53 protein-coding genes (2 of these 53 running past the window's edge) are annotated in these 55,767 nt (G+C 70.7%); 28 read left to right on the top strand and 25 right to left on the bottom strand.

What is annotated here, in order from left to right:
• Both pdxS and pdxT read left to right on the top strand, forming a co-directional pair.
• A protein-coding gene (gene pdxS / locus ABZU43_RS16020) for a pyridoxal 5'-phosphate synthase lyase subunit PdxS (RefSeq protein ID WP_355007264.1) crosses the window boundary here: on the top strand, positions 1–700 show its 3' portion. It extends 218 nt beyond the left edge of the window; only the last 700 of its 918 coding nucleotides appear in the window; the start codon falls outside the window, past its left edge; it ends in the stop codon at positions 698–700.
• 2 nt (positions 701–702) lie between these two features.
• Positions 703–1,308 carry a pyridoxal 5'-phosphate synthase glutaminase subunit PdxT gene (gene pdxT, locus ABZU43_RS16025; protein WP_355007265.1) on the top strand — a complete coding sequence of 202 codons (606 nt, stop codon included), beginning with the start codon at positions 703–705 and terminating at the stop codon, positions 1,306–1,308.
• 15 nt (positions 1,309–1,323) lie between these two features.
• Here pdxT and ABZU43_RS16030 read toward each other — a convergent pair whose 3' ends face one another.
• Positions 1,324–2,175, bottom strand: a complete 852-nt coding sequence (locus ABZU43_RS16030; protein WP_355007331.1) for a helix-turn-helix transcriptional regulator — start codon at positions 2,173–2,175, stop codon at positions 1,324–1,326.
• A gap of 104 nt (positions 2,176–2,279) precedes the next feature.
• Here ABZU43_RS16030 and ABZU43_RS16035 point away from each other — a divergent pair, with 104 nt between their 5' ends.
• The 5 genes from ABZU43_RS16035 (at position 2,280) to ABZU43_RS16055 (ending at position 6,232) form a co-directional block, all read left to right on the top strand.
• The gene (locus ABZU43_RS16035; RefSeq protein WP_355007266.1) at positions 2,280–2,939 is read left to right on the top strand and encodes an NAD(P)H-dependent oxidoreductase; all 660 of its coding nucleotides are present in this window, start codon (positions 2,280–2,282) and stop codon (positions 2,937–2,939) included.
• Between the two features lie 250 nt (positions 2,940–3,189).
• Positions 3,190–3,942: a YebC/PmpR family DNA-binding transcriptional regulator gene (locus tag ABZU43_RS16040; RefSeq protein ID WP_091401738.1), complete on the top strand. Its 753-nt coding sequence runs from the start codon at positions 3,190–3,192 to the stop codon at positions 3,940–3,942.
• Positions 3,943–4,753: 811 nt separating this feature from the next.
• Positions 4,754–5,095 (top strand): hypothetical protein, encoded by a 342-nt coding sequence (locus ABZU43_RS16045; RefSeq protein WP_355007267.1) that lies wholly within the window; start codon positions 4,754–4,756, stop codon positions 5,093–5,095.
• 80 nt (positions 5,096–5,175) lie between these two features.
• Positions 5,176–6,042, top strand: a complete 867-nt coding sequence (locus ABZU43_RS16050) for a helix-turn-helix transcriptional regulator (RefSeq protein ID WP_355007268.1) — start codon at positions 5,176–5,178, stop codon at positions 6,040–6,042.
• The gene (locus ABZU43_RS16055; protein WP_355007269.1) at positions 6,035–6,232 is read left to right on the top strand and encodes a DUF397 domain-containing protein; all 198 of its coding nucleotides are present in this window, start codon (positions 6,035–6,037) and stop codon (positions 6,230–6,232) included. The genes ABZU43_RS16050 and ABZU43_RS16055 overlap by 8 nt, the downstream gene beginning before the upstream one ends.
• 226 nt (positions 6,233–6,458) lie before the next feature.
• Here the strand turns inward: ABZU43_RS16055 and ABZU43_RS16060 are convergent, their stop codons facing one another.
• Positions 6,459–6,920: a hypothetical protein gene (locus ABZU43_RS16060; protein WP_355007270.1), complete on the bottom strand. Its 462-nt coding sequence runs from the start codon at positions 6,918–6,920 to the stop codon at positions 6,459–6,461.
• A 470-nt stretch (positions 6,921–7,390) separates the two neighbouring features.
• Here ABZU43_RS16060 and ABZU43_RS16065 point away from each other — a divergent pair, with 470 nt between their 5' ends.
• Positions 7,391–8,854, top strand: a complete 1,464-nt coding sequence (locus ABZU43_RS16065) for a hypothetical protein (RefSeq protein WP_355007271.1) — start codon at positions 7,391–7,393, stop codon at positions 8,852–8,854.
• 210 nt (positions 8,855–9,064) lie between these two features.
• On the top strand, positions 9,065–9,691 hold the full coding sequence (locus ABZU43_RS16070) for a DUF402 domain-containing protein (protein WP_355007272.1): 627 nt from the start codon (positions 9,065–9,067) through the stop codon (positions 9,689–9,691).
• A gap of 12 nt (positions 9,692–9,703) precedes the next feature.
• Here the strand turns inward: ABZU43_RS16070 and ABZU43_RS16075 are convergent, their stop codons facing one another.
• Positions 9,704–10,696 (bottom strand): helix-turn-helix domain-containing protein, encoded by a 993-nt coding sequence (locus ABZU43_RS16075; protein WP_355007273.1) that lies wholly within the window; start codon positions 10,694–10,696, stop codon positions 9,704–9,706.
• Between the two features lie 252 nt (positions 10,697–10,948).
• Between ABZU43_RS16075 and ABZU43_RS16080 the strand changes: the two genes are divergently transcribed.
• Positions 10,949–11,977: a peptidoglycan-binding protein gene (locus ABZU43_RS16080; protein WP_355007274.1), complete on the top strand. Its 1,029-nt coding sequence runs from the start codon at positions 10,949–10,951 to the stop codon at positions 11,975–11,977.
• Positions 11,978–12,032: 55 nt separating this feature from the next.
• Here ABZU43_RS16080 and ABZU43_RS16085 read toward each other — a convergent pair whose 3' ends face one another.
• The 8 genes from ABZU43_RS16085 to ABZU43_RS16120 form a co-directional block, all read right to left on the bottom strand.
• Positions 12,033–13,826, bottom strand: coding sequence for a carbohydrate binding domain-containing protein (locus ABZU43_RS16085; protein WP_355007275.1), 1,794 nt, complete (start codon positions 13,824–13,826; stop codon positions 12,033–12,035).
• A gap of 178 nt (positions 13,827–14,004) precedes the next feature.
• The gene (locus tag ABZU43_RS16090) at positions 14,005–15,066 is read right to left on the bottom strand and encodes an ABC transporter permease (RefSeq protein ID WP_355007276.1); all 1,062 of its coding nucleotides are present in this window, start codon (positions 15,064–15,066) and stop codon (positions 14,005–14,007) included.
• A complete protein-coding gene (locus ABZU43_RS16095; RefSeq protein WP_355007277.1) occupies positions 15,063–15,956 on the bottom strand; it encodes an ATP-binding cassette domain-containing protein in 894 nt (297 codons plus the stop codon). The genes ABZU43_RS16090 and ABZU43_RS16095 overlap by 4 nt, the downstream gene beginning before the upstream one ends.
• Positions 15,957–16,036: 80 nt before the next feature.
• Complete coding sequence (locus ABZU43_RS16100; protein ID WP_355007278.1) at positions 16,037–16,753, bottom strand: response regulator transcription factor; 717 nt, start codon at positions 16,751–16,753, stop codon at positions 16,037–16,039.
• Positions 16,750–18,087 carry a sensor histidine kinase gene (locus ABZU43_RS16105; protein WP_355007279.1) on the bottom strand — a complete coding sequence of 446 codons (1,338 nt, stop codon included), beginning with the start codon at positions 18,085–18,087 and terminating at the stop codon, positions 16,750–16,752. The genes ABZU43_RS16100 and ABZU43_RS16105 overlap by 4 nt, the downstream gene beginning before the upstream one ends.
• A gap of 122 nt (positions 18,088–18,209) precedes the next feature.
• Positions 18,210–19,160, bottom strand: a complete 951-nt coding sequence (locus tag ABZU43_RS16110; protein ID WP_355007280.1) for a permease prefix domain 1-containing protein — start codon at positions 19,158–19,160, stop codon at positions 18,210–18,212.
• A complete protein-coding gene (locus tag ABZU43_RS16115) occupies positions 19,157–19,498 on the bottom strand; it encodes a PadR family transcriptional regulator (RefSeq protein ID WP_124862757.1) in 342 nt (113 codons plus the stop codon). The genes ABZU43_RS16110 and ABZU43_RS16115 overlap by 4 nt, the downstream gene beginning before the upstream one ends.
• 131 nt (positions 19,499–19,629) lie before the next feature.
• Positions 19,630–20,232 carry a hypothetical protein gene (locus ABZU43_RS16120; protein ID WP_355007281.1) on the bottom strand — a complete coding sequence of 201 codons (603 nt, stop codon included), beginning with the start codon at positions 20,230–20,232 and terminating at the stop codon, positions 19,630–19,632.
• 120 nt (positions 20,233–20,352) lie between these two features.
• Between ABZU43_RS16120 and ABZU43_RS16125 the strand changes: the two genes are divergently transcribed.
• Entirely contained in the window at positions 20,353–21,807 is a 1,455-nt protein-coding gene (locus tag ABZU43_RS16125; RefSeq protein WP_355007282.1) for a serine/threonine-protein kinase, read from the top strand.
• A 56-nt stretch (positions 21,808–21,863) separates the two neighbouring features.
• Positions 21,864–23,039 (top strand): low temperature requirement protein A, encoded by a 1,176-nt coding sequence (locus ABZU43_RS16130; protein ID WP_355007283.1) that lies wholly within the window; start codon positions 21,864–21,866, stop codon positions 23,037–23,039.
• 25 nt (positions 23,040–23,064) lie between these two features.
• Here ABZU43_RS16130 and ABZU43_RS16135 read toward each other — a convergent pair whose 3' ends face one another.
• The 3 genes from ABZU43_RS16135 to ABZU43_RS16145 all read right to left on the bottom strand — a co-directional run bounded on the left by ABZU43_RS16135 (position 23,065) and on the right by ABZU43_RS16145 (position 24,930).
• Positions 23,065–23,628 carry a hypothetical protein gene (locus tag ABZU43_RS16135; protein WP_355007284.1) on the bottom strand — a complete coding sequence of 188 codons (564 nt, stop codon included), beginning with the start codon at positions 23,626–23,628 and terminating at the stop codon, positions 23,065–23,067.
• 37 nt (positions 23,629–23,665) lie between these two features.
• Positions 23,666–24,211 (bottom strand): RNA polymerase sigma factor, encoded by a 546-nt coding sequence (locus ABZU43_RS16140; RefSeq protein ID WP_355007285.1) that lies wholly within the window; start codon positions 24,209–24,211, stop codon positions 23,666–23,668.
• Between the two features lie 98 nt (positions 24,212–24,309).
• Entirely contained in the window at positions 24,310–24,930 is a 621-nt protein-coding gene (locus ABZU43_RS16145; protein ID WP_355007286.1) for an L-threonylcarbamoyladenylate synthase, read from the bottom strand.
• A 144-nt stretch (positions 24,931–25,074) separates the two neighbouring features.
• On the opposite strand from ABZU43_RS16145, the gene dnaE reads away from it, so the two are divergent.
• Entirely contained in the window at positions 25,075–28,605 is a 3,531-nt protein-coding gene (dnaE, locus tag ABZU43_RS16150; RefSeq protein WP_355007287.1) for a DNA polymerase III subunit alpha, read from the top strand.
• A 44-nt stretch (positions 28,606–28,649) separates the two neighbouring features.
• On the opposite strand, the gene abc-f is transcribed toward dnaE, so the two are convergent.
• The 5 genes from abc-f to ABZU43_RS16175 all read right to left on the bottom strand — a co-directional run bounded on the left by abc-f (position 28,650) and on the right by ABZU43_RS16175 (position 33,557).
• Positions 28,650–30,287 carry a ribosomal protection-like ABC-F family protein gene (abc-f, locus tag ABZU43_RS16155; protein WP_355007288.1) on the bottom strand — a complete coding sequence of 546 codons (1,638 nt, stop codon included), beginning with the start codon at positions 30,285–30,287 and terminating at the stop codon, positions 28,650–28,652.
• 288 nt (positions 30,288–30,575) lie between these two features.
• On the bottom strand, positions 30,576–30,980 hold the full coding sequence (locus ABZU43_RS16160) for a type II toxin-antitoxin system VapC family toxin (protein ID WP_355007289.1): 405 nt from the start codon (positions 30,978–30,980) through the stop codon (positions 30,576–30,578).
• On the bottom strand, positions 30,977–31,177 hold the full coding sequence (locus ABZU43_RS16165; RefSeq protein ID WP_355007290.1) for a hypothetical protein: 201 nt from the start codon (positions 31,175–31,177) through the stop codon (positions 30,977–30,979). Before ABZU43_RS16165 ends, ABZU43_RS16160 begins: the two co-directional genes overlap by 4 nt.
• A gap of 95 nt (positions 31,178–31,272) precedes the next feature.
• A complete protein-coding gene (locus ABZU43_RS16170) occupies positions 31,273–31,968 on the bottom strand; it encodes a response regulator (RefSeq protein WP_355007291.1) in 696 nt (231 codons plus the stop codon).
• Positions 31,965–33,557 carry a sensor histidine kinase gene (locus ABZU43_RS16175; protein ID WP_355007292.1) on the bottom strand — a complete coding sequence of 531 codons (1,593 nt, stop codon included), beginning with the start codon at positions 33,555–33,557 and terminating at the stop codon, positions 31,965–31,967. The genes ABZU43_RS16170 and ABZU43_RS16175 overlap by 4 nt, the downstream gene beginning before the upstream one ends.
• 93 nt (positions 33,558–33,650) lie before the next feature.
• Here ABZU43_RS16175 and ABZU43_RS16180 point away from each other — a divergent pair, with 93 nt between their 5' ends.
• Positions 33,651–35,033 (top strand): cation:dicarboxylase symporter family transporter, encoded by a 1,383-nt coding sequence (locus ABZU43_RS16180; RefSeq protein WP_355007293.1) that lies wholly within the window; start codon positions 33,651–33,653, stop codon positions 35,031–35,033.
• A gap of 154 nt (positions 35,034–35,187) precedes the next feature.
• On the opposite strand, the gene ABZU43_RS16185 is transcribed toward ABZU43_RS16180, so the two are convergent.
• On the bottom strand, positions 35,188–35,829 hold the full coding sequence (locus ABZU43_RS16185; RefSeq protein ID WP_355007294.1) for a hypothetical protein: 642 nt from the start codon (positions 35,827–35,829) through the stop codon (positions 35,188–35,190).
• A gap of 182 nt (positions 35,830–36,011) precedes the next feature.
• Between ABZU43_RS16185 and ABZU43_RS16190 the strand changes: the two genes are divergently transcribed.
• From ABZU43_RS16190 to ABZU43_RS16200, 3 genes are all read left to right on the top strand, one after another.
• Positions 36,012–37,424 carry an FAD-dependent oxidoreductase gene (locus tag ABZU43_RS16190; RefSeq protein WP_355007295.1) on the top strand — a complete coding sequence of 471 codons (1,413 nt, stop codon included), beginning with the start codon at positions 36,012–36,014 and terminating at the stop codon, positions 37,422–37,424.
• A gap of 87 nt (positions 37,425–37,511) precedes the next feature.
• Positions 37,512–39,674 (top strand): FUSC family protein, encoded by a 2,163-nt coding sequence (locus ABZU43_RS16195; protein WP_355007296.1) that lies wholly within the window; start codon positions 37,512–37,514, stop codon positions 39,672–39,674.
• Positions 39,675–39,759: 85 nt separating this feature from the next.
• Positions 39,760–40,797: an aminotransferase class V-fold PLP-dependent enzyme gene (locus ABZU43_RS16200; protein ID WP_355007297.1), complete on the top strand. Its 1,038-nt coding sequence runs from the start codon at positions 39,760–39,762 to the stop codon at positions 40,795–40,797.
• 49 nt (positions 40,798–40,846) lie between these two features.
• Here ABZU43_RS16200 and ABZU43_RS16205 read toward each other — a convergent pair whose 3' ends face one another.
• Both ABZU43_RS16205 and ABZU43_RS16210 read right to left on the bottom strand, forming a co-directional pair.
• Positions 40,847–41,368 carry a peptidoglycan-binding domain-containing protein gene (locus ABZU43_RS16205; protein WP_355007298.1) on the bottom strand — a complete coding sequence of 174 codons (522 nt, stop codon included), beginning with the start codon at positions 41,366–41,368 and terminating at the stop codon, positions 40,847–40,849.
• An 88-nt stretch (positions 41,369–41,456) separates the two neighbouring features.
• A complete protein-coding gene (locus ABZU43_RS16210) occupies positions 41,457–42,629 on the bottom strand; it encodes an acyl-CoA dehydrogenase family protein (RefSeq protein ID WP_355007299.1) in 1,173 nt (390 codons plus the stop codon).
• A gap of 196 nt (positions 42,630–42,825) precedes the next feature.
• On the opposite strand from ABZU43_RS16210, the gene ABZU43_RS16215 reads away from it, so the two are divergent.
• From ABZU43_RS16215 to ABZU43_RS16225, 3 genes are all read left to right on the top strand, one after another.
• A complete protein-coding gene (locus ABZU43_RS16215) occupies positions 42,826–43,482 on the top strand; it encodes a TetR/AcrR family transcriptional regulator C-terminal domain-containing protein (protein WP_355007300.1) in 657 nt (218 codons plus the stop codon).
• A gap of 69 nt (positions 43,483–43,551) precedes the next feature.
• The gene (locus tag ABZU43_RS16220; RefSeq protein WP_355007301.1) at positions 43,552–45,006 is read left to right on the top strand and encodes an aldehyde dehydrogenase family protein; all 1,455 of its coding nucleotides are present in this window, start codon (positions 43,552–43,554) and stop codon (positions 45,004–45,006) included.
• On the top strand, positions 45,003–46,211 hold the full coding sequence (locus ABZU43_RS16225) for an alcohol dehydrogenase catalytic domain-containing protein (protein WP_355007302.1): 1,209 nt from the start codon (positions 45,003–45,005) through the stop codon (positions 46,209–46,211). Before ABZU43_RS16220 ends, ABZU43_RS16225 begins: the two co-directional genes overlap by 4 nt.
• 188 nt (positions 46,212–46,399) lie before the next feature.
• On the opposite strand, the gene ABZU43_RS16230 is transcribed toward ABZU43_RS16225, so the two are convergent.
• Both ABZU43_RS16230 and ABZU43_RS16235 read right to left on the bottom strand, forming a co-directional pair.
• Positions 46,400–46,687: a hypothetical protein gene (locus ABZU43_RS16230; RefSeq protein ID WP_030488337.1), complete on the bottom strand. Its 288-nt coding sequence runs from the start codon at positions 46,685–46,687 to the stop codon at positions 46,400–46,402.
• A gap of 106 nt (positions 46,688–46,793) precedes the next feature.
• Positions 46,794–47,651, bottom strand: coding sequence for an SPFH domain-containing protein (locus ABZU43_RS16235; protein ID WP_355007303.1), 858 nt, complete (start codon positions 47,649–47,651; stop codon positions 46,794–46,796).
• 223 nt (positions 47,652–47,874) lie between these two features.
• On the opposite strand from ABZU43_RS16235, the gene ABZU43_RS16240 reads away from it, so the two are divergent.
• The 8 genes from ABZU43_RS16240 (at position 47,875) to ABZU43_RS16275 (ending at position 55,645) form a co-directional block, all read left to right on the top strand.
• Positions 47,875–48,636, top strand: coding sequence for an ABC transporter ATP-binding protein (locus tag ABZU43_RS16240; RefSeq protein WP_091401800.1), 762 nt, complete (start codon positions 47,875–47,877; stop codon positions 48,634–48,636).
• Positions 48,623–49,315 (top strand): ABC transporter ATP-binding protein, encoded by a 693-nt coding sequence (locus tag ABZU43_RS16245; protein ID WP_355007304.1) that lies wholly within the window; start codon positions 48,623–48,625, stop codon positions 49,313–49,315. Before ABZU43_RS16240 ends, ABZU43_RS16245 begins: the two co-directional genes overlap by 14 nt.
• Before the next feature lie 62 nt (positions 49,316–49,377).
• On the top strand, positions 49,378–50,616 hold the full coding sequence (locus tag ABZU43_RS16250) for an ABC transporter substrate-binding protein (protein WP_355007332.1): 1,239 nt from the start codon (positions 49,378–49,380) through the stop codon (positions 50,614–50,616).
• A gap of 114 nt (positions 50,617–50,730) precedes the next feature.
• Positions 50,731–51,612, top strand: a complete 882-nt coding sequence (locus ABZU43_RS16255) for a branched-chain amino acid ABC transporter permease (protein WP_355007305.1) — start codon at positions 50,731–50,733, stop codon at positions 51,610–51,612.
• Positions 51,609–52,622, top strand: coding sequence for a branched-chain amino acid ABC transporter permease (locus tag ABZU43_RS16260; protein ID WP_112583339.1), 1,014 nt, complete (start codon positions 51,609–51,611; stop codon positions 52,620–52,622). Before ABZU43_RS16255 ends, ABZU43_RS16260 begins: the two co-directional genes overlap by 4 nt.
• 78 nt (positions 52,623–52,700) lie before the next feature.
• Entirely contained in the window at positions 52,701–53,372 is a 672-nt protein-coding gene (locus ABZU43_RS16265; RefSeq protein WP_355007306.1) for a transcriptional regulator, read from the top strand.
• A gap of 84 nt (positions 53,373–53,456) precedes the next feature.
• Positions 53,457–55,025: an MFS transporter gene (locus tag ABZU43_RS16270; protein ID WP_355007307.1), complete on the top strand. Its 1,569-nt coding sequence runs from the start codon at positions 53,457–53,459 to the stop codon at positions 55,023–55,025.
• 11 nt (positions 55,026–55,036) lie between these two features.
• Positions 55,037–55,645 carry a TetR/AcrR family transcriptional regulator gene (locus ABZU43_RS16275; protein WP_355007308.1) on the top strand — a complete coding sequence of 203 codons (609 nt, stop codon included), beginning with the start codon at positions 55,037–55,039 and terminating at the stop codon, positions 55,643–55,645.
• Between the two features lie 116 nt (positions 55,646–55,761).
• Here ABZU43_RS16275 and ABZU43_RS16280 read toward each other — a convergent pair whose 3' ends face one another.
• Positions 55,762–55,767, bottom strand: the final stretch of a protein-coding gene (locus ABZU43_RS16280; protein ID WP_355007309.1) for a helix-turn-helix domain-containing protein. Its footprint extends 1,914 nt past the window's final position; only the last 6 of its 1,920 coding nucleotides appear in the window; the start codon falls outside the window, past its right edge; the stop codon is at positions 55,762–55,764.

Raw genomic sequence — 55,767 nt, forward strand, 5'->3', positions numbered from 1 at the left:
CGACCCCGACATGATCGACGGGATCATCGAGGCGGTCTCCATCCCGGTGATGGCCAAGGCCCGCATCGGCCACTTCGTGGAGGCGCAGATCCTCCAGTCGCTCGGCGTGGACTACGTCGACGAGTCCGAGGTGCTGACCCCGGCCGACTACGCCAACCACATCGACAAGTGGGCGTTCACGGTGCCCTTCGTCTGTGGCGCTACCAACCTGGGCGAGGCGTTGCGCCGGATCACCGAGGGCGCGGCGATGATCCGCTCCAAGGGCGAGGCCGGCACCGGTGACGTCTCCAACGCCACCACCCACATGCGGAAGATCCGCCAGGAGATCGCCCGGCTGGCCTCGCTGCCGACCGACGAGCTGTACGTCGCGGCCAAGGAGCTGCAGGCCCCGTACGAGCTGGTCAAGGAGGTCGCCGAGAGCGGCAAGCTGCCGGTGGTGCTGTTCACCGCCGGTGGGATCGCCACCCCGGCCGACGCGGCGATGATGATGCAGCTCGGTGCGGAGGGCGTCTTCGTCGGCTCCGGCATCTTCAAGGCGGGCAACCCGGCTCAGCGGGCCGCCGCGATCGTCAAGGCGACCACCTTCCATGACGACCCCGACGTGCTGGCGAAGGTCTCCCGGGGCCTCGGCGAGGCCATGGTCGGCATCAACGTCGACGAGATCCCGCAGCCGCACCGTCTGGCCGAGCGGGGTTGGTAGGCGTGGGCGCGCCCACCATCGGTGTGCTCGCGCTCCAGGGTGATGTCCGCGAGCACGTGGCGGCGCTGGCCGCGGCGGGCGCGGACGCCCGCCCGGTCCGCCGTCCGGCGGAGCTGGACGCGGTCGACGGCCTGGTCATCCCGGGCGGCGAGTCCACCACAATGAGCAAGCTCGCCGACATCTTCGAGATGCGCGAGCCGATCGACAAGCGGATCGCCGACGGCATGCCGGTCTACGGCTCCTGCGCCGGGATGATCATGTTGGCGACCGAGGTGCTCGACGGTCGACCCGATCAGCGGGGCTTCGCCGGCATCGACATGACCGTCCGGCGCAACGCGTTCGGCCGGCAGGTCGACTCGTTCGAGGCGCCGGTGACCGTCGCCGGGGTGCCGGGCGAGCCGTTCCACGCGGTGTTCATCCGCGCGCCGTGGGTCGAGCGGGTCGGTGCCGGCGTCGAGGTCATCGGGGTGGTGTCCGACGGCCCGGCCGCCGACCGGATCGTCGCGGTGCGACAGGGCAACCTGCTGGCCACCTCGTTCCACCCGGAGCTCACCGGTGACCTGCGCGTGCACGCGTACTTCGTGGACCTGGTCCGCGCTGTCGGGTGACGGGGTGCCCGTCGCTCAGCCGGCGACCGCACGCAGGCGCCCCGGGCGGCGGCCCGCCAACTCGTCGAGCGCGGTCGCTGTGGCGGCGTCGGCGGGCAACTGCACCACCAGCCGCTGCGGGTCTGCCTCGGCCAGTTCCAGCGTCTCGACGTTGAGGCGGAGCAGCCCTGCCTCGGGATGGCGCACCGTCAGCAGGCCGGCCCGTGCGGCGGTCACCGGTCGCCGCCGCCAACGGTCGGTGAACGGCGCTCCCGCCGTCCGGGCCAGCCGCTCGGCGAAGGCGTCGCTGGCCGGGTCGCCTCGCCGCAGCAGGTGCAGCTCCGCAACCTGCTGGTCGGCCACCGCCGACCACTGCGGGTAGTGCCCGCGGGCCCGCTCGTCGGTCAGCACGAACCAGACCAGGTTCGGTCGCGACCCGTCCAGCAGGCCGAGCGGGCGGGCCAGCCGCTCGAACGGGTCGTTCCAGGCCAGCACGTCACCGAGCCGGTTGAGCACGTACGCCGGGGTGTCGCGCAGCGCGTCGAGCATGGCGCGGACCGTTGGCCGGACGGTACGGGAAACCGTAGGCCGGTCGCCCGAGCAGAGCTGTCGGGCGTGCTGGGCCGAGGCGAGCTGCCGCAGGTGTTCCCGGTCGGCGCTGTCCAGGCGCAGCGCGTCGGCGAGCGCGGCGAGGATCTCCGGCGACGGCCGGGTGTCGCGGCCCTGCTCCAGCCGGGTCAGGTATTCGACGCTGACCTGCGCCAACGTCGCCAGTTCGGCTCGGCGCAGCCCGGGGGTGCGGCGGCGCGGCCCCTCGGCGAGGCCGACCTCGGCCGGTTGCCGCGCCTCGCGACGACTGCGGAGGAACGCGCCCAGCTCACCGTCCATCACCGACCCAGTCTGGCAGCCGGCATCGGCTGGTGGGTGGCCCTGACGGGGCCATCCTCGCGGCGGTCTCCCCGGCCCGTGCCGTCGCGCACAGGATCGTGGTCATGACAAACGCACAGAGCATGGGCCCGCTGCGGATCGGCCTGATCGTGGGCAGCACCCGTCCCGGTCGACGTGGCACGGCGATCGCCCGTTGGGCCATGGAGGTGGCCGAGCGGCACGAGGCGGTACGTGTCGGGGACGCCGTCTGCACGCTCGTGGACCTGGCGGAGCAGGAACTGCCACTGCTCGACGAGCCGGTGCCGGCACTGTTCGGCGATTACCGACGCCCGCACACCCTGCGGTGGGCGGCCGTGGTGGACGCCTGCGACGCCTTCGTGTTCGTCACCCCGGACTACAACCGCTCGATCCCGGCCGCGCTCAAGAACGGCATCGACTACCTGTATGCGGAGTGGGCCGACAAGGTGGCCGGGGTGCTGAGCTACGGCGTACGGGGTGGCACTCGGGCGGCCGACCACCTGCGGGCGATCCTGACCGAGGTGCGGACCGTGGTGGTGCCGACGGAGGTGGCACTGTCGATCTTCACCGACTTCGACTTCACCGGGGCCGACAGTGGTGACCCGACCGCCGGCCGCTTCGTGCCGGCCGACGGCCGGGAGGCGGAGTTGTCGGCGATGCTCACCGAGATCGTGACCTGGTCGCGAGCAGGCCGTCCGGTCGACCAGGCACGGGTGGCGGCCGACCAGGCGGAGCTGGTGAGCTGAGACGGAGACCATCCTGATGAGGTGAATCCGCTTTCCCGGCGTCTGCCCGATTTGGGCAGGCGCGGGGAGGCCGCCACGCGCGGTGCGTGACAGCGACCCGAGGGACGTCGGTAGGATTGCGGAGATTCGGCAGGGCCATCTGCCCGCCACGGCTTCCACCAGAGCTTACCGGCACCTCCGCGTGCGCCGGTGGGAGCGGGGCGTGAGCGGTGCGGTCGATGCAGACGGCGGGTAGCAACGGAGGTAGCAGATGTCCGGCCACTCAAAGTGGGCGACGACCAAGCACAAGAAGGCCGTCATCGACGCCAAGCGCGGCAAGATGTTCGCCAAGCTGATCAAGAACGTCGAGGTGGCCGCGCGGATCGGCGGCGGCGACCCCACCGGCAACCCGACGCTCTTCGACGCGATCCAGAAGGCGAAGAAGAGCTCGGTGCCGAACGACAACATCGACCGCGCCGTCAAGCGCGGCTCCGGCCTGGAAGCGGGCGGCGCCGACTGGCAGACGATCATGTATGAGGGGTACGGCCCGAGCGGCGTCGCCATGCTCATCGAGTGCCTCACCGACAACCGCAACCGGGCGGCGACCGAGGTACGGACCGCGCTGACCCGCAACGGCGGCTCGCTCGCCGACGCCGGCTCGGTGTCCTACATGTTCTCCCGCAAGGGCGTGGTGATCGTCCCCAAGGAGGGCACCAGCGAGGACGACGTGATGCTCGCCGTCCTGGACGCCGGCGCCGAAGAGGTCAACGACATCGGCGAGGCGTACGAGGTGGTCTCCGAGCCGACCGACCTGATCCCGGTGCGCACGGCGTTGCAGGACGCCGGCATCGAATACGAGTCGGCCGAGTCCTCCCTGATCCCCAGCGTCAACGTGCCGCTGGACGAAGAGGGCGCGCGCAAGATCTTCAAGCTGATCGACGTCCTGGAGGACTGCGACGACGTCCAGAACGTCTACGCCAATTTCGACGTCAGCGACGACGTGATGGCAGCGGTCGACGCCTGAGGGGCGGCACCGACCTTCCCGAGCAAGGACGGTAGCGGACCCCAGAATGCCGTAACGGAGGGGGCCTTCACCAGGCCCCCTCCGGCGTGCGTAGTCGAGTAGCTGTGTGGCGAACGCGAGCATTCGGGTTGCCCGCTGCGTAGGCGGGGGCATCTCCGCCGGGAGTGGCTCCGGGGCCGGAACGGGGCGCGGCCCCTCGGTAGCCCACAACAGGGCGGACGAGCCAGATCGAAACATGACCTCGACGCCGGGGGGTGACTGCCCACCCGGGCTGCTGTCCCAGCCGTAGCGCGTTACCGCCGTGATGTCGGGGTGCTCGCTGGCACTGATGAGTGCCGCAATCGCATTTAAGGCTTCGGTCACCTGCATGTATCGACTCCAGCTTCCGCACGTCAGGGCAGCTCAGCTGGCGCTGCTCAGGCCTGGTGTGGGCGGGGGTGGCGCCCTCGTCCACCTACTGCCGGCTTTCGCTTCGCGGTGCCCGTTGGCCTTGCTGGTGGACGCGGGACGTACTCCACAAAATTAGGTCGGATGAACAGCGAACGCCTAGTGACGGCCTCACCCCTGCTGTCTAGCTGGTACACGTCGATCCATGCCCAACCGTCGTAGGTAGGCCAATCGAGTAGCCGAATGACTCGCACGGTTATCGGGATGAGGAACTGAACGCTGACGCTGAGATCGATGCGCAGCACGTCTCCTGACTTCATGATGGCTTGTCCTTGCGGTCACGCCATGCCCGTAGGCGTATGGCAGCCTGCCGCAGACGGGGGCAGGAGCCATCCGGACGGCACTTGGAGCACGCTTCACGGTGATGGAAGTCGACTACGAAGCCAGCCATGATCACCAGAAACGGCGGCTCTGGTCTGATCTCCTCATGCATCGTGCCGACCGTCTTTCTGGTTGCGTCGCTAAGCGCCTGACGCTTCTTGGTCGCCTCCTCCGGCTTCTCAGACGGCTCAGGAGGGTTGCAGGCAACTGGCTGGTGCGCGCAGCGCTCAACAACGTCGAGCGGCTCATCTGGACGTTGGAACCACTTCCATCGGCGCATGACGCTGTCTCCCGAGATCATCGTGATTTGGCCAACTACCAGGCACGATTCAGCAGCGTCGAAGTCATATGCAACACTCCCCGTGAGACTTTCACGGAGAGATGAGCCTTGCGGTTAGTGATGCATGAGCAGTCTCACCACAAGCCCGATGACGCGTCAGGATGAGACGAGGAAGATGGTGGCCGATGAGTGAAGTCGGTTCGACCGTGCCGCGCCGGGAGCTAGGTCGGTTGCTGCGGCAGGCCAGGGAGCAAGCCGGCATCGGGCTCGAGGCTGCCGCCTCCAACCTGGAATGGTCCCGCGCGAAGATGTACCGCATCGAGTCCGGCCAGACACCCATGCGTGCCTTGGACGTCGACCAGATGTGCCGGCTTTACGGGGCGTCACCAGAGATGACGGAAGTCCTAGTCAGCCTCGCCAAGGAGTCCAAAAGCAAGGGCTGGTATCACGCCTACGGGGAGATCATCCCTAGATGGTTTGAACTGTACGTAGGGCTTGAGTCGGCGGCTAGTTACATCCGGACCTACGAACACGCGCTGGTGCCAGGGCTGTTGCAGACATCTGAGTACGCCGCTGCGGTTATCCGTAGCAGGCAGGGTGTCTCTGACGAGGACGTAGCCAAGCTCGTTGGGCTCAGGACGGAACGTCAGCGGCTTCTTGTCAGGAAGCATCCTGCGGCACCCGGCCTAGAGGTGATCATCGAGGAGGCGCTACTACACAAGCTGGTACCCACCATGCCCAAACAGATAGATCGACTGCTGTTGGCGAGTGAGGCGCCCAATGTGTCCGTCAGGCTTCTGCCGATAGCCCAGAAGCTGAACAGGGCAGCCATAGCGGGGAGTTTCGTCGTGCTGGACTTCCCGACCAAGGGTGCCCGGTCGGCCGAGCCAACAACCGTCTACAGCGAAGGCCTGTCAGGCGCGTTGTATCTTGACCGTCTTGATGAGGTCAGGGCATACGCCGAGGTGTGGAACACGCTGAAGGAACAGGCTCTCAGCCTGGAGGACTCATGCAAGCTGATGCAAGAGATCAAGGAGAGGCACCATGGCTGATCTGACTGGCGCTACCTGGCGCAAGAGCACCAAGAGCAGTGATCAGGGCAACTGCGTTGAGGTGGCTGACAACCTTGCTGGTGTCGTCGGTGTGCGAGACAGCAAGGATATCGAGGGTCCGGCCCTGGTGTTCGGCCCGGCACAGTGGCAAGACTTCGTGGCTGGCGTTCGTGCGGATGCCCTGAGCTGACGTCACCTCCCGAGGTGGCAACCAAGGTGCTCCTGCTGGCACTCCGCATACGGGAAGGGAGTCTTCTTCCGCGGGAAGGCTCCCTTTTTGGCCGAGGGCAGAGAGGTTTTCGCTCGCCATCCACATGCGTGAACGTTTTCATGCCTGGCTCGGTGCAGCGGTAGCAGGTCATCTCTTCTGCTTAAAGACGGTGTAGATTTGACCGCCGGGCGGGCGGTCGCGTCGGCTACTCGCCTATGCGATCCGCCGATACGCGTTCCCGCTGCACTACCCACATCGCGTAGCACCCGATGGCCGGTGCAAGTGCGAGAAACCAGCCGAACGCCCCCTGATCTTGCAAGCCTCCATACTGCACCCGCGGCGTCTCCGCCCATTCCGTGACCTGAGTTGCCCACCATCGGATCATCAGCAGGGACAACACCGTCACAGCGAGCCCGCTCGTCCACTTGGCCAAGCCGGCAAGTCGGTCGAGTGATGCCGCGAACACGGCGATCGCCAGATACGGCAGCCCGAGGACCGTGCCGACGTGCAGTAGGAGTAGCCACCAGTCGTCGAAGGTCCTGGTCGGTGCCCAGGCGAGGGTCAAGGCGATCGTCAACGGGATCGCAACGGCGAGTGCCACGCGGGGCGCAAGGCATGCGTAGTTCCGAGGCGACTGTGCCGAGTGGTTGACTTCTGGTGTTTCCACGATGACTAACGGTAGGGTCTGCCCGGGCGCGCACCATTCAGCGACGCGCGGTCACGGTCCGTGACTTGTCTGCCCGGTGCTGGGGGTTGCACCGATCCAGTCGCTCTCGGGTACCTCGTTGTTCAGGCATGGCCAGTACGAACTCTGCGGTCGACTTATTGACGGGACCACGAGGACCGTGCGCGCCTGCGGCGGTCTAAACAGTTGTTTGTCGGTGTTCGGGGCACCGGGTAGCCGCAACGCTCGTTAGGCAGGTGCACGGTTCGGTAGGCATCCCCGGGTCCGACAATCCGTGCCATCGGGCGGGGTTGCTTTCCAAGTGACGCGCTGGTGGCCACAGGGCACGAGAGGGTTACGAACGATCGCGCGGCAGTTACGTGTGCGGGTTGTTCGCGTTGGTCACAGGGCGGGCGTCTGATGTTGCCCCCGTCGATGCAGCGCGTCCGCGAGGCCTAGAAGCGGGGGACGAGATGCTGACCGTGTCGGTGGCGATCGGCCTGGCCATCCAGGCGACGTCAGTCGTGGTGGTGCACCTCGCGATCCGCGGTGACTGGATGCGTCGACCGGGTGCGTTGATGTTGCTCGTCGCGGTGCTGTTCCACGGTGTCACCGAGGTCATGCAGTCGCTCTGGCCGGGCCGGAACTTCTATCGCGCCTACGTTGATCAGGATGTGATCGACGATTGGGTGCTGCTCGTGTCTGGGGCCATGGCCGTGTACGCGTGCACGTACGCCCTTATCGTGCGGCAACCCCCGTTCAGGCCGACCTCGCACGCGAAACCGGAGCCTGGGCTGGACGGGCTGCGGTTGCCATGGCTGCTGCTCCTGGCCGTGCCGCTGCTCGTCGCGACGTGGCAGGGCAAAGGGGCTGTGCAACCGTTGGCGCCGATCAACGCGGATGAGGACATCCCAGAGCGCGGCGGAGTCCTCGTCGATCTAGCCGGGGAGTTCCTGGTACCGGTCATAGCGATCTTGGGCGCGGTGGTGTTGGTGCGATGGGGGACGCGGTGGCTGATACCGGTTCTCATTGCCGAGAGCGCTCTGCTCGCGATGGCAGGCACCCGCGCGATGATCGTTTTCGCGGCGGTGTTGACCCTCGTCGGGGCGGCCCTGCACGGGGTGCGGCCGTCCCGCAAGCAGGTCGCGGTGCTCGTGGTGACGGTGGCCGCGTTCACCGCCCTCATCTCCAGCTCGCGGGCGGTTGCCGGCCGGGAGGCCTTCGACGCCGGCCAGGGTGGCGGTGAACGGCTGGAAGCGCTCATCGACGGGGCTGGAAAGCTACACACGGCGAAGAGCCGAGACGCGATCCTCGACGACGTGGTGTACCGGTTCGACGGCAATGTGTTCGGCGCAATGGTGTATGACAGCCTGCGCGGCTCCGGGCAACCCGTGGGGTTGGCGACGGTCGGCAACAACCTCGCCATGCTGGTACCCAGCGTTCTCGCCCCGAACAAAGTCGGGGGACGCAGCTTGGAACAGCGGTCCGAAGAGGCATACATCGACCAAGCGCACGGGTTGAGCCAGCACGTCGACTGGCTGCCCACAATCCTCGGCACCGGAGTCGCCTACTACGGCGCGGTCGGGCTGATCCTCGTCGCCCTGCTCCTCGGCCTGGGGGTAGGAGTTGCGGAGCGGTTCGCGCTTAGCTCGCGCAGCACCACCCGGGTGGTGCTCACCATCGGTCTCGGACAGTGCGCTTTGCTGTACGGGTCAGGACCACAATCGGTGATTACCACGCTGAGGATGGTCGTCGCAATCGCCGTAGTCATGTCCGGGTTGGCATGGCTGGGCCGGCGTCGGAGCGCACACGGCGGTTCGGACCTGGTGGGACCGTTGCAGTGGATGGCCCCGGGTCAGCGTCCAAAGTCAGGCGGCCTGCACAGTGATCGGCAGTCCCGGTTCGATGGCACTCGACATGCTGAAGCCCGCCGGTAACGCGCCGGTCGACGCATGCTGTGGCGGGGATCTCCACCGGTCGGTGCTTCAGGTGCCAACTGCCTGCCTTTAGCGACGACAAGGACAACGGCTTGCGGATCATGCTTGGGCGTGGACTGAACCTCAGTGCCCTGGCACGTAAGGCAGGGTGGACGCCGTGACATCGTGTCGGTCCTGACGTCACCGAGCCCTCGGTGGGAGAGTGCGGATGTGGAAGTGGTGGCGGACCGGTTCTCGCCCGGCGACACGGTGGTGCGGCGTGAGGTGCTGCGGGGTGAGGTCTGGTTCGGCTGCCCGACGATCTGCGTCGAGGATTCGCCTGACCTGCTCGCCCTCTTCCTTCCACCAGGGGCCGAGTTCGGCTACCCGGACACCGGCGTCTTCCCCTGCGGGCGGCACCCGTGGGAGGCCGCCGGGCACCGCTCCTGGTCCGGGCACGGCAAGCTGATGCTGCAACGCCCCGGTGAGGCGCACTCGATCGACGTGTTCTGGGCCGGGCCGGCGCGCGACTTCGCCGGCTGGTACTTCAACCTCCAGGACCCGGTGCGGCGTACCCCGATCGGGGTGGACACCCTGGACCACGAGCTGGACCTGTGGTGGGCCGCGGACGCCGACCGGTACGTCTGGAAGGACGTGGAGCTGTTCGCCCAGCGCCTCGTCGAGGGGCGCTACCCGGGCATGGCGGACACCATCCAGGCCGAGGGTGACCGGATCGCTGCCCTGCTCGACGCCGGTGAGCGCTGGTGGGACCGGTCGTGGGCCACCTGGCAGCCGGACCCGGCCTGGACGGCGCCCCCGCTGCCCGCCGGCTGGGATCAGGTGCCACCCGCGCGGTGAGCGGCGGCGACGTCAGTTCCCGGGCAGCGCTTTGACCAGGAACACCTGATCCGGGCCGCCGGTGCACGGCTCGACCAGCGCCGCGTTTGCCACGTCGTTGTCGTCGTCGCGCAGGCCGACGCACAACTCGCTCCGGTCGGGCCGGATCCGGTACGCGTCGGGGTTCGCTCCGGTCGGTTCGAAGTGGAACACCTGCGTCGGCCTGTTCGCGTTGCAGTCCTCCGCGTTCCAGGGTTCGAGGAAGTTCCGGCCGGGATCTTCCTCGCGGATGGTGAGGCAGCCCTTCCCCAGCACCGGGTGGACCCAGTGGATGAAGAACATTCCGTCGGCCACCGGTACCAGCGAGGTGTCCGGTGGGGTGGCCTCCGTGCAGGGCCGCTGGACCGCTATCTCCTTCGTGTACTGGCCGGTGCGGTCGCGGCCCTCGGTGAGGCAGAGGTGCGGGCTGCGGGCAGGGCTGATCTGGCTGAGCCCCGCGCCCGGCGAACGGGCACCGTCAGCCGCCGACGCGGTCGGATCGGTGGCGTGGGCGGTCTTCCCCTGTTCGTCGTCGCGTCGTTCGATCCAGAAGCCCACGCCGAGCGTGGCCAGCAGGGCGACGACGAGCAGCGCCACCGGCGCGGGCCGCGCGAACCAGCGTGGGCGGGCCGGGCCGGAGTGCTCCGGGGCCACCGTCGTGACCGGGTCGACCGGAGGCGGGTCCGCCGCCGGGGACGGCGGGGCCAACTGACCCGCCGCGAGGCGGTGCCGGGCCCGTAGCCACGTCTCGACCTGTTCTCCCGCGCCGCACGCCCGCACGAACGCGGCCACCACCTCGGGGCGTGGCAGTGTGGACCGCCGCAGGATGTCCGCCGCGGTGCTGCGCGCCAGGACGTCGCCTGTCGACGCGGCACGCTGTTCCAGTTGTCGGTAGGTGAGGCCCGACCGGTCCTTGAGCTGGCGCAGCATCTCGACGAATTCGGCCGGGTCGGACGCGTCGTCCGGGCGTAGCTCCCCCGTGGTCATCGCCCGATTCTCCAGACACCGCGGACGCGAGGGCAAATCAGGTCGCGGTGACTGTCCGACATGGTCGGACAGGATCCGGACAAGCCGCTGTGAGCTGCCCGGACATCCCAGCGCGGTGACCAGGGCATTGTCCTGGCCGGCCGGGTTACCTAGCGTCGTTGTCGATGGCCGCGCCGCTGACCGGTGTACGGCCGAGCGGCTCGCGCCGGCACGGGTTCGGGCTGGACCACACCAACCACACGGGGAGATCCGATGGATGACGCTGTCCGGGATCCGGTGCCGCAGGCGGCCACGGCGGGGGAGTACGTGGCGTTGCTCAGGGAGGTTCGGCGGCGTTCCGGTCTGACCTATCGGGAACTGGCCCGGCAGGCCTCGGCGGCCGGGCACTGGCTGCCGCCGAGCACCCTCGCGACGATGCTGGGGCGGACGACGCTGCCCCGGGAACGCACCGTCGTCGCGTTGCTGGCCGCCTGCGGCACCCCTGCGGTCGAGGTCGACAGGTGGCTGGAGGCACGGCGGGACCTCGAAGCTCGCCTCAGCGAGCACTGTCGAGGAGAGGGCGACGCGCAACGGACCCCTGCCGGCCCGTCCACCGCCGTCGCGGCGGACCTCCGCCCGAGCGTCGGCTCGGTTCCGCCGCGACCCCAAGCGCCCTGGCCGGCCCGTCGCTGGCTTCGGCTGGCGCTGCTGGCGGTGCTCGGCGTCCTGACGGTCGGGGCGACCGGGGCGCTGCGACCTCTCACCCCTTCCACAGTCGACAGTTCGTCGACGGTCGGCTGCCCGGAGGTGCTGCGCCAGGGCATGTACGGCCCCTGCGTGCTGAGCCTCCAGGAACATCTGGTGGCCGACGGACTCACTGTCCCGGTCGACGGCTGGTTCGGCCCGGACACCACCAGCCGGGTGATGGTGTTCCAGGCGTTTGGCGGCCTGCCGGTCAGTGGCACGGCGGACGAGCGGTTGTTCGACGAGTTGGCGGGCGATCGCACGGTGCCCGCCACCTGGTCGGAGGACCGGATCGGCAAACACCTGCGGCGGACGTTCCCGGAGGACCCGGCCGGGGCGGTGCGGGTGGCGCGCTGCCTGTCCGGCCTGGACCCCTACCGGGTGGAGGTCGTCGAGGACGGGTCGCGCCGCTGGGGGTTGTTCCAGTTCAGCGACATGGAGGTGTCCCGGTTCGGCGTCGACCGCCAGACGGCGCTGGACGCGGCGTGGAACATCAGGGCGGCACGGGAGCTCTGGTCCCGTACCGGCGACTTCGGCCACTGGAACTGCGCTTCCTAGCTGTCACGCGTGCCGCTCCCCGTCCGGTCCTCATGAACCGGACGGGGAGCCCCCGTTACGGCCGCAGGCGGTTGGCGAAGACGTACGCGCCCACCGAGCGGCCGGTGGCGAGGCCGGCGTCCGCGTCGAAGCGATAGTGCACGCCGAGGTAGATCCGGCTCAGCGCGTTCTCCTCGGCGGCGTGGTCGAAGCCGGTCATGTGCCGCACCACGCCCACGGCGTGCGGGTCGTCCGTCGTGGCGTCGAAGGCGATCGCATCGGTGCCGAAGAACCTCTTCATCACCGCCGACCAGGCCCCCGCGAAGGTGGCGTGCCCGGAGATGTAGGCCGGGAACGCCGGGGTGTACGGCACCCCCTCGCGGGTCTTCGACAGCGGCTGCCAACCGGGGCCCTCCATCGCCTCGATCGCCGTCACCGGCCGCCACAGGTCGATGGGCGTCTGGTACTTGGCGTCCCAGGCGGCGATGGCGGCGTCGGCGAGGGCGAGGGCCACCAGCCCGAAGAGCCGGGCGTTGGCGAGGATGCCGAGCTGACGCTGCTCCGACACGATCCGGGTGTGCGAGAAGAGTTGACCCGGTGGCTTGTAGGTGCCTCCCAGGTCGTTGGCCCAGAAGAACGCGATCTGCGTCTGCTCGGGTGTCCGCACCGACGACGTCCGACCGCCGTAGTCACGGATCTCCTGCACCTGGGTGCGGTACTCCTGCTTGCCGAGCAGGTCGGCGTACCCGGTGGCGCCGGCCGGTAGGCCGGGCCGGAACTGCCGGCCCGAGGTGAGCGCGAACGGGGTCACCAGTCCCCAGTTCGGGCTGACCGCCGCCTTGCCGTTTGTCGGCCGCCACGCGCCGGGCACGTTCTCCTGCACCGGGTAGGCGGTGGAGTTGTCGAATCCGTCGTTGGCGCGGGCCTGGAGGTTGGCGGCGGCCGCCGCCGCACCGACGGTGTCACCACGGGCGACCTCGGCGGCGTTCACCCCGGACGGTCGGCGCGCGACAGCGGCGGCGAGGGCCGCGGAGTAGGACTGGCCCTGACCGCCGTACAGGGCGGTCAGCACGTCGTACGCGGCCCGGTCGATGGCGGCGTGCACTGATGGCGCAACGACGTTGTCCATGGTGCCGGGGTAGCTGACCGGCACTCGTACCCGGTAGGGGTTGCCGACCCCGGTGACCGAGACGGCGGCGTCGTGCATCGCCGCGTGCAGGATGGCGGCCTCGCGCGACGAGGAGGTGGGTGGCAGGTCCAGCGCCTTGTAGGTGGCCAGCAGGACACCGTTCCAGTACAGGATCGGGTCGGTGGCCGGGTTCGCGGCCAGCGGGGTGAGCGAGATGTTGTCCAACCGGACCGTCGAGGCGCTCTGGCCGCCGAAGTGGAACAGCAGCACCGCCTTCGGGTCGCCGAACGGGGACACGAAGTCGAAGGTGAAGCGGCTCATCGAGGACGTCAGCGTGACGTTCTGGTCGACGGCGGAGGTGAAGGGCGTGTCCGCCCGGGAGACCGAGACGCGCAGGGAGCGGCTGACGTCGGCCGAGGCGTCGAACTGCAACCGGTACGCCTGCGCGGCCGTCACCCCGAACTCGAAGTGACCGACCAGGTCCTCCCAGACGGGTTTGCCCACTGTGGCGCTGGTGCGGACGCGTAGTTGCCCGGCGTTGACAGTGGTGCTGGTCGAGGCGAGCCGGGTCCACCAGGGCTGAGTGCTGCCGGTGTCGAACGTGCCGTTGAGGATGAGGTCGCCCGCAGCGGCGGCGGCCGGCGCGGGGCGGACGAGGGCGGTGAGGGTGCTGGCGAGCGCGACAGCGAGCACGACGCTGAGCAGACGACGGAGTTGCCGTGCGGTGATCGGTGGGGACATCGGGAGCCTTTCCGGTCCGGAAACCGGCGACGACCAGGTCGTTGCCGTGAGGATCGGCTCAACGTAGGAGTGTTCACGCTGTTCACGGCCTCCGAACAGCGCTCGGCACGGTGCCGTACGGCAGCGGGCGCCGGCATCCGATCAGGACACCGACGCCCGGGCGGGGCGGACCGCTGGCTCAGCCGATCGTCTCCCGCTCCCGCCAGGCGGTGCGCAGCGAGGTCCGGCCGTTGGTGCGCAGGAGTGACCCCTCGTACACCCGGGCCCCGGCGAGGAGGAACGCACCGGCGGCGAGCACCAGGAGGAGCAGCGAGACGATCGGCTCCCAGCCGGCCGCGTCGCCGGTGAAGAGCCGCAACGGCATGGCCGTGGGCGACGAGAACGGCAGGTAGGACAGCACGCGCATCGCTGTGGCGTTGTCGTTCAGGAAGATCACCGCGAAGAACGGCAGCATGACGGCGAGCTGCACCGGCGTCGAGACGGCGGCGATGTCCTCCTGCCGGTTGGCCAGTGCGCCGGCCGCGGCCCACATGGCGGCGAGCAGCACGAAACCGATCAGGAAGAACGGTACGAACCAGCCGATCGCCGGGGCGAGCAGGCTGAGCAGACCTCCGCTGTCGCCGATCTGCAGCCCGAGCACCGCCACCAGCGCGATCAGGGCGATCTGCGCGAACGCAAGGATGGCCCCGGCCACCACCTTTCCGGCGAGCAGGGCCCGGACCGGCACGGCGGCGACCAGGATCTCCACGATCCGGGTCTGCTTCTCCTCGATGACGCTCTGCGCGATCTGCACACCGAACGTCTGCGAGGTGATGAAGAAGACGAACGCGAAGACGAACGGCACCAGGAACGCCACCACCGGATCGACAGCGTCCGGGTCGAGCAGGCGGACGGTCGGCTGGGTGCTCAGGGCCCTCACCACGTCGTCGGGGGCTTCGTCCATGGCCAGGACGGCCGGTCCGGTGACCACCGCGGCGTCCACGTCGTCGTCGCGGACGGCCTGCTCGGCGGCCCGGTCATCGGAGACGACCCGGACTTCCAGCCCGGCGGCGCGCAGCGGCGCGGCCAGGCTCTCGGTCACCGCCACTGTGGACGGCCCGCCGGAGAACAGCGGCGGCAGGATGGTGCCGGCCGCGGCGATCAACAGGAAGAACAGCGTGCCGAACAGGAAGGTGCGGTCGCGCAGCTTGACCCGGATCTCGCGTTCGGCGACCAACCGGGTGGCCTGGGTGACGTTCACTGGGTGACCTCTCGGAAGATCTCGGTGAGCGAGGGGCTGACCGGGCGGAAGGCGCGGACCGGGCCGCGCGCGAGGGCGGCCCGCAGCACGGGCTGTTCGTCGGTACCGGCCGGCAGGTCGAAGACCACCCGCGCCCCGTCCAACTCGACCACTGTCACACCGGGGTGGTCGCGTACCCAGCCGGCGTCGTGTTCCACGACCAGCTCGAAGCGGGGCACCGTGTACGAGTCGCGCAGCTGCTGCCGGCTGCCGGCGGCCCGGATCACCCCGTCCCCGATGATCACCAGGTCGTCGCAGAGGCGCTCCACCACGTCGAGCTGGTGACTGGAGAAGAGCACCGGCGCGCCGGCCGAAGCCCGTTCCCGCAGCACGGCCACGACGGTCTCCACGGCCAGCGGGTCGAGGCCGGAGAACGGCTCGTCGAGCACCAGCACCTCGGGGTCGTGGACCAGCGCGGCGGCGATCTGGGCCCGCTGCTGGTTGCCCAGCGACAGCGTCTCCAGCAGGTCGTCACCGCGCTCGCCGAGCCCGACCCGGTCCAGCAGCGCGTCGGTGGAACGTCGTGCTGCGGCGGCGTCCAGCCCGTGCAGCCGGCCCAGGTAGGTCACCTGCTCGCGGGTGGTCATCTTCGGGTAGAGGCCCCGCTCCTCCGGCATGTAGCCGAAGCGCCGGCGGTCCTGCGGGGTCAGCGTGGTGCCGCCCCAGCTCACCTCGCCCGCGTCGGGGGCGAGCACACCCAGGATGATCCGCATGGTGGTGGTCTTGCCGGCGCCGTTGGCGCCCACGAAACCGGTCATCCGGCCGGCGGACACCTCGAAGGACACGTTCCTGAGCACCTGACGGTCGCCGAAGCTGCGGTCGACGCCGTCGAGGCGAAGCGTTCTGGTCACGCACACACGCTAGATCGATCACGCCGCCGTGCCGTCCGCCCGGCGGGTGAGCGGGCGGGTCCACCTCGCGGCGGACGCCGTCACCCGCCCGGGCGGACCACCCCGTTCTCGTACGCGAACACCACTGCCTGCACCCGGTCGCGCAGGCCGAGCTTGGCCAGTACCCGACTCACGTGCGTCTTCACCGTCGCCTCGCCCAGGTGGATGGCCGCGGCGATCTCCGCGTTGCTCGACCCGGCGGCGAGCAGCATCAGCACCTCCCGTTCGCGCGGGGTCAGCCCGGCCAGCGCGGCATCGGCCTCGGGACCCCGGTGGGCGGTGCCCGCCGGGTCGCCGGGTCGGGCGAAGGTGGAGATCACCCGGCGGGTGATCTCCGGGGCGAGCAGACCGTCGCCCCTGGCCAGCACCCGGATGGCCTCGATCAGCTCCTCCGGCGTGCCGTTCTTGAGCAGGAAGCCGCTGGCCCCGGCCCGCAGCGCCGCGAACAGGTAGTCGTCGCGGTCGAAGGTGGTGAGGATCAGCACCGCTGGCGCCCCGGGGCCGTCGGCGACGATCTGCCGGGTGGCCTCCAGGCCGTCCATCCCGGGCATCTCCACATCCATGAGTACGACGTCGGGGCGGGTGGCTCGGGTCATGGTGACGGCCCGCTCGCCGTCGGCGGCCTCACCGACCACCTCGATGTCGTCCTCCACCTCCAGGATGACCCGGAAGCCGGTACGGACGAGGTGCTGGTCGTCGGCGAGCAGCACCCGCACCGTCGGCCCGGCGTCAAGCGCCTGCTGGGCTGCCGCGCTCATGCCGACGGCTCCGCGCCGGCTGCCGCCTGCTGCCTGTCGCTCGGCTCCCGCTGTAGGCCCACCGGTCGGTCCGGCGACGCCGCCAGGGGGAAGCGGGCGCGTACCCGCCAGCCGCCGCCGGCCCGTGGCCCGGCCTCCAGGTCGCCGTCGTGGGCGGTGACCCGTTCGCGCATGCCGATCAGGCCCAATCCGTCGGTGTCGGCCCGCCCGCCGCCCCGCCCGTCGTCGGTCACGTCGACCTCCACCTCCCGGGCCAGGTACCGGACCCGCACGTCGAGCAGGGCCGCCTCGGCGTGCTTCAAAGTGTTGGTCACCGCCTCCTGCGTCACCCGGTAAGCCGTCTGGGAGACCGATTCGGGCAACGCGACCGGGTCGCCGTACACCCCGAGGGTGGCCGTCAGCCCGGCGGCCCGAGCCCGCTCGACCAGCTCGTCGATCCGTTCGACGCCGCCGGCCGGCGGCGTCGCGGCGTCGGTGCCGGCGGAGGTCCGCAGCACGCCGAGCATCCGACGCAGCTCGTCGACGGCGGTGCGGGCGCTCTGCTCGATGGCGGTCAGCGCGGTGCGGGCCTTGCCCGGGTCGCGGTCGAACACCCGGCGGCAGGCGGATGCCTGCACGCCCATCACCGACACGTGGTGGGCGACCACGTCGTGCAGCTCGCGGGCGATCCGGACCCGTTCGCCGAGCACCGCCCGCTCCCGGGCCTCGGCCTGCGACCGGCGCAGGTCCTCGGCCTGGGCGCGCAGCTCGTGCTCGCGGCGCGCGGCCACCCACGCGGTCTCGCCGAAGAAGTACCCGAAACCGAAGACCAGCACGTTGAGCAGCACGCCGGTGACCATCGCGGCGAGCACCGGTGGCACCGGTCCGACCGCGTCGGCGAAGGCATCCGCCGGGATGTGGTCGATCATCACCGCGTAGTAGACACCGAGCCAGGCGAACATCGTGGCGATCACGCCGATCCGCAGCCGGCGGGACAGTTGGCGGTCCTGCCCCCACGCGCCGACGGTGTAGAGGGCGCAGAACAGGGCCCACGAGGAGAACTGGGTCTCCGGGGCCGAGCGGGCCTGGGCGGCGATGAACGCCACCGCGACGACCAGCAGGGTCGCGGTCGGCCAGCGTCGTCGCCAGATCAGCGGGAGAGTCACCGCGACGGTCCAGAACAGCTGCTCCGGCCCGGACGGCGGTGGGCCCAGGAGGAACGCGCCGGTGCTGCGGGCCAGGGTCAGACTGACCAACGCCAGCCCGGTCATCCCCAGGCCGATCCAGAGGTCGTTGCGGCGCTGCTCCGCCGTCGGGCCCGGGCGACGCCATTCCTCTCGCGGTGCCACGCTCATCCGGGAACGATGCCACGCCGCCCACCAGGCCCGTCGACCGGGAGGGCTCGTGCCGGTCCGGTCGCGTCGACGGGCGGCGGCCCGGCGCGGGGTACGCGCCGGGCCGCCGTCTCCGGTGTCGCTCACGCGGTCGTCTGAGCGCGGGTCTTCCGGGCCGTGTCGATCAGGTCCCAGACCACGATCGCGGCCGCGCCCACGGCGATGGCCAGGCCGATGCCGTCCCGGTTGTCGGCCTCCGCCACCCAGGTCAGGCGCTCGGCCAGGGCCGGGTTGAGCAGGCGGTCGGAGAGCGCGAGCCAGGCCAGCGGCACCGCGAACGCCAGGTCGAGCAGCACCTTCGTGCCGAACAGCGCCCAGGTCCAGCGGCCGATCCGGTACTTCACGACCTCGAAGACCACACTGAGTGCCAGCACGCCGATCAGCGCCGGCAGCCAGAACGACCACAGGGCCGGGTCGAGGATCGCGATGTTCTCGCCGTCGGTGTCGCTCACCCAGGAGTGGTAGTGCTGGAGCGGCAGGTACGCGATGGTCAGCACCAACATGATCACCGATGCGATGGTGTCGGCGAGGGGGATGCCTCGTCGTACCGGCGCGTCGGGCAACTGGTCGACAGTCCACTCCGGCAGGTCCACGGCCGTCTGGTTGCGCTCGATGATGGCGAAGGTCACTGTGAGCCAGAAGGCGATCTGCACAGCCACCTGTATTGCTGCGACGATGCCGGGCCCGACGGCGCCGAAACCCTTCCCTTCCGCCGCCTCGACCACCGTGACGATCGTGCCGACGAGCGCCGGGATGAAGCTGAGCAGCAGCTTCAGCAGCCGCAGCCAGAGCAGGTAGTAGGTCGGACCGATGAGCTGCAATCGACGGTCGGCGTACCGGGCGGCCAGCACGTCGGGGTTGCCCAGCTCGGTGAGCACCTCCCGCTCGGCGGTGGTGGCGTCCTGCCCGCCATCGGTCCGGCCCTCGATCATGTCGTCGATGGAGGCCCGCAGCTCGTTGGCGATCTCGTCGCGGCGCTGGGCGGGCACCGATCGCAGGGTGGCGGCGAGGTAGCGGTCGGTCAGGGTGTTCATCGTTCCACTCCTTGGATCAGCCCGGTGATGGAGGTCTGCACGGCGGCGAGGTCGTCGAGGAGCCGGTTCAGCATCGACTCGCCCTCGTCGCTGGTCCGGTAGAACTTGCGCGGTCGGCTCTCTTCGGTGTTCCACTCGCTGGTCAGCAGCCCCTGGTCCTCCAGGCGGCGCAGCAGCGGGTAGAGGGTGTTGGCGTCGACCGGGAAGCCGTGGTCGCTGAGCCGTTGCAGCAGTGCGTAGCCGTAGTCCGGTCGGCGCAGCGCGACCAGGCTGGCCACCACGACGGTGCCTCGACGCAACTCCTGTAGGTGCGTCCGTAGAACGTCCTCGCTAACCATGTGTCACACCATACTGTGTGCCACACAGTGTTGTCTAGGCCAATAACATCGTGTCCGCCTCACCTTCCCTTCGGGTCCATACGACGTACGGGGCGCCCGGTCGACACCGGACGCCCCGTACCTGGGAAAAGTCAGCAAGTCGCGCCCTGCCGGAAGTTCCGCTCGACGAAGCTGGCCGGGCCGACCTGGAAGTAACCCACGCCCGGCCGGATCGGGTGCCCGGTGAACAGCTCCACCCGCGACCCCACCCGCACCAGGTACGCCTCGGCGTCTCCCGCGTCGTTGCGGATCAGCGAGCCCCGCCGCCCGTAGATGTCCTCCAGCTCGGCGAAGGTCATGCCGACCGCCGCTCCGGCGGGGGAGTAGGGCGGTGCGGTGGCCGTACCGACCTCCACGAGCCGCCCGTCACGGAAGGCCAGCAGGATCACGCCCGCCCAGGAACCGGTCGCGCCGGCGTGCACCACAGTGCCGCAGGACGGCGCGGTCCAGTCGATGTGCCCGTTCGCGGTGAGCGCGGCCAGGCTGGCGCCGATGCGGTACACGCCGACGCCGTCGACGCTGAGCACCTGCGGGTGGCTGTGCCCGACGGCGACGGCGAGCGGACCACGGGCCGAGGCGGGCGCGGCGTCGCCGGCCAGAGGCGCCGCTGCCGCCGCCGGGCCAGCGACGGCCGCCGCAACGAGCGTGCCGAGCGCCAGCACGGCGGTGGTGACGAGGATCGGGGGACGTTTCATGGTGGCTCCTTCGGTGATGGGACTCCTGCCCTGTTAGTCACCGCGCGGGGGCCAACGGTTCGTCACCTTCCGGCTCGGCCCGGTCTACCGTGCAGAGAGACGCCCGCCGGAGGTGACACGGTGACGGCTCCACTGCGGATCGGGCCCTACGCCATCGAGCGACTGCTCGGCGTCGGTTCGTTCGCGACGGTGTGGTTGGGCTACGACCGGGCGCTCGACGCGCACGTGGCGATCAAGGTGCTGGCCGAGAACTGGAGCCATGACCTGCGGGTGCGGGAGCGCTTCCTCGACGAGGCCCGGTTGCTACGGCGGTTGGAGCACGAGCGGCTGATCCGGGTGCACGCCGTCGGTGAGCTGCCCGACGGCCGCCCGTACGCGGTCCTGGCCTGGGCGGACGGAGGCAGCCTGCGGGACCGGCTGGCTGCCGGCGAGATCCCCGCGCCAGCGGCGCTGCGCCTGCTCGGCGAGGTCTGCGCCGGGGTCTCCGTGCTGCACCGGCACGGCGTCGTGCACCGCGATCTCACCCCGGGCAACATCCTGTTCCGTGCCGCCGGCCCCGGCGGCACGGAACAGGTGCTGATCGCCGACCTCGGCCTCGCCAAGGCGCTCGCCGCCGCCTCGGGCCTGACCGCCCGCGCCGGTACCCCGGGTTACATGGCCCCCGAGCAGGACGATCCGGGCGCTGTGGTCGACACCCGTGCCGACGTGTACGGGCTCGGGCGGCTCGGCGTCCGACTGCTCGCCGCGGGCCCGTCGCACGCGAACCCGTCCGGACCCGAATCGGCTGGCCGCGCCCCGGAGATCCGACTACGGGAGGACGTGCCTCCGGCGGTCGCGGCGGTGCTCGCCCGGGCCACCGCCCACCACCCGGCCGACCGCTACCCCGACGCCGCGACCCTGCACGCCGCGTTGACCCGCGCGAGCACCCCGGTGGGACGGCCGGTCGCGTCGACCGGTGGGAGTGGCCCGGCGGGGCCGGCTACGGCGACCGGTCCGGTGCGGCACCAACCTCGGCCGGGCCGCCTCTGCCGGTTGCAGCGGGCCGGGGCCGCTGTGGTGGCCGTAGCCGCGCTGGGTGCGGTGGGTGCCGAACCAGGCGCCACCGGGTCGGCTCGGCAGGTCGGCGGCACGTACACGACCGGGCCGCTGACCGTGGCGCTGCCGCCCGGCTGGTCGGCGGCGGGTGCCACCTGGGCCGGTCAGTACGGCACCGACGGCGAACCCGAACCGGCCCTGGTGCTGTCGCCGCAACCGCGCCGGTGGGCCGCCGACCCTCGCCTGCCCGGCGCGTTCGTCGGCCTCTCCACCGCCACGGCGGCCCGCACCACCCCGGCCGGGTTCCTGGCCGAGCGCACGCACGGCGACTGCACGCCCGCGCCGCCCCGCGCCACCCGGCAGGCCGGCGTCGAGTGGACCGTGGTGGCGTACCGCTGCGACCAGGGCCGGCCGCGCATCGTCGAGTCGGCCGCCCTGCACCCCGGCGGCGCTGCACTGGTGTACGTGCAGATCACGCCACCGCTGGACACCGACACCGCGTTCGTGGACACCCTGCTGGCCGGAGTGCGAGTGCGCTGACCGCCCGCTGCGAGAAAAGGCCCCGACGAGGTGTCCTGCGGTGTGAGGCTGTCAGCGTGAGGGAGGACCCGCGTCGGCCGCTGACCCGGGTGAAGGGCGGGCCGCAGCGTGCCGACCTGCTGGAGCTCTTCTTCGACCTCGCCTTCGTCGCGAGTCTGACCCTGGTCTCGCGGAAGATGGCCGCCGAGCAGAGCTGGACCGGCCTCGGTCAGGCGCTGCTCCTCCTGTCGACGCTCTGGGCGGTGTGGGTGACCACGACGCTGATCACCGACACCTACAGCCCGCGCAGGCGGCCGATTCCGTACCTGATCCTCGGCATCATGTTCGGCGTCATGCTGATGTCCGCCGCACTGCCGACGGCCTTCAGCGACCACGGTCTGGTCTTCGGTGGGGCCTGGGCCGCGATAAACCTGGGCCGAGGGCTGGTGCTCGTCCGGTCACAGCACGGTGGGCAGGGGCGGGAGCGCTCCCTCCGTGCCCTGGTCTGGTCCCTCAGCGCGGGGGCCCTCTGGGTGGTGGGCGGTGTGCTGGCCGACCCCGGCTGGCGCCTCGGTGTGTGGCTCGCCGCACTGGCCGTCGACTACGTCGGGTTCGGGTTCCGCTTCCCCGTCCCCGGCCGGCCGGCCCTGCCGCAGTACGAGGTGTCGCCGGAGCACCTCGCCGAGCGGTACCAGCAGATTTACACCCTCACCCTGGGCGAACTCGTCCTGGTCACCGTCCTCAGCCTGAGCCATGCGCCCTTCACGCCGGACCGGATAGCCGCCTTCGGCACCGCGTTCCTGACGGCCGTGGTGCTGTGGTGGAGCTACGCGGGAGGAGCGGGGGCGACCCTGCGTACCGCCATCGAGGCGTCACCGCACCGGGCCCGGCTGGTGCAGACCAACCCGTACGCCCACTGGTTGATGGTGGCGGGTGTGGTCAGCACGGCGGCCAGCGTCGAGCGGGTCGTCGCGGAGCCCGGTGAACCCCCTGGCAGTGTCATGACGGCGCTCATGCTGGGCGGCACCTGCCTGTTCCTCTGCGGTCGGGCGTTCCTGGAGCACGAGGTCTACGGGCGGGCGGCGCTGTCCCACGTCCTCGGCGTGGCCGCCACCGTCGTCCTCGCGCCGCTCGCCGCGCACCTGCCCGGGCTGGTACTGGGGGTGGCGGCCGCTTTGGTGCTCTCCGGTGTGGCGCTCGGCGAACTGCTCCGCAGGCGACGCCGACCCACCCCGGCGTCGGTGACCCCCTGACGCCAGCCTGCACCAGAGCCGACGCTCAGCGGACCACCACGGTGATGGTGTGCGCGCGGTCGTCCTGGGGGATCGTGACGGCGACGGTGCCGGGTCGGACGAACCGGATGTCCACCACCCCGGCCTCGTAGTGCTGCGAGACCAGATCCGGCCGGTCGACGGTGACCAGACCGGGCCCGATGCCCTGGATCCGCAGCACCGCGCCGGTGGCGAAACAGAGCGAACGCAGTAGCTCCAGCTCGGTCTCTGCCAGCGGTAGGTCGTAGCGGACCGCGCCCTGACAACTGCTGGTCGGCGTCGTCGGTGGCGAGGTCGGCCGCTGGGGCGTACCCCGGGTTCTCACCGGCGGGGGCGGCACCGGTAGGGGCGGCCCGATGGTCGACGGTGCCCGCGAGGGCGACCGGCTGGTACCGGGCGTCACCGATGGCGTGGGCGTCGACGCCACCACCGGCGACGCCACCACCGACGGCGACGGCGACGGCGGCTGTACGGGCAGCGGCGAGACCGCGTCGCTGCCGCAGGCGGCGACCGACACGGTGGCCGCGAACGCGGTGACCGCGCGGCCGACGGCCCGGCGGAGCGCAACCACCCGACCTCCCCTCCGATGCCACAGCCGTCTCGCTGACTCAGCCCGCGTCGGCGCCGAGCCGTTGCCGGACCTGGTGGCGGGCCAGGTGCAACCGGGACTTCACAGTGCCCACGGGCACGTCGAGCAGTTCGGCGATCTCGGGATAGCTCAGCCCGAGAACGTCGCGCAGGGCCACCACCTCGGCGAGGTCGGGGCGGACGGCGTCGAAGGCGTCGAGCAGGTCGAGGCGGGTGCCGGCGACCACGCTCGTCCGTCGGGGGTCGGCCCGGTCGGGCAGCGGTACGCCGCCGGCCTCCAACCGCCAGCGGCGGCGCAGTGTGCGGTACGTCGAGCGAGCCCGGTTGGCGGCGAGCCGGTGCAGCCAGGTACGGAACGAGGAGCGTCCCTCGAAACGGGTGATGCCGTTGGCCAGGGCCAGGAGGGTGTCCTGGCAGGCTTCCTCGGCGTCCTCCCGGTTGGGCAGGAACCGGGCGCACAGCCGCAGCGCCTCGGGGCGTACCGCGAGCAGCAGGGCGTCCAGGGCGGCCGGGTCGCCGTGCGCGGCGGACCGGGCCAGGGCGTCGATGTCGTCCGCGTCGGGCATGCCGGGTGTCCAATGCTCGCCGGTGCCGATCCCCGAGCGTACGACCGGTGACGCCGCGGTGGCCCCGTAGCGTCCGGCACCCGACGCGAACCGGCGCCCTACTCGAAGCGGGACACGTCCCCGGCTCCCCGGCGCAGGACTTCCGGCTCGGGCCCGGACAGGTCGATCACGCTCGTCGGCTCGCTGCCGCAGTCGCCCGCGTCGAGCACCGCGTCGAGCTGGTGGTCGAGCCGTTCCTTGATTTCCCAGCCCTGGGTCATCGGCTCGTCGTCGCCGGGCAGGACCAGGGTGCTGGACACCAGCGGTTCGGCCAACTCGGCCAGCAGCGCCTGGGTGACTGTGTGCCGGGGGACCCGCACGCCAACGGTCCGCTTCTTCGGGTGCAGCATCCGGCGGGGCACCTCCCGTGTGGCCGGCAGGATGAAGGTGTAGCTGCCCGGGGTGGACGCCTTCACGAGGCGGAAGACCGCGTTGCTGATCTGGACGAACTGACCGAGCTGCGCGAAGTCGTGGCAGACCAGCGTGAAGTGGTGCCGGTCGTCGAGGTGCCGGATCTGCCGGATCCGGTCCAGCCCGTCCTGGTTGCCCAGTTGGGTGCCGAGCGCGTAGCACGAGTCCGTCGGATAGGCCACCAGCCCACCACCGCGGATCAGGTCGGCGACCTGGCCGATGACCCGGGGCTGCGGGTTCTCCGGGTGCACGTCGTAGTACCTCGCCATCCTCCGAGACTAGGCGCACGCGGGTTGGATCAGGAGACGAGGGCCACCCTCGGCGCGGACGGTGGAGCCGCCGAGATCACCTCGGTAGGGTAGGTCCCGGTCGGCTCCGACCAACAAGATCCACACCGCCGGGGGGCGCCACGCATGGCTGATTCGTTCGCGCATCTGCACGTGCACACCGAGTACTCGATGCTCGACGGAGCGGCCCGACTGAAGGACCTGTTCGCCGAGGCCAAGCGGCTGGGCATGTCCGCCGTGGCGATCACCGACCACGGCAACATGCACGGTGCGAACGACTTCTACAACCAGGCGATGGCCGCCGGGATCACCCCGATCCTGGGCGTCGAGGCGTACGTGGCGCCGGAGTCGCGCTACCACAAGGCGCGGGTCAAGTGGGGTCGCCCGGAGCAGAAGAGCGACGACATCTCCGGTAACGGCGCGATCACCCACAAGACCATGTGGGCGAAGGACGCGAAGGGCCTGAAGAACCTCTTCACCCTCAACTCGCGCGCCTCCATGGAGGGGCACTACGTCAAGTGGCCCCGGATGGACATGGAGCTGATCGCCGAGCACGCCGAGGGGATCATGGCCACCACCGGCTGCCCGTCCGGCGCGGTGCAGACCCGGCTGCGGCTGGGCCAGTTCGACGAGGCCCTCAAGGTCGCCGCCAGCTACCAGGACATCTTCGGCAAGGACAACTACTTCCTGGAGATCATGGATCACGGCCTCTCCATCGAGAGCCGGGTCCGTGAGGGGCTCACCGAGATCGCCCGCAAACTGGACATCCCGCCGGTGGTCACCAACGACTCGCACTACACCCACGAGGCGCAGGCCACCGCCCACGACGTGCTGCTCTGCGTGCAGACCGGCAGCAACATCGACGACCCCAACCGGTTCCGGTTCGAGGGTGGCGGCTACTTCATCAAGAGCGCCGACCAGATGCGCGCTGTGGACTCGTCCGAGCTGTGGCAGGAGGGCTGCCGCAACACCCTGCTGGTCGCCGAGAAGGTCGACCCGAAGGGCATGTTCGAGTTCCACAACCTGATGCCGCGCTTCCCGGTGCCCGAGGGGGAGACCGAGGAGTCCTGGTTCCGCAAGGAGACCTTCGCCGGCCTGGGTCGCCGCTACCCGAACGGGATCCCCGAGGGGCACGTCGTCCAGGCGGAGTACGAGCTGGGCGTCATCAACCAGATGGGCTTTCCGTCCTACTTCCTGGTGGTCGCCGACTTCATCCAGTGGGCGAAGAACCAGGGCATCGCCGTGGGGCCGGGCCGTGGCTCGGCCGCCGGGTCGCTCGTCGCGTACGCGCTGGGCATCACCGACCTGGACCCGATCCAGCACGGCCTGATCTTCGAGCGGTTCCTCAACCCCGAGCGGGTCTCGATGCCGGATGTCGACATCGACTTCGACGAGCGTCGGCGCGGTGAGGTCATCAAGTACGTCACCGACAAGTGGGGCGAGGACAAGGTCGCCCAGATCGCCACCTTCGGCACGATCAAGGCGAAGGCCGCGATCAAGGACTCGGCTCGGGTCCTCGGTTTCCCGTACGCGGTCGGCGACCGGATCACCAAGGCGATGCCACCCGCGGTGATGGGCAAGGACATCCCGCTCACCGGCATCTTCGACAACAAGCACCCCCGCTACGCCGAGGCGGGCGAGATCCGCGGCCTGTACGACTCCGACCCGGACGTCCGCAAGGTGATCGACACGGCCAAGGGCATCGAGGGGCTGATCCGGCAGACCGGCGTGCACGCCGCCGGCGTCATCATGTCCGCCGAGCCGATCATCGAGCACATCCCGTTGACGCGCCGCGACGCCGACGGGGCGATCATCACGCAGTTCGACTACCCGACCTGCGAGTCGCTCGGGCTGCTGAAGATGGACTTCCTCGGCCTGCGCAACCTGACGATCATCGACGACGCGGTCAAGAACATCGAGCTGAACCACGGCCGCAAGCTCGACCTGCTGGGCCTGCCGCTGGACGACAAGGCCGCGTACGAGCTGCTGGCCCGCGGCGACACCCTGGGCGTGTTCCAGCTCGACGGCGGGCCGATGCGGTCACTGCTGCGGTTGATGAAGCCGGACAACTTCGAGGACATCTCCGCCGTCCTGGCCCTGTACCGACCCGGTCCGATGGGCGTCGACTCGCACACCAACTACGCGCTGCGCAAGAACGGCCTCCAGGAGATCACGCCGATCCACAGGGAGCTGGAGGAGCCGCTGCGGGAGATCCTGGCGCCCACCCACGGCCTGATCGTCTACCAGGAGCAGGTGCAGCGCGCCGCGCAGATCCTCGCCGGCTACACCCTCGGTCAGGCGGACCTGCTGCGCCGGGCCATGGGTAAGAAGAAGAAGGAGATCCTCGACAAGGAGTTCATCCCGTTCCGGGACGGCTGCCGCGAGCGCGGCTACTCCGACGAGGCGATCCAGGCGGTGTGGGACGTCCTGGTGCCGTTCGCCGGGTACGCCTTCAACAAGGCGCACTCCGCCGCGTACGGCCTGGTCTCCTACTGGACCGCGTACCTCAAGGCGCACTACCCGGCCGAGTACATGGCCGGGTTGCTGACCAGCGTCGGCGACGACAAGGACAAGATGGCGCTCTACCTGGCCGAGTGTCGCCGGATGCGCATCCAGGTGCTGCCACCGGACGTGAACACCTCGGCCGGGCCGTTCACCCCGGTCGGCAAGGACATCCGCTTCGGCCTGGCCGCCGTCCGCAACGTCGGGGCGAACGTGGTCGCCTCGATCATGCGCTGCCGGGAGGAGAAGGGCGAGTACGCCGACTTCTACGACTTCCTGTCCAAGGTGGACGCGGTGGTCTGCAACAAGAAGACGATCGAATCGCTGATCAAGGCGGGTGCGTTCGACTCCCTCGACCATCCCCGCAAGGGCCTGCTCGCGGTGCACGCCGACGCGATCGACGCGTACGCCGACGTCAAGCGCAAGGAGGCCGTCGGCCAGTACGACCTGTTCGGCGCCGGGTTCGGTGACGCCGACACCGGCAGCACCACTGTGATGCCGACCATCGGCGACAGCGAGTGGGACAAGCGCGACAAGCTGGCCTTCGAGCGGGAGATGCTCGGCCTGTACGTCTCCGACCACCCGCTGTTCGGTCTGGAGCACATCCTCAACGCGGCTGCCGACACCACCATCGCCTCCCTGGCCGAGGAGGGCGGGGTGCCCGACGGGGCGGTCGTCACCCTCGCCGGCATCCTCTCCGGGGTGCAGCGCCGGGTCACCAAGCAGGGCCGTGCCTGGGCATCGGCCACCCTGGAGGACCTGGCCGGTGGGGTGGAGGCGCTGTTCTTCCCCAACACCTACGAGGTGATCGGGCAGTACATCGCCGAGGACGCCATCGTGGTGGTCAAGGGTCGGGTGGACCGCCGCGACGACACGCCACGGATCATGGCGATGGACATGTCCATGCCGGACGTCAGCACCAGCGCCACGAACAAGCCGGTCACCCTCACCATCCCGGTGCACCGTTGCACACCACCGCTGGTGGAGAAACTCAAGGAAACCCTGGTGCTGCACCCCGGCGACACCGAGGTGCACGTCAAACTCCAGAACGGCGGGCGCACCACCACCCTGCGGCTGGGTCCGTTCCGGGTGGCGGCGACGACCGCGCTGATGGGTGACCTGAAGAGCGTCCTCGGCCCGGCCAACGTGAGCTGAGCCCGCATCGGTCCGGCCGGCCTGCGCCGGCCGGACCGCCGGGCTCAGACCCGCTCGGGGGCGCTGATCTCCCGCAGTTGGCCGTCGGCCAACCGCAGCCAACGCTGCACGCCGATCTCGGCGAGGAACCGTTCGTCGTGGCTGACCACCACGAACGCCCCCTGGTACGCCGACAGCGCGCTCTCCAGCTGACCCACGCTGACCAGGTCCAGGTTGTTTGTCGGCTCGTCGAGCAGCAGCAGTTGCGGCGCCGGCTCGGCACAGAGCACACAGGCGAGGGTGGCGCGCAGCCGTTCACCGCCGGACAGGACCCCGACCGGCAGGTTCACCCGGGCGCCCCGGAACAGGAACCGGGCGAGCAGGTTCATCCGCTTGGCGTCCGGCAGGCTCGGCGCGTACGCGGCGAAGTTCTCCGCCACCGTGCGGTCGAGGTCCAGCAGGTCCAGCCGCTGCGACAGGTACGCGATCCGTCCCTCGCCGCGCCTCAGCTCACCGCCGGACGGTTGCAGGTCGCCGTTGACCAGGCGCAGCAGGGTCGACTTGCCGACGCCGTTCGCCCCGGTCAGCGCGATCCGTTCCGGCCCCCGGATCACCAGGTCGGCGCCGTCGCCGCCGAACAACTCCCGGTCGTCGAAGTGGGCCCGCATCCCCTGGCCGGAGAAGACGGTGCGCCCGCCCGGGACTGTGGTGTCCGGCAGGTTCACGACGATCCGGTCCTCGTCGCGTACCGCCCGGCCCGCCTCGTCGAGTCGGGCCTTGGCCTGACCGAGCCGGGACGAGTGCGTCTCCTGCGCCTTGCCCGCCGACTCCTGTGCGCTGCGCTTGAGCCCACCAGCGACGATCCGGGCCAGGCCGGCGTTCTTCAGGTTCTTCGAGGCGTTGCTGGCCCGCCGGTCGGCCCGTTCGCGGGCCTGCTGCATCTCCCGCTTCTCCCGCTTCACCTCCTGCTCGGCGTTGCGCAGGTTGCTCTCGGCCACCTCCCGCGCCGCCTGCACCGCCTCCGTGTACGCGGTGAAGTTGCCCCCGTACCACCGGATCTCGCCCTGGTCCAGCTCAGCGATGCGGTCCATCCGGTCCAACAGTTCCCGGTCGTGGCTGACCAGCAGCAGGCACCCGGACCACTCGGTGAGGACGTCGTAGAGCTTGTGCCGGGCCTCCAGGTCCAGGTTGTTCGTCGGCTCGTCGAGCAGCAGCACGTCCGGGCGGCGCAGCAGTTGCGCCGCCAGACCGAGGGAGACCACCTGGCCGCCGCTGAGGGTGTGCAGCCGGCGGTCGAGCGACAGCTCACCCAGGCCGAGGCGGTCCAGCTCCGAGCGGGTGCGCTCCTCGATGTCCCAGTCGTCGCCGATGGTGGCGAAGTGCTCCTCGGCGGCGTCGCCGGCCTCAATGGCGTGCAGCGCGGCGATCCGCTCGGCGACGCCCAGCACCTGCGCCACGCTCAGGTCGCCGACCAGCGGCAACGTCTGCGGGAGGTAGCCGAGCACACCGTCGACGGTGACGCTGCCGCCGCTGGGCCGCAGATCCCCGGCGATCAGCCGCAGCAGGGTGCTCTTTCCGGCGCCGTTGGGCGCGACCAGGCCGGTGCGACCGCCCGGGACGGTGAAGGACAGCTCCGAGAAGACCGGGGTGTCATCCGGCCAGGAGAAGGAAAGGTTCGAGCAGACAATGAACGCATCAGACATGCGAGTGACCTCAGAGGGTGGGGTGGGCGCGCCTCAGCCGCCCGACGACAACGGGAACCGGTGGAACGACGACATGGCCCCGGCGGCTGCGCCGAACGCGCGCCGAACCGATGGCCGAACACATCCGGTCTCACCCGGAGATGTCGTCGTCACCCGCCATGTCTGGTCTCCCTGGTCGTACCACCAACCCAACCCGCCGAGTCTAACAACGGATCTCCGCCCCGCCACCGGGTTCCCGGCCTGCCACCGCCTTGCAGTACCGGGCAGCCACACTCGGAGCTGTCAAAGCTAGGAGACGTCGAAGAGACGTAGCCCGTCGTACTCGGCGAAGTCGGCGAAATCCTTGCCGTTGAAGGTGGCCAGCGGCAGCCGGTCGACCAGGCAGCAAGCCGCGATCCAGGAGTCGTTTGTCGGTCGGGGGCGTCCCCGGTGCTGAGCCCGCGCCTGAAGGTGCCCCCAGGTCACCGCCACCGCCTCGTCGAAGGGGAGCAGTACGATCCTCGAGCGCCACTGCGCGAGGTCAGCCAGCTTGCGCGGCCCCCAGCTTCGGAGCGCTGTCCACTTGGTCAGCTCTCCGAGCGTCACGAAGGTGATGCAGAGGGTCTTACCGGCCAGGCGGGCACGGAGACGTTCAGGTAGCCGCCCTCGGAGGATTGCCGATGCCACGTCGGTGTCCAGAACGACAAGGCTCATGCGGCGCCGGCCCGCCGAGAGGTGTACAGGTCGGCGAGAAACTCGTCCAATTCCTCGTCCGACTCGAACAGGCCCGGCCGGGCCAGGTCGTCCACGGAAGCGATCGGTCGAATGCCCTGACGGCGGGCCAACTCCTCGGCTGGCACGTGCTCGGCTGCCGGCCACTCGGGCATCCGCTCGGCGTTGCTCGACGTCACAGCTCACCTCCGGGAGTCGGTCCGTCGTCGATTCTCCCACTTCCAGGTCAATGCGTGGCACCTCGCCGCCGATGTCGGGCGGAGTTGTTCCATGCTCAACGGGGTCGATACTCGACCTCGGGGCGGCCGGGGGTGCCGTAGCGGGGGGTGCGGGCGGCCCGGTCGACGGTCACCAGGTACTCCAGGTAGCGGCGGGCGGTCACCCGGGAGATGCCGGTCAGCGCGCTCACCTCGGTCGCGGACAGCCCGACCTCCGTGCGGGTGCCGTCGGTGAGCGCGGCGCGTACCCGATCGAGGGTCTGCGCGTCGAGCCCCTTGGGCAGGCTGTGCCCGGCGGTGCCGCGCAGGGTGGCGAACATCTGGTCCACCTCGTGCTGGGCGGCGACCTCGCCGTCGGCGAGCGCCTGGGCGCGGTAGTCGGCGTACCGCTCCAGCTTGTCGCGGAACGCGGCGAACGTGAACGGCTTGAGCAGGTAGTGGGTCACCCCGAGGGACACCGCGGTGCGCACCACCGCCAGGTCCCGCGCGGACGTCACCGCGAGCACGTCGACGCTGCTGCCGGCCGCGCGCAGCGCCCGGCAGACGTCCAGGCCGTGCAGGTCGGGCAGCCGAAAATCCAGGAGTACGAGGTCCACGTCGCCGCCGTCATTGGCACGCAGGGCCGCCATCGCCGCCCGCGCGGTGTGCGCCACCCCGACCACCACGAAACCAGGAACCCGTTCGGTGTACGCGCTGTGCGCCTCCGCCAGCAGCGGCTCGTCCTCGACGACGAGTACCCGGATGGCGCTCATGACCGCCCTGTTCTGCCCGGCAGCCGAACGGTGAACAGGCTGCCGCCGTCGTCGGAGCGACAGACCTCGGCGCTACCGCCGTGCCGGCGTACCACCTGGCCGACCAGCGCCAGGCCGAGACCCCGGCCGGTGCTCTTGGTGGACCAGCCGCGCCGGAACGCGTCGGCGACCCGTTCAGGTGCCAGACCGGGGCCGCTGTCGGCTACCCGAACCACCAGCTCGTCACCGGTAGCGCCGACGAAGACCCGCACGCGGCGCGGCGCCGGCGTACCGGCCACCGCCTCCAGGGCGTTGTCGACGAGGTTGCCGACAACGGTGAGGAGATCTCCGGTCGGCAGTGGGCTGTCGTCGAGGCGGCAGTCCGGCTCGATGACCAGATCCACTCCGCGCTCGCCGGCCTGTGCGGACTTGCCGAGCAACAGCGCCGCCAACGCCGGCTCGGTGACCGCGCCGACCACCCGGTCGGTCAACTGTTGGGCGAGGGCCAGGTCCCGGGTGCCGAGCCGGACGGCCTCGTCGGCGCGACCCAGCTCCACCAGCGTCAGCACGGTGTGCAGCCGGTTGGCCGACTCGTGGGTCTGCGCCTGCAACGCCTCGGTCAACGCGCGCACCGAATCCAGCTCGCTGGCCAGGGTGCGCAGCTCGGTCTGGTCGCGCAGGGTCAGTACGGTGCCGAGCACCGCGCCCTCGAAGCGGGTGGTCCGCTGGTTGGCGACGAGCACCCGGTCACCGGCGACGATCGGCTCGTCGCGGGCGTCGCGGGCGGAGCCGAGCAGCTCGGCCGCCGCGGGCGGCAGGTCGATCCCGGCCACCGGCTGGTCGATGACTGGCGCGTCCGCGTCGAGCCCCAGCAGCCGGCGGCCCTCGTCGTTGACGAGCGCCACCCGACGATCGGTGGTGAGCACGACGAGACCTTCCCGCACCGAGTGCAGAACGGCGTCGTAGTACTCGTACATCCGGGTCATCTGGGCCGGCCCCAGACCGTGTGTCTGGCGGCGGAGCCGGCGGCTGAGCAGCCAGGAGCCCGTCGCGGCGAGGGCCAGAGCCGGCGTGACCACACCGAACAGCACCGGCAACTGGCCGAGCAGCTTCTTGTCGATCGCGCGGGTGGTGATGCCCACCGAGACCAGACCGACGAGGCGTCGCTGCTCGTCGTACACCGGAACGACCGCGCGCACCGACTCGCCGAGCGTCCCGACGTTGGTGGTGGTGAACGGGCGGCCCGCCAGAGCGGGCCCGATCTCGCCGACGAACGGCTCGCCGATCTGGTTCTTCGTCGGGTGCGAGAAACGGGTGCGGTCGGGGGCCATCACCACCACGAAGTCGGTGCCCGTGGCCTTCCTTGTCGATTCGGCGTACGGCTGGAGGACCTTCGCGGGGTCGACGGTCGTGAGGGCCTCGCGGACGTCGGGGGAGCCGGCCACGGTCTGCGCCACCGCGAGCACCTCCTCCTGCGCGGCCTGGCGGGAGTCGCTGCGGGCCAGCCAGACGGCGCCCGCCGCGCCGGCCAGCACGAGCAGCGTCACCACCATCGCCTGGAGGGCGAAGAGTTGCCCCGCGATGCTCCACTGGCGTCGGGCCACCTTCACCACCCTCCTCAGTCGCGTCACCGTTTCCGCCAACGCGGTGAACAGAATGACCGCAAGGCTGTCAACGGGTGAGACGCGCTTCACATTGTCGACATGGACACCACCGCATCCGCCACCACCCCGGCACCGGCGGTCCGCCGGGACCGTACCCGTTACCTGTATCTGGCCGTCATCGTGGCCGTGGTCGCCGGCATCGTGGTCGGCCTGGTCGCCCCCGATTTCGGCAAGGAACTCAAGCCGATCGGCACCGGCTTCGTCAACCTGATCAAGATGATGATCAGCCCGGTCATCTTCTGCACCATCGTGCTCGGCGTCGGCTCCGTACGGCAGGCCGCGAAGGTCGGCAAGGTCGGCGGCCTGGCCCTCGGCTACTTCCTGACCATGTCGACGGTCGCGCTCGCCATCGGCCTGGTCGTCGGCAACCTCATCCACCCCGGTTCGGGCCTGAACCTCGGCCCGGACCTGGTCGGCTCCGGTAAGGCCGCCGCCGGTGACGAGGCCGCCGGTACGGCCGACTTCCTGCTCGGGATCATCCCGACGACGCTGCTCTCCTCGCTCACCGAGGGCAAGGTGCTCCAGACGCTGCTGGTCGCCCTGCTGGTCGGCTTCGCCGTACAGGCCATGGGCCGGCGGGGTGAGCCGGTGCTCAGCGCCATCACCGTCATCCAGCGGGTCGTCTTCAAGGTCCTTGCCATGATCATGTGGCTGGCGCCGATCGGCGCGTTCGGCGCGATGGCCGCCGTGGTCGGCGCGACCGGCGTGGACGCCCTCAAGAGCCTCGCCCAGATCATGGTGGGCTTCTACGCCACCTGTCTGATCTTCGTGCTGGTGTTCCTGGGCGCGCTGCTGTGGTTCGTGGCCCGGATCTCGATCTTCTCGCTGCTGCGTTACCTGGGCCGGGAGTTCCTGCTGATTTTGTCGACCTCGTCGTCGGAGTCGGCGCTGCCGCGGCTGATCGCGAAGATGGAGCACTTCGGTGTGAGCAAGCCGGTCGTCGGCATCACGGTGCCGACCGGCTACTCGTTCAACCTGGACGGTACGGCGATCTACCTGACCATGGCGTCGCTGTTCATCGCCGACGCGCTGGGCAAGCCGCTGGCCATCGGCGAGCAGATCTCGCTGCTGCTGTTCATGATCATCGCGTCGAAGGGTGCCGCCGGGGTCACCGGCGCCGGGCTGGCCACGCTGGCCGGCGGCCTCCAGTCGCACCGCCCGGACCTCGTCGACGGGGTCGGGCTGATCGTCGGCATCGACCGGTTCATGTCGGAGGCTCGGGCGCTGACCAACTTCGCCGGCAACGCGGTGGCGACGGTACTGGTGGGAACCTGGACCGGCGAGTTCGACCGGGAGCGGGCGACCGCGGTGCTGAGCGGCAACGACCCGTTCGACGAGGCCACCATGGTCGACGAGCACGACGACGAGGCGGCGTCCCGCCCCGACGAGAAGGAGACCACGCCCGCCGGAGCCCCGGCCTGAGTCGAGGCGTGGACCCGGGGTCGCGGCGGCGCAGTGCCGCAGCGACGCCGTCCCCTGCGTTGATCAAGAGGTTTGCGTCACGACACCCCGGGATAGGTGACGCAAACCTCTTGATCAACCAGGGCTGAGGTGGGGTGGGCGTGCGCGTGCAGGGCTAGGGGGCGGTGGTCTTGTCGCAGGGGACGCCGATGCCGACGTCGACGCGGTCGGTTTGGCCATTCGACGTCACGATTAGTGGTACGCAGGCGACCTGCGCGACCCAGGTGCCGCCGACGAAGGCCAACCACTGAGCCTGCCCACCCTCCGGCAGGCAGGCGTGCACCGTGACGGTCGCCGCGGGCGTGCCGGTGCCGCCCCAGCCGAGCCGGGCCTTGTCCTGCCAGCCCGGTGCCACCCGCAGGTCGGCGACCGTCCCGGCGCGGACGACGAGCCCCCACTTGGCGAACAGCCGTGCCGCCGGATCGGCCTCCCCGGAATCCTCCGCCGACATCACGGGGGCGGTGGGCACCGCCACGTCTTCGCCCACCAACCGGTAGCCCGCCGGCGGTGCTGGCAGCGTGTCAACCGATGTCGTGCAGGGTGGCCCACCACCACTGGCGTCCGTCGACGGCGCCGCACCGGTGGCCGGCGGGGTGGCGTGCCGGCGCGAGTCACCCGCGGGCGTGCAGGCGGCCAGGGCGGCCACCACCAGGCTCAGGAAGCCCCACCAGGCGACCGGCCTGGTTCGGCTGCCCGGCCCGGGGTCCGGAAGGGCCGGGGCACGCGGGGGCCGGGTCGCACCGGCATTGGCACTCATCAGACATTCATAGCTGGTCGCCGGATCCGGCGCGGTCCTGGCCGGCAGGGCTCGCCGCCCATCTGACCACCGCATCCGGGGCGCCAACTCGAAATGGCAGGCCGGCTGAGCGCTGACGGCTGGCGTCGCGATGGTTACGGTCGTGAATGCCGAGGTTTCCCGACCGTTCGAGGAGTGATCGCATGCCCGCCTCTCCGTCCCGGCTCTTCGCCGAGATAGCGACGGCCGAACCACCCGCCGAGACCAGAGTGGTCATGCGACGGGCGGTGGTGCTCGGTGGCAGCATGGCCGGGTTGCTGGCGGCCCGGGTGTTGAGCGACCACGCCGAGGAAGTGCTGATCATCGAACGGGATCCGTCCGATGTCGACGCCGGTCCACGGCCGGGCGTGCCCCAGGGCAGTCAGGTGCACGCGCTGCTGCCCGCCGGTCAGGTCCAGTTGGAGCGCTGGTTCCCCGGCATCGCCGACGAGGCGCTCGCGCTCGGCGCCCCGCCACCACCGAACGACCCGGGCACCGCGAAGGTCTACGTGAACGGCATGTTGGGTCTGCCGCCCGCGGCGACCGGCACCGGGCCGGCGCTGATCACCACGCGTCCGTTCCTGGAGGCGCTGGTCCGCCGACGCACCCTCGCCATCGACAACATCCGCATGGTGTATGGCCGGGCCGAGGGTCTGCTCTTCGACGAGCGGCGGGTCAATGGCACCCGGTACGTGCCCGAGGGCGGCACCGAGCCCGTCGTCGAAGCGGCGGACCTGGTGGTCGACGCGATGGGGCGGTCCAGCCGGTTGAGCGACTGGCTGGCCGAGCACGGGTGGCCGCGCCCGCCGCTGCACCGCATGCCGATCAAGCTGAACTACGCCACGGCGCTCTTCAAGCGCGACGAGGCGGTCAGCGACGCCTGGGTGGCGGTCTTCCACACCATGGCGGGCAAGGGGCGTACCGCCCGGATCGGTGGGATCAACTCGGTCGAGGGGGACCGCTGGATCATGCTGGTGGCCGGCTACGACGGGGACCGGCCCAGCCGTGACGTCGCCGACTTCACCGCCCGTTGCCGGGAGCACTACCCGCAGATGTTCGGCGACATCGCCGAAAACGGGGAGATGCTCGGCGGGGTCGTCACGTACCACCAGGCGGACAGCCGACGCCGAGACTTCCACAAGCTCGACCGTCTGCCCGCCGGGTTGGTCGCCGCCGGCGACGCGGTCGCCTCCTTCAACCCGGTGTACGGCCAGGGAATGACCTCCGCGACACTGCACGCCTCCTGCCTGTCGAAGTACCTGCGCTCCGGTCCGAAGCCGCACGACGAGCCCGCGCACGCGTACTTCGACCAGGTCCGCGTGGTGGTCGACGCCGCCTGGCAGATCTCCACCACCGCCGACATCGAGCTGCCGCACGTCGACGGGCCGTACCCGCCCGGCTACAAGGTCACCAAGTGGTTCGGGGATCTGCTCTTCCGGGCGTCGCTGACCGACCCGGTGCTCAACGCCCGGCTGGGTCGGGTCACCACCATGCTCGACCACCCGGCCGCCCTGAGTCGCCCCGGCACCCTGTTCCGGGCCCTCCGGCTCGGCCTGCTCGGCGGCTCCCGGCGGTGATTCGTCGCCAAACGCTCCGCCGGTCGCGAGGCGCGGTGAAGAATGGTGGGCCGGGGAGGGTTGCCGCGACGAACCGGGGGAGCGGTAGTGCTCGCAACCAGCCTCCTTGGCCGGCTTCGCCGCCGTGACCGGGGTGACGCCGTCCTGCGGCGCGCGGTCCGGCTGACGCTCGTCGCGTCCGTCGTCTTCTACGGCTGCCGGTACGGGGCGGGCAGCTCGACGCTCGCCACGTACGGATTGTTCGGCACGATCGCCGCCGGGTCGTTCGCGCAGCTACCTGGTCCGGCGCCGCAACGGGCGCGGATCCTCGTGCTGTCGCTGCCGGTGATGTGGGCGCTGATCGCGGTGGGCTCGCTGTTGGCGTGGAGCACCTGGGCGGCCGCCGGTGGCATGCTGGTCGTCGGGTTCGTGGTGGCGTTCGCCGGGGTCGGCAACCCGCGCCTGGTGGGGTTGGCCAGCGCGTTCCAGCTCTTCTACATCCTGGCGTCGTTCCCGCCGTACCAACCGGACACCCTGCCGGAGCGACTCGGTGGGGTGACCCTCGCCGTCGTGCTGCTCGCCGCGGCCGAGGTGTTCCTCTGGCCCGACCCGGTGCCGGTCTCCTACCGGCAGCGCCTGGCCGAGGCGGCCGACGGCATCGCCGCCTTCCTCGACGCCACCGCCGAGCGGCTGACCGACCCGCACGCCGCCGTGGGTGATCGGGACGCGCGACGCGAGCGGGCGCACGACGTGGTGGCGGCGATCGCGCTGAACCGCAGCCCTCCCGCGTGGGCGCCCACCGCGGCGGGCGCCCAGGATCGGGCGTTGCGGATCTGCGGGGCAGCGTTACGGGAGGTGCTCGCCGACGCGGACCGGTTGGCGGCGGCCGCCCCGCCGGAGCCGATCCCGGACCTGGCAGCGGCGCGTCTGCTGCGCTCGTGCGCGGACACCACCCGCGCGGCCGGCCGGAGCCTGTCGCCGGGTGCCCCGGCGGTGGCCCCGGCCGACCTGGACGTGGCGGTCGGACGAGCCGAGGCGGCGTACCCGGTGGGTTCCGGCCAGGTCCGCGACGCGCCGGACGTACCCCGGTTGTGCCGGGACGCGACGGCGCTGGCCCTCGCGGACCAGGTGCGGGTCTTCGTCGTCGGTTCCCGGGTGGCGACCGGGGCGCGGATCGGCGGCGACGACTCCTCGGAGCTGTTCGCGTACGCCCGGCGCAGCCCGTGGACGCTGTACTGGTGGCAGTTCCGCTCACACCTGGCACCGCGCTCGGCCCACCTGCACAGCTCGCTGCGGCTGGCCGTGGCGCTCGCCATCGCCCGGGTGGCCGCCGGGGTGTTGGAGCTGACCCACGGGTTCTGGGTGCTGCTGGCCACCCTCACGGTCCTGCGCACGTCCGCCGCCGACACCCGCACGGCGCTGCGCCCGGCCGTGCTGGGGACCATCGTCGGTGCGGCCGTCAGCGGCGGGGTGATGCTCGTCGTCGACGAGCCGATCGTGTACGCCGTCGTCCTGCCGGTCACCCTGCTGCTGGCCTTCGGCGTCGGCCAGCTGCTCGGCCCGGTGTGGCAGCAGGCGCTGTTCACAGTGCTGCTGACAGTCGTCTTCGCCCAGCTCAGCCCGGAGGGGTGGCGGCTCGCCGAGGCGCGCCTCGTCGACGTGCTTCTCGGCGCGGTGATCGGCGTGCTCGCCGGGGTCGCGATGTGGCCGCGCGGCGCGGGCCACGACCTGCGGCGCAACGCCACTCGCTACCTGGCGGCCAGCGCGGACACTGTCGAACAGACGGTCCAGGCGATCCTCGGTGACGCTCCGCCGCCCTCGGGCGCCCTCGACCGGGTCCGTCGCCGGATGGTCCTCATCGACTCGTCGTACTGCCAGTACCACTCGGAGCGGCACGATCCGCACCGGCAACAGGTGAACTGGGACGCCGTGCTGAGCGCCGGGCACCACGTCGCGCCCGGAGCGGAATCACTGCTGCGGCGCAACCCGCCCGGCTGCCTCGCCGGTTGGCCCGGGGCGGCGACGCTCCTGCGGGACTCCGCCGGACGCCTGCGATCGGCGTACGACGCCCTCGCCGATGATGTCGCCCACGGCCGGGCATCGGACCGGGAGCCCGTCTCGACCACCTGCGTCGACCAGTTGGACCGGATCCGTCCGCTCCTCGGCGAGGCCGACCATCAGTCGGTCCGGCACCTGGTGGAGGTCGACAGGTGGCTCGCCAGCCTCGCCGACAGTCTCGCCCGGATCCACCCGCCCGCCCGCCGCCGATGAGCCGGCTCCCGGCCCGCCACCGGACGGGCCGCCGATCGCCGATTGGTAGTGCCCGTCGCGCGTCGTTCGGCCTAGCGTCGAGGGCATGGAGATCGAGCAGGCGCAGAAGCTGTGGGAGCCGGAGCCTGGCTGGTTGAACACCGCCAGCTACGGGTTGCCGCCGGAGCCGGCGTGGGCGGCGTTGCAGGAGGCTCTCGCGGTCTGGCGGGTCGGCCGTACGTCGTGGGAGGGCTGGGGCGAGTCGACGAGCCGGGCTCGGGTCACCTTCGCCGGCCTCATCGGGGTGCCGGTCGCTGACGTGGCCGTCGGCGCGGCGGTGTCCCAGCTCCTCGCGCCGGTCGCGGCGGCGCTGCCGGCCGGTGCCACTGTGGTGGTCCCCGAGGTTGAGTTCACCTCGAATCTCTTCCCCTGGCTGGTGCAGGAGGAGCGTGGCGTCAAGGTCCGCGTGGTGCCGCTGGGGTCTCTGGTCGACGCCATCGACGCCGATACCGACCTGGTGGCGTTCAGCCTGGTGCAGTCGGCCGACGGGGCGGTCGCGCCGTACGACGAGATCGTGGCCGCGGCCCGCGCGCACGACGCGCTGGTGGCGGTGGACGCGACCCAGGCGTGCGGCTGGCTGCCGTTCGACGGCAGCCGGGCCGATGTGGTGGCGGTGGGCGGCTACAAGTGGCTGATGAATCCGCGCGGGACCGCGTACGCCTATCTGGCCCCCGGGTTGCGCGAGCGGCTGCGTCCCGACGCGGCCGGCTGGTACGCGGGCCGCGACCCGCACGCCTCCTACTACGGCCCGCCGCTGCGGCTGGCCGACGACGCCCGCCGGTTCGACATCTCACCGGCCTGGTTCAGCTGGGTCGGTGCGGCGCCCGCCCTGGAGGTGGTCGCCGAGATCGGCGTGCCGGCGATCGGGGCGCACAACGTGGCGCTGGCCAACCGGTTCCTGACCGGGCTGGGCCGCGAGCCGGGGGAGAGCGCCATCGTCACCGTGGACGTGCCGGACGCGGAGCAGCGTCTGGCAGCGGCCGGTATCCGGGCGGCGGTGCGGGCCGGACGGGTGCGGGCCTCGTTCCACACCTACTCCACCGAGGCCGACGTGGACGCCGCGCTGACGGCGTTGACCGGCTGAGCCTGGCGCCGAGGACGGCCGGGCGCGCGACCGGCCGTCCTCAGCCGCGTCAGGAGCAGACGCTGAAGGTCGCCGCGGTGTACGAGAGGGCTCGCCACTCCAGATCGATCCCGAGGCTCATGTCCCACGTGCCGTCGGCCAGGCGACCGAAGTGAAGGATGTTGCTGCCGGCTCCGTCGTAGTAGAACCACCCCTCGCCCTCGTACACGGCGAGTCGGGTCGCCGCCCTGGAGAGCGTCCGGGGGCCGACGACGCCGTCACCGACGAGGCCCCGAGCGGTCTGCCACTTCCTGGTGGCGGCGGTCGTCGCCGGTCCGAACCGGCAGTCGACGCCCGAGCGGGCGAGGTAACCGTCCGCCCAGAGGATCAACTGCCACATCGCGACGACGTTGTTGTACGAGCGGGTCGACGCGGAGATGGGCCCCTCGTCGTTCCAGTCGTCGGTCCAGGTGCCCGAGCCCGCGACGTACCCCTGGCTGACGTTGGCCGACGCCGGCGCGGCCGGGATGGCGATGGCGCCGACCGTGGCGACGACGATCGCCGTCGCCACGGCCCTGATTCGTAGGTGCATGGAACATCCCCCTCTGGCTGAATGGCAGCTGTCATGGGGGTAGATGGCCGGCGGACCCACTTTGTTCACGGCGGGCGGACATTCGACGTCAGGCCAGGTGGCCACCGATCTTCGTGTAGCCGCGCAGCAGGTCCCGCGAGATGATCAGCCGCTGCATCTCGTCGGTGCCCTCGAAGATCCGGTAGAGCCGGACCTGCCGGTACCAGCGTTCGATCGGCAGCTCCCGGGTGTAGCCCATGCCGCCGTGGATCTGGAGCACCCGGTCGACCACCCGGTTGACCATGCCGGCGCCGTAGAGCTTGCCCATCGACGAGGCGTGCCGGGGGTCGAGGCCCGCGTCGACCGTCCACGCCGAGCGCAGCACCAGCCAGCGGGCCGCCTCCAGCTCCGTCTCGGAGTCGGCGATCATCCACTGGATGGCCTGGTTGGTGCCGATCTTCGTGCCGAAGGTTTCCCGGGTGTTGGCGTACTCGATGGCCATCTGCAACACCCGCTCGGCGATGCCGATGGCGTGCGACGGGATGGTGTAGCGCCCCTTGCCGATCCACTCCATGCCGAGCGTGAAGCCCTGCCCGATCTCACCGAGGATGTTGCGGTGCGGCACGCGTACGCCGTCGAAGATGAGTGACGCGGGCCCACCCTCACCCATCGTCTGGATGAACTCCGAGCGCCAGCCCATCGACCGGTCCACCAGGAACGCGGTGGCGCCGCCGTTGCGGGCGCCCTTCACCCGGTCGGTCACGGCGACCACGATGGCGAAGTCGGCGTCGTGACCGCCGGTGATGAAGGTCTTCTCGCCGTCGAGGATCCAGTCGTCGCCGTCCCGGCGGGCGGACAGCCGGATGTTGGCCGCGTCGGATCCGGCGCCCGGCTCGGTGATCGCGAAGCAGGAGCGTCGTTCGCCCTCGATGGTCGGGATGAGGAACTCCCGCTTCTGCTCCTCGGTGGCGTGGAACAGGATGTTGTCCGCCTCGCCGCCGAAGCGGAACGGCACGAACGTGCGGCCCAGCTCGGTCCAGATCAACGACTGGAGTACGGCTGGCAGGTTCATTCCGCCGTACTCCTCCGGGGTGGCCAGGCCCCAGAAGCCGAACTTGCGCGCCTTGAGTTGCAGTTCGCGCACCTCGGAGTGGTCGAGGCCCGGCTGGTGCGCCCGTTCCCGGCGGAGCACCTCCGCTTCCAGGGGCATCACCTCACGGGTGATGAACGCGCGCACGGTGTCCCGGACGGCGCGTTCCTCGTCGGACAGTGCGAAGTCCACGGTTCCCCCTCGGTCGGCGTGGTGGTGCGCCGCCACGGGCCGTAGCGGTCCCTCATAAACTAGCGGTGTAAGTTTTCATTCGTCCAGACCCCTTCTCCGGCCGACGTGGTGACGCCCGCCCGCAGGAGGTCCCCGATAGGGTGCGTGAACAGGTGGTTCCCACGGGGAGGGACACCGCAGACCGAGGAGTTCTGACGTGCCCCGACCTCGACGGCCTCTGCTCACCCGCGACCGGATCGTCGAGACGGCGCTCGCGCTGATCGACGCCGACGGGCTGGACGCGCTCTCCACCCGCCGACTCGCCGCCGCGCTCGGCGTGCAGGGTCCCTCGCTCTACAACCACTTCGCCACCAAGGACGAGATCCTCGACGCGGTCGCCGACACGGTCACCGGTGCCGTCGACACCAGCGGCTTCGCCAGCCGGGAATGGCTGGCCGCGCTACGGGACTGGGCGTGGTCGTACCGGCGGGCGCTCACCGCGCACCCGAACGTCGTGCCGTACCTGGCGCAGGGCCCGGGTCGTCGACCGGCGGCCCTCGCCATGGCGGACGCGGTCTACGGAGGGCTGGTCCGGGCCGGTTGGCCGCCGGCACGCGCCACCCACATCGGCGCGGCACTGCGGTACTTCGTGGCCGGGTCGGCGCTCGGCTCGTTCGCCCGCGGTTTCGTCGAGGACCCCGAGCTGTACGCGGCGCACTACCCGCACCTGCGCCAGGCCCACCGGCTCGCCGAGCACCAGCAGAGCGTGGACGAGGGAGCCTTCGCCCTCGGCCTGGACGCACTGCTGCACGGTCTGGCCGCCGAGTACACCCGCACCGTCGACACGGTGGAGTCCGCCCGGCCCGACGGGTAACGTCCAAACTCCCAGCGCTAGTTTCATCGCCCGTCGCACCCCATCGCCCACCCCCCTCGAAGGGACGACATGGACCTCGCCGCCCCGCCGTCGCTGTTGCCCGACTCCCTGCGCCTGCGGCGTCACCTGCACGTCGGCGGGGAGTGGACCCCTCCCGCCGACGCCGGCCTCATCGACGTGGAGAACCCGAGCACCGGGGAGCTGATCGGGCAGGTGCCGGCCGGCACCCCGGCCGACGTGGATCGCGCCGTTGCCGCGGCCCGGTCCGCGTTTCCCGGCTGGTCGGCCGCCACCCCCGCCGAGCGCTCCGCCCACCTCGACCGGCTGCACGCGGCGCTCACCGCCCGCGCCGACGACCTCGCCCGCACCATCGCCGTCGAGCTGGGATCTCCGCTCAAGCTCGCCACCCGGGTGCAGGTCGGGCTCCCACTGACCGTGCTGCGCGACCACGTCGCGCTCGCCGCCCGCGCGCCGGTCGAGGAGAGCATCGGCAACTCCCTCGTCGTCCGGGAGCCGATCGGCGTGGTCGGCGCGATCACCCCGTGGAACTACCCACTGCACCAGGTGATGGCGAAGCTCGCACCCGCCCTGGCCGCCGGCTGCACTGTGGTGCTCAAACCCAGCGAGCTGACCCCGTTGACCGCGTACCTGCTCTTCGACGCGGTCGCCGAGGCCGGCCTGCCGCCGGGCGTGCTCAACCTGGTTCCCGGCACCGGGCCGGTGGTAGGTGAGGCGCTCGCCGGGCACCCCGACGTCGACCTGGTCTCCTTTACCGGCTCCACCGCCACCGGCGCGCGAATCATGCGGCTCGCCGCCGACCGGATCGCCCGGGTCGCGCTGGAGCTGGGCGGCAAGTCCGCCAACGTGATCCTCCCCGACGCCGACCTGGCCACCGCCGTCAAGGTGGGCGTCGGCAACGCCCTGCTCAACTCCGGGCAGACCTGTACCGCCTGGACCAGGATGCTGGTGCACCGCGACCGGTACGACGAAGCCCTCGACCTGATCGCCGCGGCGGTGGCCGGCTACCGTCTCGGCGAACCGTTCGACCCGGCGACCCGGCTCGGCCCGCTGGTCTCCGCCGCCCAGGCCGAGCGGGTGCGAGGCCACATCGACCGGGCCCTCGCCGACGGCGCCCGGCTGGTCGCCGGCGGGCCCGACGCCCCCGTGCCGACCCGGGGGCACTTCGTCGCCCCGACCGTCTTCGCCGACGTGCACCCCGACAGCGCGCTCGCCCAGGAGGAGGTCTTCGGCCCGGTGCTCGCCGTCATCCCGTTCGCCGACACCGACGAGGCGGTCGCCATCGCCAACAACTCGAAGTACGGGCTGGCCGGCGCGGTCTGGTCCGCCGACACCGACGCGGCGCTCGCGGTGGCCCGGCGGCTGCGTACCGGCGCTGTCGACATCAACGGCGCCCCGTTCAACCCGCTCGCCCCGTTCGGTGGCTACAAGCAGTCCGGCCTGGGCCGGGAGTTGGGCGTGCACGGGCTGGCCGAGTTCTGCGAGCTGAAGGCGATCCAGCGATGACCGATTCCGGGCTGTCCCCGGCCGTGCCCGCAGGCCGGCCCGAGCTGTCCCCGGCCGTGCCCGCAGGCCGGCCCGAGCTGTCCCCGGCCGTGCCGGGTGGCGGCACCGGGCCGGCGTCCGCGCCGGTCATCGTTCGCGCGCTGGTCGCGCGCGGCTCCGGCGCCGAGCTGAGGGTCGAGCGGGTACGCCTGCCCGCGCCCGGCCCCGGCGAGGTGCGGGTGACGATCAGGGCGGCCGGTGTCTGCCACTCCGACCTGTCCATGGTCAACGGCACCCTCGCCGCGAGGTTCCCGCTGGTGCTCGGGCACGAGGCGACCGGTGTGGTGGCCGAGGTCGGGCCGGGCAGTCAGCTGACCGTCGGCACACCGGTGGTGCTCAACTGGGCGCCAGCGTGCCGGGCCTGCTGGTGGTGTCGGCGTGGCGAGCCGTGGCTCTGCGCCGACACCACGGCCCCGACCGTGTCGCGCGGCGAGACCGACGACGGGGTCCCGTTGCACCTGACCCTCGGCCTCGGCGCGCTCGCCGAGGCGGTGGTGGTACCCGAGCGTGCCGTCATTCCGATCCCCGCCGGGCTGCCGCCCGAGCAGGCCGCACTGCTCGGCTGTGCGGTGCTCACCGGCGTCGGTGCGGTCCGGAACACCGCCCGGGTGACACCCGGCGAGTCGGTCGCGGTCGTCGGGCTCGGTGGGGTCGGGCTCGCCGTGCTCAGCGCGGCCCGCCGGGCCGGTGCCACGACGATCCTGGCCATCGACGTCGCCGAGGCGAAACGGGACCTGGCGCTCGCCGCCGGGGCGACCGACTTCCTGCTCTCCGACGACCGGCTCTCCAAGGAGGTGCGGGCGCGCACCGAGAGCCGGGGCGTCGACCACGCCTTCGAGTGCGTCGGTCGGGCCGCCACCATCCGCGCCGCCTGGCGGCTGACCCGGCGCGGGGGAGCGGTGACAGTGGTCGGCATGGGCGCCAAGGACGACATGGTCAGCCTGGGCGCGCTGGACATCTTCCACTCCGCGCGCACCCTGCGCTCCTCGGTGTACGGCTCGTCCGATCCGGACCGGGAGGTGCCGGTGCTGGCCGCCGAGCTCGCCGACCGCGCACTGGATCTGGGCGTGCTGGTCAGTGGGACGATTCCGTTGGACGAGGCGCCCGCCGCGTTCGACCGGTTGGCCCGGGGTGAGGGCGCCCGCTGGGTGGTCACGCTGGACTGACGCTGGTCACCGCCGGGATCTCAGCACGTCGAGGATCTCAGCACGTCGACCTCGCAGCCTGGTGCCCACGGGTCGAAGCCGTGCTCGCCCAGCCAACGGACCGCCAGCAGGCCCCTGGCCAGGGGACCCTGGGTCGGCCCGGGAAGGGCCAACCCAGGGCACCCTGGCGCCGAGAGCCGGGCGACCGGTCAGAAGGGTGGGGCGTCCTCGCCCATCAGCGCCAGCACGACGCCACCCTTGCCGCTCTTGAGGCCCTGGACCACGACCTTGCCGGTGCTGCCGTCGGGCAGCTCCAGGGTGAAGGTCTTTCCGACCGCGTTCTTGGGGCCGTTTCCGGCGCTGTTGGCGGGTCGGAAGTCGCCCGCCCAGGGCGGAATCCCGCCCCTACGGGCCGGCTCGGCGAAGAGCGCGGCGGTGCCGGGGGTCCTGGTGCCGTCTGAGGAAAGGAGCACTGAGGCGCTGCGAAAGGTAGCCATATGAACAAAGGCTAACCCGGACAACGCCGTTCGCGGTACCACAGTTGCCGGTGGCGGCGATTCGGTCGACCTCCGGCCCACCCGCCAGTGGTGGGCCGACCTCGGGTCACTTGCCGGTGACGATGCCCGGGTTGATGCAGAGCCCGGGGTTCGCACCGTTCTTCTCCGCGATCTCCAGACAACGGGTCACCTTGTCGACCTTCGCGTTGGTCTCGGTGATCTGCTTGGAGATCTCGGCGTTCTTGCGGTCCTGCTCCAGGTTGCGGGTCTGCGCCAGCTTGTCCTGGAACGCCTTGATGTTGCCCTCGGTCTTGTCGTCGTGGTTCACCCGGGTGATGGTCACCGAGAGGATGTCGACGTCGGTGGCGAGGCGCGCCTCCGCGCTGGTCTTGATGTTCGCGGCGAACGGCTTCAGGTCGACGTTGAGGTCGCCGGTCTGGGCGTCGATCTTCTCGAGCGGGTTGTACGCGGCGAAGGCGTCGTTGACCGCACTGTCGAGCTGCACACCCACCCGCTGACCCCGGAAGCTGCCGAAGTCGCCCTTGTAGTCCATGAACTGCTTTGGCGCGTTCTCTGGCTTGACCTGCCATTCGACAAGCACCTCGACGCAGGCGTCGGCGAGGGTGCCGGTGCGCACGCGTACGCAGTTGTTGCCACCGATGTGGTCGTACTTCTGGCGGCCCGCGTCCCACTCGCCGACCTTCTGCCAGGGCGCCACCCACTTCAGGCCCGAGCCGGTGACCTTCCCGGTGGGCTTGCCGAAGCTGGTGACGATGCCGACCGAGCGGATGGGCACGGAATGGGCGCTGGAGGCGACGCCGACCACCAGCGTGAGGGCGAGGAAGCCGAGCGTCGCGAGGGCGGCCATCCGCTTGAGCGGCCGTGTGGGAGCGACGAGAGCGACGACGGCGCTGACCGCCAGGGCGACGGCGAAGACGATCGCCATGGTGAAGCCGACGGGCATGGGGTGGGGACCTTCCGGTGGGCTGTGTGGATCATCAACCTAGGGGGTCCGGTCAAGTCGACGGCGCGGGGGAGTGGAGTTCAGGCACGTCAACTGCGGGGCGAATATGGATCCCATCGACATGGTTCGACTCCGGAGGCCCGCCGTAGGTTTCGTCCACGCGACGGGCCTGTGACCGCGGTCACCGAACCGACCGTCGCCGCGACGTGCGGAGGATGAGGCGATGGCCGGGCAAGCGCTCCTGTCGGCCCGTGGGCTGACCCGCGACTTCCGGGGCTTCCGGGCGGTCGACGACGTCGACCTCGACGTGGCGTCGGACAGCGTGCACGCGCTGGTCGGCCCGAACGGCGCGGGCAAGACCACCCTGTTCAACCTGCTCACCGGCTTCCTGCGCCCCAGTGGCGGCCGGATCGAGCTGGCCGGGCGGGACGTCACCGGGCTGCCCCCCGAGCAGGTGGCACGGCTCGGCGTGGCCCGTTCGTTCCAGATCACCAGTCTCTTTCCCCAACTGTCCGCGCGCGAACACGTCGCGCTGGCGTTGCAGTCGCCCAGCGGGCTGGGCTGGCGGTTCTGGCGGTCGGCGAAGCTGATGGGCCGCTACACCGAACGGGCCGACGAACTGTTGGCCATGGTGGGACTGGCCGAGCTGGCGCACGCCCCCTCGGCGTCCCTGGCGTACGGCCGGAAACGAGCCCTGGAGCTGGCCATCGCCCTGGCGCTGGACCCGAAGGTGCTGCTGCTCGACGAGCCGACAGCGGGCATGGGCCTGGAGGACGTCGACCGCACCGTCGAGCTGATCGGTCGGGTCCGGCAGGGCCGGACCGTGGTGATGGTCGAGCACAACATGAGCGTGGTCGGCCGTCTCGCCGACACCGTCACCGTGCTCCAGGCCGGCAAGGTCCTCGTCGAGGGCCCGTACGAGCAGGTCCGCGCCGACGAGCGCGTGATCACCGCCTACCTGGGAGCCGCCGATGCTGCGCATTGAGAACCTGTCCGCCTTCTACGGCGAGGCGCAGGTGCTGCGCGATGTCAGCCTCGAGGTCTCCGCCGGCGAGGTGGTCACCCTGGTCGGCCGCAACGGTGCCGGCAAGTCCACTCTGCTGCGCTGCGTGATGGGGCTGCACCCCGGTCAGCGCGGCGCGGTGGAGCTGGACGGGCGGGACATCACCAGGTTGGCGGCGCACAAGCGGGCCCGCCTGGGGCTGGGCTGGGTGCCCGACGACCGGGGCAGCTACGCCACGTTGACCGTCACCGAGAACCTCACGCTGCCACCCACTGTCGGCCCCGACCCGTGGTCGCTGGAGCGGGTGTACGAGGCGTTCCCGGCCCTGTACACCCGACGGGACTCGGCGGCCACCATGCTCTCCGGTGGCGAGCAGCAGATGCTCGCGCTGGCCCGGGTGCTGCGGATGGGCGCCCGGCTGCTGCTCTGCGACGAGCCCACCGAAGGGCTGTCGCCACTGCTGGTGCAGCAGGTCGGCGACCTGCTGCGCGAGGCCAAACGGCACGGGGTGACAGTGCTGCTGGTCGAGCAGAACCTGCACTTCGCCACCGGTGTCGCCGACCGGCACTACCTGCTGGCCGAGGGCCGGGTCGCCGAGGCGATGGACAACTCCGAGGTGCGTTCGCGCGAACGCGAACTGCTCGCGTACCTCGGGATTTGAATTTCTCAACGACGACCCGCGCGACGCCGCGCGGAATGGATGGAGTGGGCATGCGCAGGACGATGGGTGTGGCCGCGGCGTCGGCCGTGGTGGTGCTGGCCGCCGGGTGCGGTGGCGGTGGCCCCCAGTCGAGTGGCGACCAGAAGCTGACCGGCGACAAGATCGTGCTGGGCGTGCTCAACGACCAGTCCGGGGCGTACTCGGAGTTGTCCGGAAAGAACTCGGTGGCGGCGGTGGAGATGGCCATCGCCGACTTCACCGCGAAGTACGGCGACAAGGCGGTGACCAAGGACATCACCGTGGAGACCGCGGACCACCAGAACAAGCCGGACGTGGCCAACTCCAAGGCCCAGGAGATGTACGACCGCAAGGGCGTCGACCTGATCCTGGACGTGCCTACCTCGTCGGCCGCGCTGAAGGTCGCCGACGTGGCGAAGGAGAAGAAGAAGCTCTACTTCAACATCGGGGCGGCGACCACCGACCTGACCGGCAAGAGCTGCAACAAGTACACCTTCCACTACGCGTACGACACGTACATGCTAGCCAACGGCACCGGAAAGACCACCACCGAGCAGATCGGCAAGAACTGGTACATCCTCTACCCGAACTACGCCTTCGGTCAGGACATGGAGAAGAGCTTCTCCACCGCGATCACGGCGGCCGGCGGCACTGTCGTCGGCAAGGACGGGGCGCCGTTCCCGAACACCAGCGGTGACTTCTCCACCTTCCTGCTCAAGGCGCCGAACCTGAACCCGAAGCCGGACGTGCTGGGCACCATGCAGGCCGGCGCGGAGCTGGTCAACGTGGTGAAGCAGTACAACGAGTTCAAGCTGCGGGACAAGGGCGTCGGCCTGGCGGTGGGGCTGATGTTCCTCACCGACATCCACTCGCTCACCCCGGCCGCGCTGGCCGGCACCACGTACACCGACGCCTGGTACTGGAACTTCGACGCGAAGAACCTGGAGTTCGCCGACCGCTTCCAGCAGAAGGCCGGCACCCGGCCGACCTTCGCGCACGCCGCCAACTACTCCGCTGCCCTGCAGTACCTGGAGGCGGTGCAGGCCGCCGGCACCGACGACGCGGACGCCGTGGTCAAGGGCCTGGAGGGCAAGACGGTCGAGGACGTCTTCCTGCGCAACGGGAAGATCCGCGCCGAGGACCACCGGGTGGTGCACGACGCGTACCTGGCCCAGGTGAAGTCGGAGTCCGAGGTCGCCGAGCCGTGGGACTACGTGAAGGTGCTCAAGACGATCCCCGCCGCGGAGGCGTTCCGGGCGCCCTCGGCGGACTGCAAGCTGTGAGTGCGAGGAGTGAGCCGGTGGTGCGAGCCCCGCAGTCACGAACGGATGTGACGCGGTGAGTGCGAGGAGTGAGCCGGTGGTGCGAGCCCCGCAGTCACGAACGGATGTGACGCGGTGAGCGGATTCGCGCAGAACACGTTCAACGGGCTGGTGAGTGGGGCGTTCTACGCCCTGCTCGCCCTCGGGCTCGCGGTCATCTTCGGAATGCTGCGAGTCGTCAACTTCGCCCACGGCGCGTTCTACATGCTCGGCGCGTTCGGGGCGTACGTGCTGCTCAGCGAGGCGGGCGTGCCGTTCTGGGCCGCCCTGGTGATCATGCCGGTGGGGCTGGGTCTGCTCGGCATGGCGCTGGAACGCGCGGTAATCCACCGCCTCACCAAACTGGACCCGCTCTACAACTTCCTGCTCACCTTCGGTCTGACGCTGATCCTTCAGGACCTGGTGAAACTGCGCTACGGCGTGCAGTCCAGCCCGTACGAGACGCCGTCGCTGTTGAGCGGGTCGGTCGACTTCGGGCTGTTCGACTTCCCGACGTACCGGGTGTTCATCCTCGGCTTCGCGGTGCTGCTCTGCGTCGCGGTGTGGTGGGTGCTGACCCGGACCCGGATCGGCATGGTGGTCCGTGCGGCCACCGAGCGGCCGGACCTGACCCGTGCGTTCGGCATCGACGTCGGACGGTGGGTGACTCCGGTCTTCGGCTTCGGCATCGGGCTGGCCGGCCTCGCCGGTGTGCTGGCCGCGCCGATGCGCGCGGTCAACCCGCTGATGGGCGCAGACCTGATCATCGTGGTGTTCGCGGTGGTGGTGATCGGCGGGCTGGGCTCGATCTTCGGGTCGGTCGCCGCAGGCTTCGGCATCGGACTCGTGCAGGCGTGGGGTGAGGCGTACCTCTCCAGTTTCCCGCTCGTCTCGCAGACGATCGTCTTCGTCGTGATGGCCGGCGTGCTGCTCTGGCGCCCGGCCGGCCTGTTCGGTCGGGAGGAGGCCCCCGCATGACCAACACCGTGGACACTCCTACCGACGCGTCCCGTTCGACGCCACCGTCCGGGCTGATCGCCGTGGCCCGGGCCCCCGGCTGGGTCCGGTACGCGCTGCTCGCCGTCGGCCTGGCCGTCGCGGCGTGGCTGCCCAACGGCCTCTACCCGGCGGTCGCGGTGGACATCCTCTGCTGGGCGCTCTTCGCCGTGGCGGTGGACCTGCTGCTCGGCTTCACCGGGCTGATGTCCTTCGGCCATGCCGCGTTCTGGGGCACCTCCGCGTACGTCACCGGGCTGGTGGCCATCCACGCCGGCCTGCCGTTTCCCCTCGCGGTGCTGGCCGGGGCCCTCGCCGCGGCCGTGCTGGCCGTGCCGATCGGGTACCTGGCGGTCAAGCGGACCGGCATCTACTTCGCCATGGTGACCCTGGCCTTCGCGCAGATGGTCTACTACGTCGCCAACGAGTGGCGCTCGGTGACGCAGGGCGAGAACGGCCTCCAGGGGGTGCCCCGCGAGCTGTTCGGCGTCGACCTCACCGACGACTACTTCTTCTACTACGCGATCCTGCCGATCGTGCTGCTCGGGCTCGCCGCCGCCTGGCGGATCGTGCACTCACCGTTCGGTCGGGTGCTGGTCGGCATCCGGGACAACCCGGCGCGGGCGCGGGCGCTGGGCTACCCGGTGCACCGCTACAAGCTCACCGCGTTCGTGCTCTCCGGGTTCATCGCCGGCCTCGGTGGCGGGTTGTTCGCGGTCGGCCACCGGTTCGTCTCGCTGGACGTGCTGCACTGGACCACCTCCGGCAAGGCGGTCATCGTGGTGGTGCTCGGCGGGATCGGCACCCTCTGGGGTGGGGTGCTCGGCGCCGCGCTCGTGGTCCGGCTGGAGGACTGGTTGTCGTTCTCCGGGTTCGAGGCGATCGGCCTGGTCACCGGCGGCATCTTCGTCCTGGTCGTGGTGCTGTTCCGGCGCGGCATCTGGGGCAGCGTCGCCGCGCTGGCCCACCGGCTGGCGGCCCGCCGCCGCTGAAATTCCGCGACGGCGCATCCGCCAGGTGCCCGCCGAGCGAACCCCCGGGTAGAGAACGTCTACCCGGGGGTACGTCTGGTGCTGACCGATCCGATGCCGGCGGAGGCCGTGGAGATCGCGCACAAGCAGGTGTCGCTGGCGGCCGAGGACCTGGACGCCAACGCCGTCGCGACGCTGGTGCTGGAGTTGGCCGAGGCCTGGGGCGTGCCGGCGTTCTGGGAACAGGTCTGTCGTCCGTTGCTGGCCCGGCTGTCGGGGCGTACCGCCGTCGAGGTCGTCGTCGAGCACGCCCTCTGCGAGGGTGTCCGGGTCGGGTTGGACGCGTACCGCCGGGAGCCGGGCCGGTCACTGCGCACCGGCGGGGTGCTGCTGGCCGGTGCCGAGAAGGAGGCGCACAGCCTGGGTCTGCTGGCGCTCGCCGCCGCGTTGCGCGAGCAGGGTCGCGGCTGTCTGAACCTTGGCCCCGCGTTGCCCTGGTCCGCACTCACCAGTGCGGTGTACCGGGCCCGACCGCGCACCGTCGTGCTCTGGTCGCAGACGCCGCTCACCGGCCGCGCGTACCGTCTGGTGCGCTTCGCCAGGGATTTTCCGCGCCTTCGAGTGTACGGCGCGGGGCCGGGCTGGATCGAGCCGCTCAGCGGTCCGGCGGTCCGTCTCGGCACGTTGACGGCGGCCGTCGACGCCTGCCTGTCGGTCGCGGCCGGGCGTGATGCCCACCACATACGATACGGATCGATGCCGTATCGTTAATGGGAGTCGTAGGCTGATCCGCGTTACGAGTCTGACCCGTATCGTATTGCGTCTCGGGTGACAAGCGTGGGGGGAAAGCCAGGCATGGAGCTGCACAACAACACCGGACACCCGAGGCGGTGGGCGATCCTGGGGGTGCTGGTGATCAGCCTCCTCGTGGTCGTCCTCGACAACACGATCCTCAACGTCGCCCTGCGCACCCTGGCCGACCCGGTGCACGGTCTCGGCGCCAGCCAGGGCGAGCTGGAGTGGTCCATCAACTCCTACACGCTCGTCTTCGCCGGGCTGCTGTTCACCTTCGGAGTCCTCGGCGACCGCGCCGGCCGCAAGCGCTTCCTGATGATCGGTCTGGTGCTGTTCGGCCTGGCGTCGCTGCTCTCCGCGTACGCCCAGAGCCCCGGACAGCTCATCGCAGCCCGCGCCCTGATGGGGGTCGGCGGCGCGGCCATCATGCCGGTGACACTGTCGATCATCTCCAACGTCTTCGACCCGCGCGAGCGTGGTCGGGCCATCGGTGTCTGGGCCGGCGCTGTCGGTCTCGCCGTGGCGATCGGCCCGATCCTCGGCGGCGCGCTGCTGGAGCACTTCTGGTGGGGCTCGGTCTTCCTGATCAACGTGCCGGTGGTCGCCGCCGGCGTGGTCCTGGTGGCGCTGCTGGTCCCCGAGTCGCGTGACCCGCGGCCCGGCCGGATCGACGTGCTCGGCGTGCTGCTCTCCGTGGTCGGCCTGGTCGCCCTCTCCTACGGCATCATCGACGGCGGCGAGCACGGCTTCGACCGCCCGCTGGCCTGGGGCTCGATCCTGGTGGGCATCGCGGTGCTGGCCTGGTTCGTGCAGCACGAGCGGCGCAGCGACCACCCGTCGCTGGACGTCCGACTGTTCAAGGTGCCCCGGTTCGCCGCGCCGGTCGCCATCGTCGGCCTGGTCTTCTTCGCCGCGATGGGCTCGATGTTCTTCGGCTCGTTCTACCTGCAACTCGTACGCGACTACAGCCCGTTGCAGACCGGCCTGCTCTTCCTGCCCTTCGCCGGCGCCCAGTTGGTCTTCGCGCCGCGCAGCGCCGCGATGGTCCGCCGCTACGGTGGTAAGGCCGTCGCCGCCGTCGGGTTGGCGCTGACAGTGGTGTCCCTCGCTGCCTTCGTCTTCATCGGCGCCTCCACCCCGATCTGGATCGTGCTGCTGGTCTTCCTCATCCAGGGCGCCGGGATGGCCAACATCATGCCGCCGGCCACCGAGTCGATCATGTCGGCGTTGCCCCGGGAGAAGGCCGGAGTGGGCTCCGCGGTCAGCAACACCATCCGCCAGGTGGCCGGCGCGCTCGGCGTGGCCGTCCTCGGCTCGGTGCTCTCAGCGGTCTACCGCAGCGACATCGGTGACGCCCTGACCGGTCTGCCCACCCAGGCCCAGGACGCGGCCAACGAGTCGATCTCCGGGGCGTACGCGGCGGCGGGCCAGCTCGGTCCGGCGGCGCCGGGGCTGATCTCGGCGGCCAACGACGCCTTCGTGACCGCCATGCACTGGGCGGCCGGGCTCTCCGCGGTGATCGCCGCACTCGGGATGATCGTGGTGCTGCGCTGGATGCCGGGCAAGGAGGACGCGAGCGTCGCCCCGGCGGCGCCCGTCGCCGAGCCTGAGTTGGCCGGCACGGCATAGGTCCGGGAAGAATGGCGGACATGATGTCCACTGCCGATGCTCCGCGGTCGCCCGGTCGACCGCGGAGCATCCGCGCCGACGAGGCGATCATCGAGGCCACCCTCGACCTGCTCGCCGAGGGCAGCACCATCGAAGCGCTCTCGATCGAGGCGATCGCCACCCGCGCCGGGGTCGGCAAGGCCACCATCTACCGCCGGTGGGCCGGCAAGGACGCGTTGCTGCTGGACGCGTTGCGCCGCCTCAAGGGCGTCATGGCCCAGCCGGCGGGCCACTCCGTCCGCGACGACCTGGTGCTGCTGGTCGGCGCGATCGGCAAGAACGTCGACCCGCGAGCAGCCAAGATCATGCCCTGCCTGGCACCCGCGGTGAACCGCAGCGCCGACCAGTTCCAGCTTTACCAGAACATCATCTCGCCCCGACGGCAGCTGATGCGCGAGGTGCTGCGGCGCGGCATCGACGAGGGGGTGCTGCGCGCCGACATCGACGTCGAGGTGACGATGGCGCTGCTCACCGGGCCGATGCTGATCCAGCGGGTGCTCCAGTGGAACCCGGACCTGGACGAGCAGACCCTGCCCGAACGGGTCGTCGACGCCGTGCTGGAGGGCATCCGGGCCCGCTGACGCCGGGCGCTCGGTCGGCGGCTGTTGTCCGCCGACGCTGGTTGCTCGGTCGGCGGCTGTTGTCCGCCGACGCTGGTTGCTCGGTCGGCGGCGTTCCTGCCGCCGGCCGGCGTCGGTCAGCC

The sequence above is a fragment of the Micromonospora sp. NPDC005205 genome, assembly GCF_040608275.1.
In the GTDB taxonomy this organism is placed as follows: domain Bacteria; phylum Actinomycetota; class Actinomycetes; order Mycobacteriales; family Micromonosporaceae; genus Micromonospora.

Excerpts from the sequence above, each read along its gene's own strand:
- ABZU43_RS16080 (WP_355007274.1), top strand. The coding sequence starts at position 10,949 with ATGGATGACGCTGTCCGGGATCCGGTGCCGCAGGCGGCCACGGCGGGG.
- ABZU43_RS16205 (WP_355007298.1), bottom strand. The coding sequence starts at position 41,368 with ATGCACCTACGAATCAGGGCCGTGGCGACGGCGATCGTCGTCGCCACG.
- ABZU43_RS16160 (WP_355007289.1), bottom strand. The coding sequence starts at position 30,980 with ATGAGCCTTGTCGTTCTGGACACCGACGTGGCATCGGCAATCCTCCGA.
- ABZU43_RS16055 (WP_355007269.1), top strand. The coding sequence starts at position 6,035 with ATGGCTGATCTGACTGGCGCTACCTGGCGCAAGAGCACCAAGAGCAGT.
- ABZU43_RS16250 (WP_355007332.1), top strand. The coding sequence starts at position 49,378 with ATGGGTGTGGCCGCGGCGTCGGCCGTGGTGGTGCTGGCCGCCGGGTGC.
- ABZU43_RS16180 (WP_355007293.1), top strand. The coding sequence starts at position 33,651 with ATGGACACCACCGCATCCGCCACCACCCCGGCACCGGCGGTCCGCCGG.
- ABZU43_RS16170 (WP_355007291.1), bottom strand. The coding sequence starts at position 31,968 with ATGAGCGCCATCCGGGTACTCGTCGTCGAGGACGAGCCGCTGCTGGCG.
- ABZU43_RS16035 (WP_355007266.1), top strand. The coding sequence starts at position 2,280 with ATGACAAACGCACAGAGCATGGGCCCGCTGCGGATCGGCCTGATCGTG.
- ABZU43_RS16105 (WP_355007279.1), bottom strand. The coding sequence starts at position 18,087 with ATGAGCGTGGCACCGCGAGAGGAATGGCGTCGCCCGGGCCCGACGGCG.
- ABZU43_RS16200 (WP_355007297.1), top strand. The coding sequence starts at position 39,760 with ATGGAGATCGAGCAGGCGCAGAAGCTGTGGGAGCCGGAGCCTGGCTGG.
- ABZU43_RS16270 (WP_355007307.1), top strand. The coding sequence starts at position 53,457 with ATGGAGCTGCACAACAACACCGGACACCCGAGGCGGTGGGCGATCCTG.
- ABZU43_RS16030 (WP_355007331.1), bottom strand. The coding sequence starts at position 2,175 with ATGGACGGTGAGCTGGGCGCGTTCCTCCGCAGTCGTCGCGAGGCGCGG.
- ABZU43_RS16050 (WP_355007268.1), top strand. The coding sequence starts at position 5,176 with ATGAGTGAAGTCGGTTCGACCGTGCCGCGCCGGGAGCTAGGTCGGTTG.
- ABZU43_RS16065 (WP_355007271.1), top strand. The coding sequence starts at position 7,391 with ATGCTGACCGTGTCGGTGGCGATCGGCCTGGCCATCCAGGCGACGTCA.
- ABZU43_RS16040 (WP_091401738.1), top strand. The coding sequence starts at position 3,190 with ATGTCCGGCCACTCAAAGTGGGCGACGACCAAGCACAAGAAGGCCGTC.
- ABZU43_RS16235 (WP_355007303.1), bottom strand. The coding sequence starts at position 47,651 with ATGCCCGTCGGCTTCACCATGGCGATCGTCTTCGCCGTCGCCCTGGCG.
- ABZU43_RS16115 (WP_124862757.1), bottom strand. The coding sequence starts at position 19,498 with ATGGTTAGCGAGGACGTTCTACGGACGCACCTACAGGAGTTGCGTCGA.
- ABZU43_RS16260 (WP_112583339.1), top strand. The coding sequence starts at position 51,609 with ATGACCAACACCGTGGACACTCCTACCGACGCGTCCCGTTCGACGCCA.
- abc-f (WP_355007288.1), bottom strand. The coding sequence starts at position 30,287 with ATGTCTGATGCGTTCATTGTCTGCTCGAACCTTTCCTTCTCCTGGCCG.
- ABZU43_RS16245 (WP_355007304.1), top strand. The coding sequence starts at position 48,623 with ATGCTGCGCATTGAGAACCTGTCCGCCTTCTACGGCGAGGCGCAGGTG.
- dnaE (WP_355007287.1), top strand. The coding sequence starts at position 25,075 with ATGGCTGATTCGTTCGCGCATCTGCACGTGCACACCGAGTACTCGATG.
- ABZU43_RS16185 (WP_355007294.1), bottom strand. The coding sequence starts at position 35,829 with ATGAGTGCCAATGCCGGTGCGACCCGGCCCCCGCGTGCCCCGGCCCTT.
- ABZU43_RS16220 (WP_355007301.1), top strand. The coding sequence starts at position 43,552 with ATGGACCTCGCCGCCCCGCCGTCGCTGTTGCCCGACTCCCTGCGCCTG.
- ABZU43_RS16085 (WP_355007275.1), bottom strand. The coding sequence starts at position 13,826 with ATGTCCCCACCGATCACCGCACGGCAACTCCGTCGTCTGCTCAGCGTC.
- ABZU43_RS16190 (WP_355007295.1), top strand. The coding sequence starts at position 36,012 with ATGCCCGCCTCTCCGTCCCGGCTCTTCGCCGAGATAGCGACGGCCGAA.
- ABZU43_RS16275 (WP_355007308.1), top strand. The coding sequence starts at position 55,037 with ATGGCGGACATGATGTCCACTGCCGATGCTCCGCGGTCGCCCGGTCGA.
- ABZU43_RS16240 (WP_091401800.1), top strand. The coding sequence starts at position 47,875 with ATGGCCGGGCAAGCGCTCCTGTCGGCCCGTGGGCTGACCCGCGACTTC.
- ABZU43_RS16100 (WP_355007278.1), bottom strand. The coding sequence starts at position 16,753 with ATGAGCGCGGCAGCCCAGCAGGCGCTTGACGCCGGGCCGACGGTGCGG.
- ABZU43_RS16045 (WP_355007267.1), top strand. The coding sequence starts at position 4,754 with ATGGAAGTCGACTACGAAGCCAGCCATGATCACCAGAAACGGCGGCTC.
- ABZU43_RS16140 (WP_355007285.1), bottom strand. The coding sequence starts at position 24,211 with ATGCCCGACGCGGACGACATCGACGCCCTGGCCCGGTCCGCCGCGCAC.
- ABZU43_RS16230 (WP_030488337.1), bottom strand. The coding sequence starts at position 46,687 with ATGGCTACCTTTCGCAGCGCCTCAGTGCTCCTTTCCTCAGACGGCACC.
- ABZU43_RS16120 (WP_355007281.1), bottom strand. The coding sequence starts at position 20,232 with ATGAAACGTCCCCCGATCCTCGTCACCACCGCCGTGCTGGCGCTCGGC.
- ABZU43_RS16075 (WP_355007273.1), bottom strand. The coding sequence starts at position 10,696 with ATGACCACGGGGGAGCTACGCCCGGACGACGCGTCCGACCCGGCCGAA.
- ABZU43_RS16110 (WP_355007280.1), bottom strand. The coding sequence starts at position 19,160 with ATGAACACCCTGACCGACCGCTACCTCGCCGCCACCCTGCGATCGGTG.
- ABZU43_RS16225 (WP_355007302.1), top strand. The coding sequence starts at position 45,003 with ATGACCGATTCCGGGCTGTCCCCGGCCGTGCCCGCAGGCCGGCCCGAG.
- ABZU43_RS16145 (WP_355007286.1), bottom strand. The coding sequence starts at position 24,930 with ATGGCGAGGTACTACGACGTGCACCCGGAGAACCCGCAGCCCCGGGTC.